Here is a 55,295-nt window from a genome sequence, read left to right as displayed (position 1 = left end):
ATGGGCCTATCTTCAATCGATATGGCCGTCCGATCGTGCGCGCGCCGCGCCCTGCCGCCCGGCGCGACGTGCTGCGGCCCTGTTTTCGCGGCCGCCCTGCCCGTCAGCGTACCGCCGGATCAGTGCGCTTGGCCAGCGCCGCGCGCGGGCCACACATACCAGACCGCGCTCGCGAGCTGCAGCGCGAGCAGCACGCCCCAGGCGGTGAAGTGCGCGGCGGCCGGATAACGGCCGTCGACCGCCGGCCAGTGCGACAGCACGGCGCCGACGCCGATCTGGAACGCGAAGATCAGCAGGAAGATCACGAGCGTGAGCGTCGTGTTCGCGCGGCCGATCAGATGAGCGGGAAAGTGGCCGGCCATCACCGCGTAGGTCAAGATACCCACGCCGCCGAACACTCCGTAGGCGGCCCACAGCATGGCGGGCGGCAACGGCACGCGCGCGACGATCGCGAATTGCGTCGCGACGAACAGCGCCATGCCGATGCCGCAAGTCGCGTAGACCGACACGCCGCGCCGCTCGAGCACGCGCGCCGCCGCGCCGAAGCCGACGCAGCCGGCCATCATCGCGAAGCCGAGCACCGACACGAGACGCGCGGCATGCTGCGCATCGAACCCGCCGACATCGCGAAGATACGGACCGACCCATAGCGACTGCATCGCATAGAACACGCCTTGCGTGACGACGGAGAACGACGCGATCTTCCAGAACGCGCGGCTGCCCAGGATGTGCCACGTGCCCTTGAACTGGCTGACGAGCCCGCCCTGATGGCGTGCCTGCTGCGCGTCGGGCGCGCCGAAGCCGATCGATGCCGCGACGACCACCGTCAGCACCGCGAGGCCGAAACAGATCGCGCGCCAGCTCGCCCAGCCGAGCAGCCAGGTCAGCGGCGAACCGACCATCACGCCGCCGAGGCCGCCCACAGCCATCACGAGGCCGTTGACGAGCGGCAGCCGGCCGACGGGGAAATGTTGCGCGAGCGCCTTGAACGCCGCGCCGAGACACACCGATACGCCAACGCCGATCAGCAGCCGGCCGACCATCATCGTGCCGATGCCGTGCGCCGCGCCGAACACGGCCGCGCCGGCCGCCGCAAACAGCAGCATGCCGGCCGTCACGCGGCGCGGGCCGAAGTGGTCGAGCATCACGCCGGCCGGAATCTGCGCCCCCGCGAAACCGAGGAAATAGAGGCTGGTGAGGAGACCGAGATCGGCGGCCGACAGGCCGAGCTCGTGCGTGACGAACGGCGCGAAGCCCAGATTGACGCCGCGGAACACATACGATACGAAATACCCGACCGAAAACAGCGCGAGCACCCTCACCTGCACCGACGACATCGCTCCCCCTTGCCCCATGAAGATGAAGACGCGCGACGTAGCGCCGCCCGCCGCGCACAAACGAAAACGCCGTCACCTCGGTGACGGCGTTTCGTCGAATTCGTCGGATGATAGCGCAATCGTGCCGGCCTGACCGGCCGCCACGCTAGCCGCGCTTACTTCTTCTTGCCCTTGTGCGCGGCGGTCTTGGCCGGCGCGGCTTTCGCGGGAGCGGCCTTCGCCGACTTCGCCGCCGGCCGGGCCGACGACTTGGCGGCGCCGCGCTTGCCGCCGTGCGACTTGCCGCCGACCGCCAGGCTCGCGCGCTCGATGTGCGCACCGCCCGTCGACGTCGCGATCCGCTCCGGACCGGGTTCCGCCGGCACCGAACGGCCGACCGGCACGTGCAGCACGAGCGCCTGCCCCGGCATCACGACATCGCGGTGCGTCCGGTTCCACGCCTTCAACTGGCCGACCGACACGCCGTAGCGGCCGGCGAGCGCAGCCATCGACTGCTTGCGACGCACGCGGATCAGCATCTTGCGCGTATCGGGGACGTCGGGCTCCATCGCGAGTGCGCCGTTTTCGGCGACGTCGGCGCTGATGTCCTCGTCGTCGTCATCGCCGCGCGGCACGACGATCGTCGAGCCCGGCTTCAGGCGCATGCCGGCCGGAATCTTGTTGACCGACATCAGCGTATCGGCGTCGACGCCGATCTTCTCGGCGATCGCAGCCGGACGCGCACGCTCGCTGACCGTATAGGTGGTCCACGACGACAACTGGCCGCTATAGGCTTTCAGGTTCTTCTCGAACGCGGACGCGTTGTCGAACGGCAGCAGGATCTGCGGCTCGGTCGCGCCGAGGATCACGGGCTTCGAGAACGACGGGTTCAGCGAGCGGAACTCGTCGAGCGGCAGGTTCGCGAGCTTCGCGGCCACCGCCACGTCGATGTCGCGCGACGTCGTGACCGTCACGAAATACGGGTGGTTCGGGATATCCGGCAGCGTCAGGCCGTACTGCTGCGGGCTCGCGATGATGTTCTTCACCGCCTGCAGCTTCGGCACGTAGTTGCGCGTCTCGTTCGGCATCCGCAGGCTCTGGTAGTCGGTCGGCAGGCCGGCCGCCTGGTTGCGCGCGATCGCACGCTGCACGTTGCCCTCGCCCCAGTTGTACGCGGCCAGCGCCAGATACCAGTCGCCGAACATGTCGTGCAGACGGGACAGGTAGTCGAGCGCGGCGCTCGTCGACGCGAGCACGTCGCGGCGCTCGTCCTGCCACATGTTGCGCTTCAGGTTGTACGTGCGGCCGGTGCCGGGCATGAACTGCCACATGCCGGCCGCCTTCGCGACCGACAGCGCCTGCGGGTTGTATGCGGACTCGATGAACGGCAGCAGCGCGAGCTCGGTCGGCATGTGACGCGCCTCGAGTTCCTCGACGATGTGATACAGGTACTTCTGCGAGCGCTCGGTCATGCGCTGCACGTAATCGGGACGCTGCGTATACCAGGTCGTCTGCATGTCGACGAGATCGCTCTGCAGATCGGGCATCTGGAAGCCGCGGCGGATGCGCGCCCAGAGATCGGAGTCTGCACTGGTCAGGTCGCCGACGGATTGCTTGTCGACGTCGACAGTTTCTTTGGCGGTGGCTGATTTACGGAGGTAGTTGGACGTCGCCTGCGAATCGGCGGCGTTGTTGGCGACAGGAGGCTGGCTCGCACAAGCGGCGAGTAGCAGCACCACCATCGCACTCAATATAAGTCGCATGAAAATCTCGGCTTCCGACGGCTGGAAATTGCAGGCGATACTACGGAAGTGCGTGCTTCACGTCAATAAAAACACCGAAAACTCAGCGAAATCCTACATTTGGAGCAATTTTTACAGACACCGCTTGAGCTTTGGAGTCCTCCGGAAAACGTCATCGGAACCGGTTTTTCCATTCGCGCATCAGCGTGAATGCCGCCAGACGATCCGTCACCGTTTCGTGCAGCTCGGCCGCGAGCGTCGCGTGGATCGCCGCGCTGTCGGCCCGCATGAACGGGTTAACGGCACGTTCGTGGGCGATCGTAGTGGGCAGCGTCGGCACGCCACGCGCACGCAGCGCCTGCGCGTCGTCGCGCCACGCGGCGAGCGCCGCATTGCCCGGCTCGCACGCGAGTGCGAAGCGGATGTTCGACAGCGTGTATTCGTGTGCGCAATGCACGCGGGTATCATCCGGCAGCGCCGCGAGCGCGTCGAGCGACGCGAGCATCTGCGCGGGCGTGCCTTCGAACAGGCGGCCGCAGCCACACGAGAACAGCGTGTCGCCGCAGAACACGTGCGGCACGGCGTTGCCCCGCCCGCCCGCGCCTTGGCCGGCCGCCTGAAAATACGCAATGTGGCCGCGCGTATGGCCCGGCACGTCGAGCACGTCGAATGCGACGGCCGGCGCGTCGAGCGTCACGCGATCGCCGCCCGACAGCGGCCGCGTGACCACGTCGATCGCTTCGGCGGCGGGGCCGTAAACGGTGAGCGGCGCATCGGCCGGTTGGCTATGCAGCAGCGCATCGACACCGCCGACGTGGTCGGCGTGGTGGTGCGTGAGTAAAATAGCGGTCAACCGCCAGCCTCGTTCGGCAAGAACCCGGCGTACGGGCGCGGCTTCACCCGGGTCGACGGCGATCGCATCGCGGCCGTCCGAGACGAGCCAGATATAGTTGTCTTCGAATGCCGGAACCGGCACGTATTCCAGCTCGTTCATAGGCGCGCAATCATCGTTATGTCTGACCGTCAAATTATAGACTGGCCCGCCTGGACCGACTCGCCGCCCGGCCGCTACGTGCTGGGCTGGGAGCAGGCGCAGCTCGACCGGATCGTATCCGACGTCTTCGGCTTCCACGCGCTGCAGCTCGGCCTGCCGCAGCTCGACGCGCTGCGCGAGAACCGCATGCCGTATCGCGGCCTCGTGCTCGACCCGGCGAGCGGCGCGAGCGCGCCGTACCAGTATCCGTGGGCGCGCGAAGCACACACGGCGGTCCACGCGCCCGCCGATCGCAGCACGACCTGGTGCGACCTGCTCGACCTGCCGTTCGAGTCGCAGAGCGTCGACCTGATCGTGATGCCGCACACGCTCGAATTCACGTCCGACCCGCACCGTCTGCTGCGCGAGGCCGAGCGCGTGCTGATGCCGGAAGGCCAGCTCGTGATCACCGGCTTCAATTCGCTGAGCCTGTGGGGCATGCGGCAGTCGTTCGGGCGCATGGCGAACCGCCCGTTCGTGCCGGCCACGCGCGACCAGATCGCGTTCATCCGGCTCAAGGACTGGATCAAGCTGCTCGGCTTCGACCTCGAACGCGGCCGCTTCGGCTGCTACCGGCCGCCGCTCGCCACCGACAAGTGGCTGGCCCGCTACGGCTTCATGGAGGCCGCCGGCGACCGCTGGTGGCCGATCTTCGGCGCCGTCTACATGGTGACGGCCGTCAAGCGCGTGCGCGGCATGCGCCTCGTCGGCCCGATCAAGATGAAGAAGCCCGTGCTCGCACCGGGCCTGACGCCGGCGGCCTCCCCGACCACCCACCAAGAACGTTCATGACAACCGACACCATCGACATCTATACCGACGGCGCCTGCAAGGGCAACCCCGGCCCCGGCGGCTGGGGCGCCCTGCTGCGCTACGGCAGTCAGGAAAAGGAACTGTTCGGCGGCGAGCCGAACACGACCAACAACCGCATGGAGCTGATGGGCGTGATCGCCGCGCTCGAAGCGCTGAAGCGGCCGTGCCGGGTGATCGTGCATACCGACTCGCAATACGTGCAGAAGGGCATCAGCGAGTGGATCCACGGGTGGAAGAAGAAAGGCTGGGTCACCGCGGCGAAGACGCCCGTGAAGAATGCCGACCTGTGGAAGCGGCTCGACGCGCTTGTCGCGCAGCACGAGATCGAGTGGCGCTGGGTCAGGGGTCACGCGGGCCATCCCGAAAACGAGCGCGCGGACGCGCTCGCGAATCGCGGCGTCGAATCGCTGGTCGCCTGAACCGCGGCCGCCCTCTCCTGTTTTTGTTGCTTTTCCCGATATGCGCCAGATCATTCTCGATACCGAAACCACCGGCCTGAACGCCCGCACGGGCGACCGCCTCATCGAAATCGGCTGCGTCGAGCTGCTGAACCGGCGGCTCACCGGCAACAACCTGCACTTCTACGTGAACCCCGAGCGCGACAGCGATCCGGGCGCACTGGCGGTGCACGGCCTCACGACCGAATTCTTGAGCGACAAGCCGAAATTCGCGGAAGTCGCCCACCAGATCCTCGACTTCGTGAAGGACGCCGAGCTGATCATCCACAACGCGCCGTTCGACCTGGGCTTCCTCGACGCCGAATTCGCGCGGCTCGGCCTGCCGCCGTTCACCGAGCATTGCGGCGGCGTGATCGACACGCTGGTGCAGGCCAAGCAGATGTTCCCCGGCAAGCGCAACTCGCTCGACGCGCTGTGCGACCGCTTCGGCATCAGCAACGCGCACCGCACGCTGCACGGCGCGCTGCTCGACTCGGAGCTGCTCGCCGAGGTGTATCTCGCGATGACGCGCGGCCAGGACAGCCTCGTGATCGACATGCTCGACGACGCGAGCGCCGACGGCGGCGCCGCGAACGGCAAGCGCGTGTCGCTCGCCGCGCTCGACCTGCCTGTAGTGGTCGCAAGCGACGACGAGTTGGCCGCGCACCAGGCTCAGCTCGACGAGCTCGACAAGTCGGTCAAGGGCACCTGCGTGTGGCGCCAGCCCGCCGACACGGATACCGCCGAAGCGGCCTGACGCACGCGGCCCGCGCCGCGGCCGCGCTTACGCGCGCGGCTGCAGCGCGATGACGGCCATCCCGCCGAGCGCGAGCACCGCGCCGGCCACGTCCCAGCGGGTCAGCGCGACGCCGTCGACCACCCGCAGCCAGACCAGCGCCACCGCGATGTACACGCCGCCGTACGCGGCATACGTGCGCCCCGCCGCACTGGGGTGCAGCGTCAGCAGCCACGCGAACAGCGCGAGCGACAGCGCGGCCGGCACCAGCAGCCAGGCCGGACGCCCGGCCTTCAGCACGAGCCACGGCAGATAACAGCCGACGATTTCGGCCAGCGCGGTAGCGGCGAACAGCGCCGCGATCCTGATCAGTTCGGTCATCCGGTTCCTCGCGAATTCAGCCCCGTCGCGACGGGCGGCACGGCCGCGCCGCGCGCCGCCGATCATACCCGAGCGGAGCGCGCCGGAGGCCCCGCCAGACGGGCGACTCCCGGCAATTTGCACGATCATCCGTCATCGTGCTATCATGTCGCCTGTTTCAACATTCAATCTCTGTCTTTTCGATTTTGAGAGAAGTCCGTCCGCACGCTGCGGGCCGGTGCCTCGATCGAAATTGCATCCACAGGAAAGCCCGCCCGACAGGCCCGCTTTTCTCGTTTCGCTGCCCCTCCGGGGCGTTGCCGGCACGCCGGACACCTCGTCCGCACCGGCATCCGCCGCCTGCATCACGCGGCCCATTCTTCATGAGCGCACTGTCGCGACGGCCCACCGGGCCCGCGTCGAAGCAGCCCCTTGCAGCCCGTTACTGCCCCCTGTGCAGTAAGTGCTTAATGGTCTGCCCCGACGCGCAGCACACGACGCCGCGCTCGCCGGCAAACCGTGTCGGACGGCCCGCCCGTTCCGGCGCTGTCAAAGGAGTGCATGACCTTGACCGCAACACACGTCAGCCCGACCGCTGTCTCTTCCCCCGCTTCGTCGTCCGGCGAGGCCCCGCTCGCCGCGGACGACATCACCGTCGTCGACCAGAGCCTGCTCAAGCGCGCCGTCAGCGCGATGGCCATCGGTAACGCGATGGAATGGTTCGACTTCGGCGTCTACAGCTATATCGCCGTCACGCTCGGCAAGGTGTTCTTCCCGTCCAGCAGCCCGTCCGCGCAGCTGCTCGCGACCTTCGGCACGTTCGCGGCCGCGTTCCTCGTGCGCCCGCTCGGCGGCATGGTGTTCGGCCCGCTCGGCGACCGCATCGGCCGCCAGCGCGTGCTCGCCGCGACGATGATCATGATGGCCGTCGGCACCTTCGCGATCGGCCTGATTCCGAGCTATGCGTCGATCGGCATCATGGCCCCGGTCCTGTTGCTCGTCGCCCGCCTCGTGCAGGGCTTCTCGACCGGCGGCGAATACGGCGGCGCGGCGACCTTCATCGCCGAGTTCTCGACCGACAAGCGCCGTGGTTTCATGGGCAGCTTCCTGGAGTTCGGCACGCTGATCGGCTATGTGCTGGGCGCGGGCGTCGTCGCGCTGCTCACCGCGTCGCTGTCGCAGGAAGCGCTGCTGTCGTGGGGCTGGCGCGTGCCGTTCCTGATCGCCGGCCCGCTCGGCCTGATCGGTCTCTACATCCGGATGAAGCTCGAGGAAACGCCCGCGTTCAAGCGCCAGGCCGAAGAGCGCGAAGCGCAGGACAAGGCCGTGCCGAAGGCGCGCTTCCGCGAAACGCTGCTGCGCAACTGGCGTGCACTGCTGCTGTGCGTGGGCCTCGTGCTGATCTTCAACGTGACCGACTACATGGTGCTGTCGTACCTGCCGAGCTTCATGTCGTCGACGCTGCACTTCGACGAATCGCACAGCCTCGTGCTGGTGCTGATCGTGATGGTGCTGATGATGCCGATGACGCTGTACGCCGGCCGCCTGTCGGACAAGGTCGGCCGCAAGCCGGTGATGCTCGCCGGCTGCGTGGGCCTGCTGGCGCTGTCGATCCCGTCGCTGATGCTGATCCATGCGGGCACCACCGCGTCGGTGTTCGGCGGTCTGCTGATCCTCGGCGTGCTGCTGTCGTGCTTCACCGGCGTGATGCCGTCGGCGCTGCCCGCGCTGTTCCCGACCGAGATCCGCTACGGCGCGCTCGCGATCGGCTTCAACGTGTCGGTGTCGCTGTTCGGCGGCACGACGCCGCTGGTCACCGCGTGGCTCGTCGACGTGACGCACAACCTGATGATGCCCGCGTACTACATGATGGGTGCCGCGTTGATCGGCATCGTGTCGGTCGTCGCACTCGCCGAAACCGCGCGCCAGCCGCTGAAGGGCTCGCCGCCCGCCGTCGCGACGCGCCGCGAAGCACACCAGCTCGCGCTCCAGTTGCGCGAGGAGGACGACGAACAGGAAATCTACGGCGTCGCGACTCCCGCCCGCGCGTGAGCGTCACCCCATGAAAAAGCCCCGGCCGAAGCCGGGGCTCGATCGAAACCGATCCGCCCGACCGGCTTGCGCCGGCCGGGCTTTTTTTCATCCTTCCGATGCGGATGCCTTCACGCGCGCGCTTCGCAATGGCGGCAGAAGATCAGCGCACGCGAGCGCGACACCGCCGCCTGGGCACCGCGCGTGGCCATGATCAACCCGACCTGGCCGAGATTGAAATCGCGCTCGACCATCAGTTGCGTCAGCGCGGCAAGCGGCAACACGACGGACGGGTGGTACAGGCTCGATTCGATCAGGGCTTTCATCATCGGCTCCATCTGGCAATGCGTGATTTGATGGAGTGGATTCTAGGGATCGGTCGGGTCCGGATAAACAGCGCGAATGCGAAGTCACTTGTCAGCCGTTGAGAACAATCGGCCGCGGCTTGCCGGACAAGGCCGCGCGGCCGCCGACAGCGGCGTGCGACAGCCCGGCGCCCCGCTTCGAAGCCTAGACGAGCGGCGTGTCGACGAAGGCCGGCAGCGCTTCCGCCCGCGCGGAATGCGCGGCGAGCGCCGGATAACGGGCCGGATCGATCCGCGCGAGCACCGGATAGTCGGCCGCCATGAACTGCGTGAAGCGCCACGCCACCGCGACGGTCACGTCCGACTGCAGCAATCGCGCACCGCCGAACCAGCCGCGGGTAGCCGCGACCAGTGGTTCCAGCGCGCCGTATGCCCCTTCGAGCTGGCTCAGCACGCGATCGACCCACGGTTCGTGCTGCTTGTCCGACGGGCGCAGCGCCTGCTCGTAGACGACCTGCACGGTTTTCTCGGCCGCGGCCAGCGCGAACCCGATCGGCACCAGCGCGCGCAGCCGGGCCTCGACGGCGTCGGGCAGCAGGCGCCGCTCCGGCGCGGCCAGGTGGTCGAGATAGTCGACGATCAGCGACGAATCGAGCAGCGTCGCGCCGCCGTCGGTCACGAGCGTCGGCGCCTTGACGGCCGGGTTGAGCGTCCTGAACCGCTCGAGATGACGGAACACCGAGATCGACTCGTGTTCGAACGGCAGGTCGAGCAGCTTCGCCGAAATGGCGACGCGGCGCACGAACGGGGAATCCAGCATGCCGATCAGCTTCATCGCGAACGCTCCGCTTCGAGGGAATGGGACTGACGACTGTAGCAGCGGCGCGCGGCAATGCCTAGCGTGCCCGTGCGCTTGATGTGCATCAGCCGGCCGCGCACCGGGCTCCCGCTGCCCGGCCACTGTGACCATAATGGAGATTCACGCTTCTTCCGCCCCAGGGTCCGCCATGTGGTATGCCGTCGTCGAGCAGCAGCGGGAATGGATGCGCGCATGGCGCGCGGCGACGCGCTACGCGTTCGACGCATGGCCCGCAGCGTCGCTGCCGCACGCCGCGTCATCGTGCTACGACGACCTGTTCGAACCGCTGCTCGGGCCGCAGGCCGCGCCGCCGGGCTTCGACCTCGCGTGGCCTGCCGTCAGCGAGCAGATCGTCGCGCACACCCCGTTTTGCGACCTGCGGCGCTTCGCGCACGCCGATGCGCACCGCACGGTGCTGCTGTGCGCGCCGCTCGTCGGGCACGCGGCCGTGATGATGCGCGAAACCGCCGAAACGCTGCTCGCCGATGGCGACGTCTGCGTGACCGACTGGCGCAATGCGCGCGACGTGCCGCTCGCGGCAGGCCGTTTCGGGCTCGACGAATACGTCGCGATGCTCGACGGCTTCGTCAGCACCCTCCAGCACGACGATCGGCCGCTACACGTCGTCGCCGTATGCCAGGCGACCGTACCGGCACTCGGCGCACTCGCGCTGCGCGCCGCGCGCGGCCTTGCGCCGCCCGCGAGTATCACGCTGATCGGCGGTCCGATCGATGCCCGCCTGAACCCGAGCGCGCTCGGCGCCGCGGCCGCCGCCCATTCGCTCGACTGGTGCCGGCGCCACCTGATCGACATCGTGCCGCCCGGCTTCGCGGGGCACGGCCGCCACGTGTTTCCGACCTATCTGCAACAGGGCGAGATCGCGCTCCTGTATCCGCAACGCTTCCTGACGCTGATCGAGACCTACGCGCTGGCGGCTTCCCGCTTCGACATGACCGGGCTTGCCGACGCGCGGCGTGCGCTGCGCGAATACACGGCGCTGCTCGACATGCCGGCCGACTATTTTCTCGACACGGTCGACGTCGTGTTCCAGCGCATGTTGCTCGCGACCGGTGCGTGGCGCGTGCACGGCCGGCGCGTCGACCCGGCGGCGCTGCGCGACGTCGCGCTGCTGACCGTCGAAGGCGCCCGCGACGCGGTTACCGGCGCCGGCCAGACGCATGCGGCGCTCGAGCTGTGCAGCGGCCTGTCGACCGACGAGCGCCATCGCGTCGACATCGACGATTGCGATCACTACGGGTTGTTTACGGGGCCGCGCTGGCACGGCAACGTCCATCCGGCGCTGCAGCGCGTGTTCGCGGCGGCGGAAGCCGGCCGACCGCGCCCGCGCCGGACCACGCGAAACTGATGGCGCGTCAGGGACGGGCCGCGTCGAGCAGCGCGCGCACCTCGTCGTCGCTCGTCTGCTCGAAGCGCGCGTAGAACTGGCTGATCCCGAAGAACCGCAGCGGCTGCGACACCGTGACGAACGCATCGGCCAGCCCGTCGAACGCATGCGCCGCGGCCGCCGGCGCGACCGGCACCGCCGCGACGATGCGCGCCGGGTGGCGCTCGCGCAGCGCCTGCAGCGCAACGCGCATCGATGCGCCGGTCGCGACGCCGTCGTCGACGACGATCGCGATGCGTCCGTCCACCGCCAGCGGCGGCACCGCGCCGCGGTACAGCGCTTCGCGGCGTTGCAGTTCGGCCGTCTCGCGCGCGATCACGTCGGCGAGTTGCGCATCGGATACGTCCATCGCGCGGATCACCGACCGTTGCAGATGCGTCGCGCCGCCCGTCGCGATCGCGCCCATCGCGAGCTCGGGATCGAACGGCACGCCGAGCTTGCGCACGACCAGCACGTCGAGCGGCGCGCGCAGCGCGCATGCGACCGGATACGCGACGGGCACGCCGCCGCGCGGCAACGCGAGCACGACGACATCGCTTCGCCCCGCGTATTCGCGCAACGCATCGGCCAGTTGGCGGCCGGCATCGGCGCGATCGGCAAAACTGCTTTCGGTCACGATCGGCTCCCTGCCGTTGCACCGGACGAGCGAAAGCCGCGTCGGCGCCTGTCAACGAGGATGGTTCATCGGTCGCGCCGATGCAAGCAGGGTCATACCGGCGCACAAGGCGCCGCAGGAAAGGGTCAGAGGCCGCCGGCCTGCCGGTACAGCCGCCAGAACGACTGCGCGTAGGACTGCGCGAGTTCGGGCGCGCGCCGGAACACGTTCACCGTGTCGGCCTGCGCGGCCGCGCCGTCGGACAGCGTCGTCAGCGCGACGCTGTCGTCGACGATCAAGAAGCGCGACGCGGGGCCGCCATGCCGCGAATCGATCGCGACGTCGATACCGGCGGATTTGAGATAACCGGCGCCGCTGTACTTCCCCGCGCGCGGCGGGCGCACCAGCACGACGCGTACCTCGATCCCCCGCGCGCGGGCCGCGCGCAGCGCGCTCGCGACGGCCGGCGGCACCTGCGCATAGCCGGCCAGCAGCACGCGGCGCTGGGCCTGTTCGATCAGATCGACGGTCGCGTCGGCCGCCGCGTTGTCATACGAAAAGTACGTGCCGACCGATGCGGCGTCGGACGGAATCTGGCTGGCGTGGACGCTCGTCGTGCAGCAAAGCGCGGCGAGAAAGAAGGCGGCTGGTCTCATGGCGGGCGCCATTGTAGCGGCGCCAATTCGCGTGACAAGGGGCGGCTGCGACGCTGCTGCGCCGGCGCAACACACCGGGCAAAACAAGGGCGCGGCGACCGGGTTTCACGCCGGTTTCACCCGCTCGATCAGCCCGCTGCGACGCGCGCGAGCCAACTCGTCACGCCGTCGACCGAACGGAAATCCGCGAGGCTGCGCGCCGGCAACGCGGGATACGCGCCGCCCGCCATCTCGGCCAGCGCGCGCCCCGGGCCGAGTTCGAGAAACGCGGTGGCGCCGGCCTCCACGCACGCGGCGAGGCACGCTGCCCACTCGACCGGCTCCGCGATCTGCCGCGCGAGCTTGTCGAGGCCCGTATCGACATCGAGCACCGACGCGCCGTCGATTCCCGAGAACAGCCGCGTGCCGGGCGGCGGCCGGCGCACGCGCGTCGCGGCCAGCGTCGCGCGGAATGCCGGCACGGCGGCGGCCAGCCGGCGCGTGTGCGACGCGATCCGCACGCAGACGGGCGCGACGCGCAGCGCGCCGGCGCGCTGCGCGTCGTCGGCCACGGCATCGACATCGGCATGCCGCCCGGCGACCACGAACGCATCGCCGGGGTTCGCGATCGCGATGGCCGCGTCGCGACCGTCGCACAACTGCGCCAGTTGCACGCGCGTCAGGCCGCGCACGAACACCATCCGCTCGTCGCCGCCGCTCGCGGCATCCATCGCGCGCGCCCGCGCATCGGCCAGGTCGAGCGCGTCGTGCGGCCCGATCATCCCCGCGACGCTCCACGAGCCGACCTCGCCGACGCTGTAGCCGGCGACACAGCGTCGGCGCGGCCACACCGCGTCGAGCAGCGCGGCCGCCGCGAGTGCCTGGACCGTGCAGAGGATCTGCGCGGCACGGTTGTCCCGCAGCGCATCGGGCCCGGCCTGCCGGACCCACATGCGCGGATCGTCGCCGAGCAGCCGGCCCGCATGCGCGAACAGTGCATCGGCCTGCGGCGCCGACCCGGTGAGGTCGAACATGTCGGCGCGCTGCGCGCCTTGGCCCGAGCACAGGATGGCCAGCGTCATCGCGCGTCCCGTTCGGCTTCGAGCGCATCGACGAACACGCTCATCGCGAGCAGGTCGGCCGCCCCGCCCGGGCTCAGCCGGCGCGCCACGAACGCACGATGCGCGGCCGTCGCGCGCAGCCGCCAGTTGCGCGCCCGCACGCCGCCGCACGCGACGAACGCACGGGCAGTCGCGCGGGCGAAATCGAGGCCGTCCTGCCCGCCCCGGTGCAGCAGATTCGTGTCGTCGAGCGCGGCGATCAGCGCGAAACACGCGGCGACCCGCGCGGCTTCCGGATCGTCCGGCAGGTCGCGCCGGGCGCGGCGCAGCGCCGGCAATCCGACCGCGTACACGGTCGGAAAGCCGTCGGCCGCCTCACGACGCGCACCGCCGACACCGTAGCGCCGGCTCGCGCGCTCGCCGTGGCTGTCCGGCAAACGCGGGCCGCCGAGGATCTCGACGCCCCACCGGCGCGACACGAACGCGCCAAGCGTCGTCCCGGCCGGCACCGCGCCCGGCATCGCGCACCGGCCGGCGGCCGCGCACAGCAGCCCGAGCCCGAAGATCGCGCCGCGATGCGTATTGACGCCGCCGGTCGCGGCGAGCATCGCGTGCTCGGCGCGCAGGCCGATCTTGCGCAGTACGGCCATGTCGGCGTCGCGCGCGCCCGCGTCGGCGAGTTCCGCGAAGTACGGCTGCAGCACGGCGGCGCTGCGCGCGAACGTCGCGGCATCCATGTCCGTGTGACTGCCGGTGTCGACGTGGCTGACGAGGCCCGGCTTCGGATAGGTGTCGATCTCGAGCACGAGGCTGCGCTCGGCCAGCGCCGCGATGCGTTCGGCATCGGACGGCGCCGCTACGCGGCAGGCAGCCCGTGCGGTCATCGCGGGCCTCCGGTGAAGGCGTCGGCGCGCATCAATTCGACCGCAATCGCGGTCTTCACCGCGACTTCGGGCAACCGCGCGTGCAGTTCGCGCCAGTTGACGCCCGCGCCGTCGGCGCGCAGCAGTTCGCCGTCGATGCGCATCGGTGCACGCGCGTCGATCGCCGCGAGGCCGTCGAGCAACGGGGCGAGCGATGCGGAATCCGGCAGCGGAAACACGATGTCGAGATCGGACGAGGCGCCGAGGTAAGGCTCGCCCGTCAGCGCCTGCCAGGCGAGGCTACCGAACACGCGACCCTGCACGCCGCAGCGTGCACCGAGCGCCGCGAGCTCGTGCAGCGGCGCATGCCATGCCGCGGGCGCGGCGGCGAGTACGTCCGTCAAGGTCGGCAGCGGGCCGATCGTCGCGAGCGCGTCGGCGGCCGCGTTCAGCACGATGCGCCGCTTGCCCGCCGACGGCGGCAACGGCAGGCCGAGCGGCACGCGGCCGGCATCGGCTTCATCCGGCGACGCGCGACGCACGATCAGCGGCCAGCCGCGTTCGGCCCATGCACGCACGAGCGGATCACCCGCGAGCGCGGGGTCGCGGGCGAATGCCGCGCCCCACCCGGCCGCCGTCAGCGTGACGAGCGTGTGGCGGCGCAGCGGCAGCTCAGCGTGCGGCACGCGCGAGTGCCTCGACGCGGGCGGCGACGTCGGTCGCGACCGGCCGGCCGCGCGCCGCGCGCCGGTCGATGCGCTCGGCCGGCTTGCCGAGCCATTCGCCGACCTGCGCGTCGAGCGCGCGGGACGGATCGAGCACGGCGTCGACGGCGCCCATCTTCACGAGGTTGTCGAGCCCCGGCGCGAATACCGGTGTCGAACGCGCCATCTCCTTCAGCACGTCGATCGGCAGCTTGGTCACGCGCGACATCGACGGCAGGTCCATCACCTCCGGCTCGGCGCCCGGCACCGCGAGCAGCGTGCGCGTCGCGAGCGCGGTCGCGATGAACGCGCCGGCGGCCGTGTGGCCGTACAGCACGCCGATCGTCCGGTGCCCGGCGAGATCCGCATGCATCAGGCACTTCGCGAGATGCGACAGCCCTTCGTTCAGGCCGAGCAGTTCGTCACGCTTGCTCATCCGCTGGCTGTCGCTGTCGACCAGCACGAGGATCGGCGTGTCGCCGCCACGCGCGATCGTGTCGAGCACGCACGACGCGAGCGTCAGCGCCTCGTCGATGCCGAACGGCAGGCGGTCGGCCACGCCGATCACGTCGACGCGCGTGCCGGCCAATGCCGCGTGGCCCGTCAGCAAGCCGCCATTGCGCGCAATCGAATGGCCGGCGGGAAACAGCGAGTTCAGTACTTCATCGAGCGTCATGCTGGGGCTCCTGCAGTTGATCGGCCAGCTTCGCGAATTCATCGTCGGACATTCCGGGAATCGCTTCGGGCCGACCGGCCCCGAGCGCACGCCACACGTCGAGCGCATCGTTGCAGCCGCCGAACCGTTCGACCCGCGCTTCGAGACGCGCCTGTTCCGCGCGCAGCATCGCCGCATCGAACGTCGGCGCGCGGCCGATCAGATCGAGCGCGGCCGCGCGAAACGCGTCCGGCGTATCGGCCACGTAGCGATCGGCGCCGCCGATCAAGCGCCGATGCTTGCCACCCATCGTGCGCCAGATCAGCGCGCGATCCTTCGAGTCGAATTCCTCGACGCCGCGATTGGTCTCGATCACTTCGGGACCCGACACGCTGATGCGCCCCTGCTCCGACACCGCGAGCGCCGAACAGCACGCGGCGAGCAATCCGCCGCCGCCGTAGCAGCCCGCGCGCCCGCCGATCAGCCCGATCACCGGCACGCCGGCGGCCCGCGCGTCGACGAGCGCGCGCATGATCTCGGCGATCGCGAGCTCGCCCGCATTCGCTTCCTGCAGCCGCACGCCGCCCGTATCGAACAGGATCAGCACCGGCTTGCCGACTTCGCGCGCGGCGCGCAGCAACCCGGTGAGTTTCGCGCCGTGCACTTCGCCGAACGCGCCGCCCATGAAACGGCCCTCCTGCGCGGCGACGAACACGGGCCGGCCGTCGAGCCGGCCGTGCCCGACCACCATCCCGTCGTCGAACTGCTGCGGCAGCGCGAACAGCGGCAGGTGCGGGCTCGTCACGCGCTCGGCCGGCCCGAGGAATTCCGTGAAACTGCCTGCGTCGAGCAGCCCGTCGATGCGCTGTCGCGCGGACGCTTCGTACCAGCTCGCCGCGTTCGCGACGAACGCCGGTGCGTCGTGGATCACGTCGCTCATCGTGCGTCCCCCTCGATCGCGCGCACGGCCTGCGCGAGCCGCAGCGACACCATGTCGGGCCGCGCGCCGCCGTCGTTGATCGACAGCTTCAGGCCGCCCGGCGTACGCCGTTCGACGAAATCCGATACGACCGCCTGCCAGACCGCGCCGAAACCGACGGCCGCGGTGCGGATGTCGATCTCGCATTCGTTGCCCGGCAGCACGCGCTCGACGAGCACCTCGAGATTGCCGGACGCGACCACGCCGACGAGCGCCGCGGCCTGCTCGCCCTTCGCGCGTTCGCGCGCGGTGAAGCGATAGTTCAACTGTTCCATGCCCTCTTCCTCACCAGTTGCGGAACCGGGCCGGCGGCGCATAGAGCCCGCCCGACCAGTGCACCAGATCCTTGATCGACCGCGCGGCGAGCCAGCGGCGGTCGGCGTCGAGCGGATCGATGCCGAGATCCTCCGGGCGGCGGATCACGCCGCGCTCGCGCAGCCGCTCGACCATCTTCCGGTCGCGGCCGCGGCCGACGTCGGTATAGCCGGCGACGCCGCGGATCGCGTGCTCGCGTTCGTCCTTGTCGCGGCACATCAGCAGGTTCGCGATCCCTTCCTCGGTGACGATGTGCGTGACGTCGTCGCCATAGACCATGATCGGCGCGAGGTCGAGCTGCAGCTTGTCCGCGAGCTTCAGCGCGTCGAGCTTCTCGACGAACATCGGCACGTTCTTGTCGCCGAACGTCTCGCCGATCTGCACGACCAGCTTGCGGCCGCGCCGCAGCGCCGCCGGCGTGTCGGGGTCGGCTTCCGCGCCGGCCTTCAGCCACGGCTCGCTCGGATGGCGCCGGCCGCGCGCGTCGCTGCCCATGTTCGGCGCGCCGCCGAAGCCGGCGATCCGCTCGGCCGTGACCGTCGACGAGTGGCCGGACAGGTCGATCTGCAGCGTCGAGCCGATGAACATGTCGCACGCATAGAGGCCGGCCGTCTGGCAGAACGCGCGGTTCGAGCGCAGCGACCCGTCGGGGCCCGTGAACCACACGTCGGAGCGCGCGCGGATGTAGTCGTCCATCCCGACCTCGGAACCGAAGCAGTGGATCTGCTCGACCCAGCCCGATTCGATCGCGGGAATCAGCGTCGGATGCGGGTTGAGCGCCCAGTGCGTGCAGACCTTGCCCTTCAGCCCGAGCTTTTCGCCGTAGGTCGGCAGCAGCAGCTCGATCGCGGCCGTGTTGAAGCCGATCCCGTGGTTCAGGCGCCTGATCCCGTACGGCTCGTAGATGCCCTTGATCGCGAGCATCGCGGTGAGGATCTGCGTTTCGGTGATCGCGGCCGGATCGCGCGTGAACAGCGGCTCGACGTAGAACGGCCGGCCGGCCTCGACGACGAAATGCACGCGATCGCCGGGGATGTCGACGCGCGGCACCTTGTCGACGATGCGGTCGACCTGCGCGATCACGATGCCGTCCTTGAAGGCGGTGGCCTCGACGACGGTCGGCGTGTCCTCGGTGTTCGGGCCCGTGTACAGGTTGCCGTCGGCGTCGGCGCTCACGGCCGCGATCAGCGCGACTTGCGGCGTGAGGTCGATGAAGTAGCGGGCGAACAGTTCGAGATAGGTATGCACCGCGCCGAGCGCGATCTTGCCGCCGAACAGCAGCTTCGCGATGCGTTGCGACTGCGGGCCCGAATACGCGAAGTCGAGCCGCTTCGCGATGCCGCGCTCGAACACGTCGAGATGCTCGGGCAGCACGACGCCCGACTGCACCATGTGCAGGTCGTGGATCTTCGCGCTGTCGACGTCGGCGAGCGCCGTCGCGAGCAGGTCGGCCTGCTTCTGGTTGTCGCCTTCGAGGCACACGCGGTCGCCGGGCCGCAGCACCGCTTCGAGCAGCGCGACGGTGTCGCGCGCATCGACCCGCTTGCCTTGCGCGTAAGCCGCGCCGGCCGCGAGGCGTGCATCGCGCGCCTGCCGCGCGTGATTCCATCCCGTCATGAACAGTTCTCCGCTTCGAGGGTTCAGCGGCATTCTAAGCCTGGCGCCGCTGTCGATTGATGAAGTTGCAGAATGCGACTCAGAGGACGCCGCGATGGATGGGCGGCCCGCACGCGGACCGCGTCGCATCGCCCTACCCGCCGACCAGCGCGCGCGTCGTGAAGAACAGCAGCGACGGCCCGAGCAGGCAGCCGATGCCGGTATGGAACGTGGCGACCAGCGCGCCGTACGGGACGAGCCGGCGATCCGTCGCGGCAAGGCCCGCGCTCACGCCGCTGACGGTGCCGGCCAGCCCGCCGAAGATCATCGCGGAGCGCGGCGTCTTCAGGCCCATGAAGTTGGCCGCGACCGGCGTGCCGACCATCACGATGATCGCCTTCACGAGCCCGGTCGCGATGCTGAGCGCGATCACGTCGGAACTCGCGCCGATCGCCGCGCCGGTGACGGGCCCGACGATGTAGGTGACGGCGCCCGCGCCGATCGTCGTCATGCTGACCGCGTCGGTGTAGCCGAATGCGCGCGCGATGCAGGCGCCGACGATGAACGGCAGCACGGTGCCGAGCAGCAGCGACACGACGCCGACGAGCCCGGCCTTGCGCGCCTCGGTCGGCTGCACTTCGAACGCGGTCGCGACGATCGCGAAATCGCGCAGCATCGCGCCGCCCATCAGGCCGATGCCGGCGAACAGCTTGACGTCGGCCAGCCCCTTCTCGCCGCCGGTGAATCCGCCGCCGACGTAGGCGAGCACGAGACCGATGACGATCGCGATCGCCGAGCCGTGCACGCGGCCGAACGTGAGCTTGCGCGACGCGATCGACGACAGCCACATGATCAGGCCGACCAGCGCGAACGACGCGACGAGCCCGTTGTGGGCGACGGTTTTTTCGAGCATCTGCAGCATGGCGGCCTCCGTTATTGTTCTTCGAATTGCGGCACGCCCGCGAAGGCCGTGTCGTCGCGCCCCGTGCGCGCGAGTACCGCGATGCAGCAGGCGCAGATCGCGACCGCGCCGACGGCGGCCAGCAGCGCGACCGGGCCGCCCTTCAGCGCGGCGACGACGTTCTGGTTCGCGGCCATCGCGACGACGACCGGGATGTACATCGCGCCCCAGAAACCGACGCCGGCCTCGGTCTCCTTCGGCAGCCAGCCGCGCCGGTGCAGCCACAAGCGCAGGCAGATCAGCAGCAGCATCGCGATGCCGACGCCGCCGACGTTGGTCTTCACGCCGATCGCGCTGCCGAGCAGGTCGCCGAGGAACAGTCCGGCCAGGTGGCAGAACGCCAGCAGCGCGGTTCCGTAGATGATCATGAGTCGTCTCCAGTCTCTTCGTGACGGGCGCCTGACGCGTGCGGGAGTCAGGCCCGCACGCCGATCCCGGGCGGACTGTCTGTCTCCTGCGGCGGGGCGCCGCGGCCCGGCGGCTCGTCGTGCGAGCACGTTCTCGGGGTCGATGGGATGATGCGGTTTCGGGCCGGACGCCGGATGGCTTAGACTGACCGAAGCAGCCGGCGGCGCGACACGGGCTACGCGCCCGGCGCCCTCGTTCGCGGAGGCCGCACTGGCGCGTGATCCGATACTAGCGCCGCAAAATCCGGCCATTTATGAAGTTGTCGAAACCGATTCAGTGGATTTAGCAATGCGTCCGTTACCGCCCGAGCTGCTGCGCAGTTTCGTCGCCGTCGCCCAGTCCGGCAGCTTCACCGCCGCGTCCGAGCGCGTGAACCTGTCGCAATCGACCGTCAGCCAGCATATCCGCCGCCTCGAGGAGCTGCTCGACCGGCCGCTGTTCGAGCGCGACACGCGCAACGTGCACCTGTCGCAGCACGGCGACGCGCTGTTCCGCTACGCGGTGCGCATCCTCGAACTGATGGACGAGGCCGTCACGTCGGTATGCGGGCCGCCGCTGTCGGGCAAGGTGCGGCTCGCGATGTCGGAGGATTTCGCGTCGGCGCACCTGACGGCCGCGCTCGCGAGCTTCGTGCAGCGCAACCCGGACGTCGAGCTCGCGATCTCGACCGGGCTGTCGGGCGACCTGTTCGACGCGCTCGACGAAGGCCGGCACGATCTCGTGTTCGCGAAACGCATCGCCGGCAGCCGGCGCGGCCGCGTGATCCGCAGCGAACCGCTGTACTGGTGCACCGGCCCCGATTCGCGGATCACCGGCCACGAGGCCGTGCTGCCGCTCGCGATGCATCCGGAGCCGAGCGTGTCGCGCCGCCGCGTGCTCGAATCGCTCGAGGCCGTCGGGCGACCGTACCGGATCGCCGTCGTGAGCAGCAGCATCGCGGTATTGCGGGCGGCCGCGAGCGCGGGGCTCGGCGTCAGCGCGTTCGCCGGCTACGTGATCCCGGCCGGGCTCGCGCGGCTCGAGGCGGGGCTGCCGGAACTCGGCGAACTCGAATACGTGATCGACCGCCCGGCGGCCGCGTCGCGTTCGACGCTCGCGCTCGAAGCCACGCTGATCACCGCGGCGGCCGAGTTGTAGCGCCGCCGCGCGCACCGCACGGGTGCGCCCGCCGCACCTGACAGCTTTGCCCGGAACGCGTCATCGTCCGCGCAGCACCCGCTCGCGACAATGGGCCCCATCGGAACGCACGGTATCGCGCCGCGCGCCACCGGTACCCGTCCCCTTGATCGGAGCCCGCCATGAAGAACGTCCTGCGATTCGCCGTCGCGACTGCTGCAGCCGCGCTGCTGTCCCCCGCCTTTGCCCAGACCGATGCGGCGGCCCCCGCACCGGGCCTGACGCGCGCGGAAGTCATCGACCAGCTCAAGCAGGCCTATCTCGACGGCGAACTGCCGACGAACGACGGCAACTACCCGCCGAACGCCGCGACCCGCGCGCGCAACCGTGAACTCGTGCAGGCCACGAACCCCGGCTGGCTGGCGCAGACGCCGTCCGCTCCGCAATCGACGTCGCAGCAATAGCCGGCGCGCCGGATCAGGGCAGGAAGCTGCGGCGCCGCGCGTCGATCAGTTCGACGAGCAACCGGTCGCGCTCCGCCGCCAGTTCCTGCATCGAGCGCTCGCCCTGGATCGCGCGCAGCTCGTCGTTCAGCTTGCGATCGACTTCCGGATCGAACGAAGGCGCGCCGAGGTCGTCCCACCAGCTCGTGATCGGCCCCGACAGGTGTTCGAGGAAGTGCGCGATCCCGCCCGCGCCGCCGCCGAGGTGATAGGTCAGGCACTGCCCCATCAGCCCCCAGCGCAGGCCGGGGCCCCACGCGACGGCCTTGTCCGCATCGGCGACGCTCACGACGCCTTCGCCGACGAGGTGATACACCTCGCGGAACAGCGCGGCCGCGAGCCGGTTCGCGACGTGGCCCGTCATTTCCTTGTTGAGGACGATGGTCTGCTTGCCGAGCGCATCGTAGAACTGCTTCACGCGCGCGATCACGTCCTGGCCGGTCGCATCGCCGCCGACCAGCTCGACGAGCGGGATCAGATGCGGCGGATTGAACGGATGTGCGATCAGGCAGCGTTCCGGATGCTTCGCGCACGCGGTCTGGATGTCGGACATCTTCAGGCCCGACGAGCTCGACGCGATCGGCACGTGCGCGGGCAGCACGTCGTCCATCTGGCGATAGAGCGCACGCTTCAGGTCGAGTCGCTCGGGGCCGTTCTCCTGCACGAAGTCGACGCCGTCGAGCGCCCGCAGGAGATCGGCGTCGAACGACAGCCGCGCGGCAAGTTCGGCGGCCCGCTCGCCGAGGAACGCGGCCAGCGCGTCGCGCAGCCGCGCGTCGGCTTGCGGCGCCGGGTCGGTCACGACGACGTCGAAACCCTGCGTCAGGTAGAAAGCGGTCCAGCTCGCGCCGATCACGCCGGCGCCGACGATCGCGATACGTCGAATGTCCATGGTTGTCCCGTGTCGTTGGTCTGCAGATATGCCGCAGCGATTGTCGCATCGAATCCCGCTCACCTGCGTCGACGCCGATTGCGGATGCCCTCTTGAAATGCGCGACGGCGGCCACTAATTAAGCGTCGTCGGGCAGTGCCGATTACCACGCACCGCCCCCGTATCGACCCAGTGGAGCCACCCGTCGCGCCCGCCGCAGGCGTCGCGCCGTCACGTCTCCCGCGTTCCCTGTTCAGGAGGACCAACATGAGCGGTATCCATTTCGGCCACGATCTGTTCGACGAATTCGCCCGCGTGCAGCGGCAGATGGCGAGCCTGCTCGGCGAACGCCCGTCCGGCATCCGCGCGGTGCGTCCCGGCGCGTTTCCCGCGCTCAACGTCGGCGCCACCGACGACGCGATCGAGATCGTCGCGTTCGCGCCCGGCATGGCCGCGGCCGACTTCGACGTGTCGATCGACAAGGATCTGCTGACGATCAGCGGCGAACGCAAGCCGGCGCCGCGCGAAGGCGACGACGTGCGCACGTATGCGCAGGAGCGCTTTCACGGCGCGTTCCGCCGTGTGGTCGAACTGCCGCGCGACGCGGACCCCGACCAGGTCAGCGCCCGCTATGAAAACGGCTGCCTGCTGATTCGCGTCGGCCGGCGCGAAGCGGCGAAGCCGCGCGCGATCACCATTCAGTAATCTTCAGGATATCGACATGAACACGAACCCGACCCTGGCCGAACGCCAAACCGACACCGTTCACCCCGCGGCTGCCGAAGCCGCGCGCCGGCCCGCGATCATCCCGTCCGTCGACATCGTCGAGGATCAACGCGGCGTCACGCTGCGCGCCGACCTGCCGGGCGTGCCGCGCGAGAATCTCGACGTGAAGGTGCACGACACGACGCTGACGATCGAAGCCACGACGCACATCGACACACCGGCCGACCTGCGCGTGCGACATGCGGAAGTGCGCGCGACGCGCTATGCGCGATCCTTCGTGCTGAGCGCCGACCTCGACACGTCGCGGATCGACGCGAACCTGCGCGACGGCGTGCTGACGCTGACGATCCCGCGCCGCGAGCAAACGCGTCCGCGCCGCATCGACGTGACGGCCGGCAACGCGTAAGTGCCGATGCGTGTCCTGACGCGACGCGCATGAAAAAGCCCCGTCCGGCGCGCTGCCGGCGGGGCTTTCTTGCATCGGGCCGCGCGCGTTCACGCGCGCGGACGCCCGCTTCAATCGAAATCGAACAGGTCGAACACCGACTTCTTGCGACGCCGGCCGTCATGCCGGTCACGCTCGTCGTACGAGCGACCATCGCGCCCCCAGCCATCGTCACGGCCGCGCTGCGCATGCGTATCGTGTTGTGCGGGCGCGGCGTCGCGACGTACCGGCGCGTCGCCGGTTTCCCGGGCGATCAGCTTGTCGAGTTCGCCGCGATCGAGCCACACGCCGCGGCAGGTCGGACAGTAGTCGATCTCGATCGACTGGCGCTCGGCCATCAGCAGGTCGGGCGTCTTGCAGACAGGACATTTCATCGCGCTTCTCCTTTCCGTGCGAATTTCATTCGGATTCCGTATGAGGCGCGCGAACCGGCCGCCGCAGCGGCCGGCGTCACGCGCGCCGGCTCAGTCGCGTGCCGCGCGCGCCGCCCGCTTCGCCTTCGCGCGCCGCGCCAGCATGTTCATGCCCTCGACGAACGCCGAGAACGCCATCGCCGCATAGATGTAGCCCTTCGGCACGTGCGACCCGAACCCTTCGGCGATCAGCGTCATGCCGATCACGACCAGGAACGACAGCGCGAGCATCACGATCGTCGGGTTGCGGTCGATGAAGCGCGCGAGCGGCTGCGCGGCGAACAGCATCACGGTCACGGCGACGATCACGGCGACGAACATGATCGGAACGTGCTCGGTCATGCCGATCGCGGTCACGATGCTGTCGATCGAGAACACGATGTCGAGCATCACGATCTGGCCGATCGCGGCCCACACCGTCAGGCCGGCCGCGCCGGCCGCCCCGCCCGCGGCGTCGCCGTCGTGCGACACGTGGTGATGGATTTCGGTGGTCGCCTTCCACACGAGGAACAGGCCCCCCGACAGCAGGATCATGTCGCGCCACGAGAACGCATGGTCGAACAGCGTGAACACGGGTTCGGTCAGGCTCGCGATCCACGCGACGCTGCCCAGCAGCGCCAGGCGCATCACCAGCGCGAGCCCGATGCCGAGGCGCTGCGTGCGTGCGCGCTGCGCTTCGGGCAGCTTGTTGCTGAGGATCGAGATGAAGATCAGGTTGTCGATCCCGAGCACGACTTCCATCACGACGAGCGTCAGGAGCGCGGCCCAGACGGCGGGGTCGGTGGCAAGCGTCAGCAGGTAGTCCATGGGAGGGCCGATACGAAAGTGGAAAGCCTGATGATATGCCGCCCCACACTTCGAAAAAACCAGAGAAAATCTGATTTCAGGTTCGGTTTTTACGATATATCCCCACTGCGATGCTGAATTTTCGACATCTGTACTATTTCTGGGTCGTCGTGAAGGAAGGCGGCTTCGCACGCGCCGCCGCCCGGCTGGACATGGCCGTGCAGACGATCAGCGCGCAGGTGCGCGAGCTGGAGAAATCGCTCGGGCACCAGTTGTTGCGCCCGGCCGGGCGCGGCGTGGCGATGACCGACGCCGGGCAGGCCGCGTTCGCGCGCGCGGAAGTCATCTTCGAGATGGGCCGGCTGATTCCCGACGACGTGCGCGCGGCAGCCAGCCAGCCGACCGTGCGGCTCGCGGTCGGCCTCGCGGACGGCATCTCCAAGCTCGCCGCGCACGCGCTCCTGGCCCCGGTGCTCGACACGCCGACGCTGCGGCTGCTGTGCCACGAGGGCGAGCACGACGCGCTGCTCGCGGAGCTCGCGCTGCATCATCTGGATCTCGTGCTGGCCGGCCAGGGCGCGCCGTCCGGGTCGAACCTGCGCGTGACGAGCGAGCGGCTCGTGGCGTCGCCAGTCGACTGGTACGGGCCCGCGGCACTCGTCACGCCGGCCGCGCGGCAGCGCTTTCCGCAGTGCCTCGCCGAGCTGCCCGTGCTGCTGCCGACCGCGCATTCCGCGTTGCGCGCGCGCCTCGACGGGTGGTTGGAAAGCGAGCGGATCGTGCCGCGCGTGGCCGGCGAGTTCGAGGACAGCGCGCTGATGGCCGTGTTCGCGGCGCGCGGCCTCGGCGTGTTTGCGCTGAGCGAACTCGGTGCGAACGATGCGTCGCTGCTGCGCGGGCTCAGGCGGCTCGGGCGCGCGGGCGACGTGACCGAGGAGATCCACGCGATCCGCTCCCGGCGCGGCGAACACCATCCGCTGACGGCGCAATTGCTGGCCGCGGCGCGCGGCGCGCCGGCCGGCTGAAGCGAGCGCGACATCAAACGAAACTATAATGTCGCCCCGGCCATACGAGATGTGCACGCGCGCGCCATCCAGGCACCGCCCTTGCGCCGCCTCTCGCCGAGCCTTCTGAAAGACGCCATGCACAACCGATTTCGCCTGTTTTCCGTTTCGTGCGCGCTCGCGGCCGCGACCGTGCTGGCGGCATGCTCGTCGCCGCCCAAGCCGATCTACCAGCAGGAACAGTTCGACGCGACGAGCAGCCCGTATGCGCATACGTTCCACTCGAAATCCGACGCGGCCTGCGAGGCCGCGCGGCGCGCGCTGCTGAGCCAGGGCTACGTGGTGTCGTCGTCGCGCAACGACGCGGTCGACGGCAGCAAGAATTTCCAGCCGAGCAACGACATGCACGTCGTGATCGAGTTTCACGTCGTGTGCGCGGACGCGAACGCGGACGGCTCGTCGAGCATCGCGTACGTGAACGCGGTGCAGGACCGCTACACGCTGAAGAAGTCGAATACGTCGGCCAGCGTCGGCCTCAGCGTGTTCGGCTCGCTGTCGCTGCCGATCGGCTCGAGCGACGATGCGCTCGTCAAGACCGCCAGCGAGACGATTCCCGCCGGCGTGTTCTACGAGCGGTTCTTCAATCTCGTCGAGCATTTCCTGAAGATCGACCCGGCGCGGCGCGACCGCGCGACCGTGAAGGCCGCCGAGAAGGAGCCCGTCGCGCCGCTGCCCGAACCCGCGCCGACGCCGCAAGGCGAACCGATGAAAATGACGACGCCGGTCGTGCCGACGCCGCCCGCGGCGCCGGTGCCGCTTTCGGTGCCGGGTGTCACGCCCGGGTCGGGCGCGAATGCCGTGCCGGCCGCGGCATCGGCCGTCGCGGTGCCGGCGGCGATGCGCGCTGCCGCGCCGGCGGCGTCCGGGCCGGTGCCGGCCTCGGGTGTGGCGCCTGCGGCGGCTTCCGCACCTGCGCCGGCTTCGGCTACGGGCTCGGCACCTGTATCGGCTCCGGCTCCCGCGTCGGCTGCGGCACCGGCTTCGGCGCCCGTGCCGCCTCCGGGTCCGGCCACCGCGCCGGCACCCTCCTCGTCGACCTCCGGCTCGACGGCCGCGCCGGTTTCCGCGCCCGCGTCTGCCGCGGGTCCGGCCGCACGGCCAGCCACCGCCACTCCGTCATCCACTGCGTCCGCGCCTTCGTCGGCGGCATCGGCACCCGCCTCCGCGTCCGCACCGGCACCATCGAGCGCATCGCCTGCGCCGGCTGCCGCCAACCCGGTCGCATCGTCCACACCGTCCGGCGCGAGCGCACCCGCCGCGAACTGACTACGCGCCCCAACCGTCGCGCCTGCCCATAGGCGGCGGAGCGCGCCGGTACGTCCCCCGCCGCATCCTTCCCGGGAGTCGTTTCCGCCTATCCAGCCGTGCGCAGGCCGACACGTGGCCGCGCGAGATTGACGGGCACGCAACGTCGACGCGTCGCGGTTGACCACGCACGCCCAAACCCGCCGCCACCAAACGCGAAATCTCGGGCGACCCGCCGTCTCGCGACTGCATTGCTTGCCGGCGCCCTCACCTACCGCAACGTCGCGCGCAGCGTCTGCAGATGCTCGACGGTCGCGGTCACGCCGCCGCAGACGATCACGGCGAGGTCGGACGCCGACGCAAGCACCGGCACCGGCCGCTCCAGCGCGGCCAACGCCGCGCCGCACGCGGGCTCGACGACGATCCGGTGTTCATCGACAAACCGCAGCGACGCGGCCACCGCGTCGGCATCGGACACGACGACCGGATGGATCGCGTGACGCGTCGCCCATTCGACCGCCGCGTCACACGGCCGCTTCGCGCCCAACGACGTCGCGATGCTCGCGATGGCCGGCAATTCGACTGGACGCCCCTGCGCGACCGAGCGCGCATAGCAGTCGGCGCCTGCCGTTTCAGCCGCGACGACGGGCACGTCGTGCCAGCCGTTGCGCACCAGCCCTTCCAGCACGCCGCACAGCAGACCGCCGCCGCCGACCGCGAGCACGATCGCGTCGGGCTTCGGGCCGACGGCCGCCATCTCGTCGATCATCGTCGCGTGCCCCTGCCACAGCACGCGGTCGTCGAACGGATGCACGAACACGTCGTGCTCGTCGAGCGTCGACTGCGCGAACGCATTCGCCTCGGCCCAGCTTGCCCCGTGCACGACGAGTTCCGCGCCTTCGACGCGGATCAGTTCGCGCGCCCGGGCCGACGCGCTTTCCGGTACGACGACGCGCACCGGCACGCCGAGCTCGCGGCCGCAATACGCGACCGCGATGCCCGCGTTCCCGCCCGACGACGACACGAACCGCCGGGCGCCGTCTGCATGACGCGCCTCGCAGACGGCGCCGATGCCGCGCAGCTTGAACGAGCCCGACGGCTGCAACGCATCGAGCTTCAGCCGGATGGTTTTGCCGAGCCGGCGGGACGCGATGTGCGAACGGATATAGGGGGTCGGGATATGAAGCGGCATGGGACGGAACGCAGTGGGAAAGAAGGAAACGCATGCGGCGCACGACGAAGCGCGGGAGCAACGAAGGTCATCGTACGGCAGGCCGGTCATGCTTTCCAATACCATCGAATGGTGTCTGCTATGCTTCACAGGCATATCTACCCGACCGCATCGACACCACATGCGCCAGATCGAACTGCGTCACCTGCGCTACTTCGTCGCCGTCGCCCAGGCCGGCAGCGTGATGGCCGGCGCCCGCGCGGCCGGCATCGTGCAGCCCGCGCTGTCGCGGCAGATCCGCGAGCTCGAGGATGCGATCGGCACGCCGCTGCTGATCCGTCGCGCGACCGGCGTCACGCTCACGGCGGCCGGCACGAGCTTCCTGCAGGATGCGACCGGCCTGCTCGCCATGCTGCAGGACAGCCGCGAACGCGCGTTGCGCAGCGCGGCCGGCCAGCTCGGCGAACTGCGGCTCGGCGCGCTGCCGAACTGCCTGCCGTTGCCGATCGTCGCGAACGTCCTCAAGACGTTTCGCGATGCGTGCCCGGACGTGAAACTGTCGATCGCGCCGATGCTGTCGGCCGAACAGGCGAGCGCGCTGATGCGCGGTCAGCTCGACGCCGGGATCATGGCGTGGCGTCGCGAGGAAGCGCCGCACCTGACGGGTGTGCGGCTGCTGAGCGACCGCTTCGTGCTCGCGATGCCCGCGCCGCCGGGCGGCCGCTTCGTCGCGCCGCGCACGCTGGCCGATGTCGCCGACGCCCCGTTCGTGTGGTTCGATGCGCAGCGCTCCGCCGCGCACCACCGGTTCCTGATGACGCAGTGCCAGCAGGCCGGTTTCACGCCGCGCATCGCGCAGGTCGGCAGCGACATCCCGACGCTGATCGGCCTCGTCGCGGCCGGCATGGGCTGCGCGTTCGTGCCGGAAAGCGCGTCGCCGACCTGCCCGCGCACGGTCCGGCTCGTCGCGCTCGACGAGCTTGCGAGCCGCTTCGACATCGAGTTCGTGTTCGACGGCGCGGCGGCGGCGCCGTCGCCCGTCGTCGCGCGGTTTCTCGCGGCGGTCCGCGATGCGGCCGGCGAACCGGGCTGAACGCGGGCCAGACGCAGCGGCGCAGAATCGGTCGATGCGACTGGCGCCGCCAAACGCGACGTACGGAAAATCCGCTCCGCGATCTCGTCGGTTTCGATGCTTTTGCACACGGAATGACACCGCCGTGTCATCGAAGAATCTTTCAGAACACCGACAGCCGACGCGACGACATCGCAATCTTCAAATTGACACCAAAAACGGCCGTTTAACACCGGTTCGAATCGTCATGGCCCGAAATATACTGCGCGCGCATCCAACCCTCGTGCCAAAGAGAGGATGCGTTTCCGCCCCGGCCATGGTCCCCCTGTGGTCGGGGCTTTTTTGTCGATGCGCGTTGTAGCGAAGCGTTTCCGGCCATTTCGCGACGCGGGCTGCACGCCATCCTCTATCTCGAAGCCATGCGTGCCGACCACGCAGCCGCATGTCGCCGCCCCAGCCGCCGGACGCCTTCCCGAGCGTCGCGCAGGCCAACTCGCCCGGCGACGACGAAGCGCCCGAGCCACCGCTGCCTGTCCGGAAATCGCGGTCTCATGCTTGACGAAGATCTTTCGAAAAATCCCCGCCGTTCGCCTGTCCCGCCGAAGCCCCGCTCACGCGTCACGCCACGCGCATCGCGCCGCCGCTGCATTGTTGACATGAAATCAAGATAATTTCGTCCGGATGCGGCTTTTTCCGCAAAAGTAATGCAGGCACACTTCGCGCTGTCCTCAATGGCTTCGTGCCGTTGTTCCCCGCTTACAAGGAGCCCACTGCGTGAACACCACGACTTCCTCTCCGTCCCGCCCCGGCGGCAGCGCCACGCTGCCGCTGCTGGCGCTCGCCGCCGGCGCGTTCGGCATCGGCACGACCGAGTTCTCGCCGATGGGCCTGCTGCCCGTGATCGCCGACGGCGTGCACGTATCGATTCCGCAAGCCGGCATGCTGATCAGCGCGTATGCGATCGGCGTGATGGTCGGCGCGCCGCTGATGACGCTGCTGCTCGCGCGCTGGTCGCGCCGCTCCGCGCTGATCGCGCTGATGTCGATCTTCACGATCGGCAACCTGCTGTCGGCCGTCGCACCGGACTACACGACGCTGCTGCTCGCCCGCCTCGTGACGAGCCTCAACCACGGCGCGTTCTTCGGGCTCGGCTCGGTGGTCGCGGCAAGCCTCGTGCCGCGCGAAAAGCAGGCCAGCGCGGTCGCGACGATGTTCATGGGCCTGACGATCGCGAACGTCGGCGGCGTGCCGGCCGCGACCTGGCTCGGCCAGATCATCGGCTGGCGCATGTCGTTCGCGGCGACTGCCGGCCTTGGCCTGATCGCGATCGCCGGCCTGTTCGCCGCGCTGCCGAAGGGTGAAGCCGGCAAGATGCCCGACCTGCGTGCCGAGCTGTCCGTGCTGACGCGCCCGGTCGTGCTCGGCGCGCTCGGGACGACGGTGCTCGGCGCCGGCGCGATGTTCACGCTCTATACGTACGTCGCACCGACGCTCGAACACTTGACGGGCGCGACGCCCGGCTTCGTGACCGCGATGCTGGTGCTGATCGGCGTCGGCTTCTCGATCGGCAACATCGCGGGCGGCCGTCTGGCCGACCGCTCGCTCGACGGCACGCTGATCGGCTTCCTGTTGCTGCTGATCGCGACGATGGCCGCGTTCCCGCTGCTCGCCACCACCCATGCGGGCGCCGGCGTCACGCTGCTGGTCTGGGGGATCGCGACGTTCGCGGTCGTGCCGCCGCTGCAGATGCGCGTGATGCGCGCGGCCCACGAAGCGCCGGGCCTCGCGTCGGCCGTCAACATCGGCGCGTTCAACCTCGGCAACGCGGTCGGCGCCGCCGCCGGCGGGGCAGCGATCTCGGCCGGGTTCGGCTACGCGGCGGTGCCGCTCGTCGGCGCGCTGATCGCCGCCGCCGGGCTCGCACTCGTGATGCTGCAGGTCACGCAGCGCCGCCGCTCGCCGGCCGCCGCGAATTCATAAGGGCACGCAACGCCCGGACTGCCCGGGCTCGTTCCGCATGCATTTTTACGGCCGCGCAATGCGGCCGTTGTCATTTTCAGCGTGCAATCCGGTTCCGACGGTTCAGTCAGCGCCCCGCGGCAAACCCGCCGAAAAACGCGCGCGCGTTCGCGTCGAGACTCGCGAGGTGATAACCGCCCTCCTGCACGATCACCGTCGGCAACCCGAGCGCGCCGATCGCACCGCCGAGCCGTCCGAACCCGTCGGTCGTGACCGCTACCTGCGACTGCGGGTCGTCCTTGTAGATGTCGAAGCCGAGCGCGAGCACGAGCGCATCGGGCTGGAACCGGTCGAGCGCGCGCAGCGCGTCGTCGAGCCGCTCGAAGAACGCCGACTCGGGCGCGCCGTGCGGCATCGGCAGGTTGAGGTTGAAGCCGTCGCCGGCGCCCGCCCCCGTCTCTTCCTCGTAACCGGCGACGACCGGGTAGAAGTTGGTCGGGTCGCCGTGGATCGACACGTACAGCACATCGTCGCGGCCGTAGAAAATCTCCTGCACGCCCTGCCCGTGATGCATGTCGGTATCGAGGATCGCGACGCGGCGATGGCGGCCGAGCAGCGCCTGCGCGGCAATCGCCGCGTTGTTCAGGTAGCAGAAGCCGCCCGCCGCGTCGCGGCGCGCATGATGGCCGGGCGGCCGGCACAGCGCATAGGCTTCGCGGGCGCCGTCGTTGACGTCGGCCGCGGCCGCCAGCGCGCCCTGCGCGGACCAGTACGCCGCGCGCCACGTGTTCGCGCCCACCGGGCAACTGCCGTCGGCGAGATAACGCGCGGCTTTCGCGAGCACGCCGCGCAGCGGGTTCGGATCGCGCACGAACACGTTCGACATCACTTCGTCGCCCCAGTCGTCGGGCATCTGCTTCCAGTCGCGGTGCGCGTCCTCGAGAAAGCGCAGGTAGTTCATGTCGTGCACGGCCGCGATCGGCGCGGTGCCGCGGTCGGCCGGCTCGCGCACGTCGAAGTCGAGCGACCGGACGGCCGCGACGAGCCGCGCCGCGCGCTCGGGCACTTCCTGCGGTTCGCGCATCTGGCCGCGCGACAGGTAGCTGCGCGGATGGTGCAGCAGTTGTTCGGGATGGAAATAGGTTTTCATGGGGTCCTCGTCGATTCGCCGGATCAGGCGCCGTGCGCGGCAGCCGCCGCGTCGACGCGCGCCGCGATGCCGGCCCGCGCCAGCACCGCATGGAGCAGCACGTTCGTGCCGCGCGTCACGTCGTCGGGCAACGCATCCTCGGCTTCGTTGTGCGACAGGCCGTCGACGCACGGAATGAACACCATCGCGGTCGGGAAGCGGCGTGCGAGCAGGATCGCGTCGTGGCCGGCGCCGCTCACGATCCGTTCGTGCGTGTAGCCGAATGCGGCCGCCGCCTGCGCGACCAGCCCGACGCAAGCGCGGTCGAACGGCGTCGCCGGGCTGCGCCAGCAGGTTTCGACCGCCACCTGCACGCCGCGCGCGGCGGCGACGCGTGCGCAGGCGTCGCGCAGGTCGCGCTCCATCGCATCGACTTCCGCATCGTCGTGATGACGCAGGTCGACCGTGAACGTCAGGTCGCCGGCAATCGTGTTGCGCGACGCATTGCGGATGCCGACCTGGCCGATCGTCGCGAGCCCGCGCGGCGCATAAGCGGCGACGATCCGTTCGAGTTCGAGCGCGATCTGCGCGCTCGCGAAATACGCGTCCTTGCGATACGGCATCGGCGTCGTGCCCGCGTGCGCGGCCACGCCCGTCACCGTCACGTCGAGCCAGCGGATCGCCTGGCCGCCCGTGACGATGCCGATCGTCGTGCCGTTCGCCTCGAGCACGGGGCCCTGTTCGATATGCGCCTCGAAATACGCGTCGACCGCACCGCCCGTCGCACGCGTGCCGCGATAGCCGCACGCGTCGAGCGCCGCGCCGAGCGTGACGCCGTCGGCGTCCTGCTTCGCGAGCGCGTCGTCGAGCGGCAACGCGCCCGTGAACACCGCCGAACCGAGCATCGCGGGCGCGAAGCGCGCCCCTTCCTCGTTGGTCCACGACACGATCTCGAGCGGCTTGTCGGTCCCGATGCCGGCGTCGTTCAGCGTGCGCACGAGTTCGAGCGCGGCGAGCACGCCATAGACGCCGTCGAAGCGGCCGCCTTCGGGCTGCGTGTCGAGATGGCTGCCGATCAGCACCGGCGCGGCGTGCGCATCGGCGCCGTCACGCCGGGCGAACAGGTTGCCGACCGTGTCGACGCTCACCGTCATCCCCGCGTCGCGGCACCATTGCGCGAACAGGTCGCGCCCGCGCCGGTCGTCATCGGTGAGGGCGAGACGCCGCACGCCGCCGCGCGGCGTCGCGCCGACGCGCGCCATGTCGGCCAGGCTCTGCCACAGGCGGGCGCCGTCGATTTCCAGCAGATCGTTCATATGCATTCCGGATCAATTCGTTCGTTGAGGGTCAATGCGAGCCGAGCGCTTCGGCGGCAGCCGGCTGCGCGGCGCGGCGCGCATCGAGCGCGACGATGCAGAGCAGCGAAATGCCGGCGAGACACGTGTAGAACACCGCGAGCGGCCACCACTGGCCCGCGAAGCGATGCGCGAGCCACGTGCCGACGAGCGGCGTCAGGCCACCCGCGATCGCGCCGCAAATCTGATAGGCGAGCGAGATCGCCGAATAACGCACGTGCGCGGGAAACACGTCGCTGACGAAGCCCGCGATCACCGAATAGAAGCCCGCCATGCACACCACGGCGAGCGCGATGCCGGCGACCAGCGACGCGGACGTGCCGCCCTGCACGAGCATGAACATCGGATACGGCGACAGCATCGCGAGCAGCGCCGCGAGCTTGAGGAAGCGCGCGCCGCCGATACGCTCGGCGATCCAGGCCGCGAGCGGCTGCGCGAAGAACTGGATGATCGCGACCGCGAACAGGCTGTCGAGGATCAGCGAACGCGAGACGCCGACGTACTGCGTCGTGTACGCGATCATGAACGTGTTCGTGAAATAGACGCCCGCGATGCCGATCGTGTTCGCGCCGATGCAGAGCAGCACGAGCCCCGACGCGGAACGGAACACTTCCGCGACCGGCAGCTTCACCGTGCGGTTGGCTTCCTTCACCCGCGCGAATTCCGGCGACTCGTTCACGCCGAGCCGGATCAGGATGCCGACCACGAGCAGCACCGAACTCGCGAGAAACGGCAGGCGCCAGCCCCATGCGAGGAAATCGGCCTTGTCCATCGACGTGACCGCGCGGAACGCGATCAACGACAAGATCAACCCGGCCGGACTGCCGAGCTGCGCGAACGACGCGAAAAACGTGCGGCGCCCCTGCGGCGCATGCTCGCCCGCCATCAGCACCGCGCCGCCCCATTCGCCGCCGACCGCGATCCCCTGCACGACGCGCAGCGCGACGAGCAACACCGGCGCGAGGATGCCGACCTTCGAATAATCGGGCAGCAGCCCGACGCACACGGTCGCGACGCCCATCATCATCAGCGTCGTCATCAGCGCCTTCTTGCGGCCGATGCGGTCGCCGAGATGGCCGAAGATCACGCCGCCGAGCGGACGCGCGAAGAAACCGACCGCGAACGTCGCGAACGACGCCATCGTGCTGACGAAGCGGTCATGCGACGGGAAATACAGTTCGCCGAACACGAGCGCGGCGGCGGTCGCGTAGATGTAGAAGTCGTACCACTCGATCATCGTGCCGATGAACGCGGCCGTCGCGGCGCGTCCCGGCTGGCGGGCGGAAGGAAGGGACTGGGTCATGCGGGCTCCTGACGCGCGCCGCGGCGGGGCGGCGCGCAATATCGTGATGACGGCCGTCTGTCGCGGCCTCGCGCCGCACGCTGCGGCGCCCCTCCTTTATCGGTGACCGCAAATCATTAGTCAAATTTCAAGTTATTATTCACCGTATAAATTCAACTAATGCCCTACCCGCCGCCCGTCCGGAGACCCGATGCGCCCCGACCTCGCCCCGTTCCTGAACGACCGTCTCGACTGGAACCTGCTGCGCACTTACCTGGTGATCATGCAGGAGCGCAGCGTGAGCCGCGCGGCCGCCCGCCTGCACGTCACGCAGCCGGCCGTGAGCCAGGCGTTGCGGCGGCTCGAGGAGACGCTCGAGCGCCGGCTGATCGAGCGGCGCGGCGCGCACTTCGCGCCGACGCCGGCGGGCGAGGCCGTGTACCGGATCGCGAGCGACATCTACGGCGGCATCTCGCGCCTCGAAACCGAAATCGACGACAGCACGGCCGATCTGACCGGTTCGATCCGGCTGCTGACGGTGAGCCGCATCGAATCGCCCGTCTACGACGAGTTCCTCGCGGATTTCCATCGCGCGTATCCGCGTATCGACCTGCAGATCGAGGTGATGCGTTCGTCGGACATCCTGTCGTCGCTGCTGCAGAAGACGGCCACGGCCGGGCTCGGCCTGTGCCGCACGCCGCACGACAAGCTGGAAATGCGCTGCTTCCTGCGCCAGCGCTATGCGATCTACTGCGGCCGCCATCACCGGTTGTTCGGGCAGACGCAGTTACGGATGGACGACCTGCTCGCGGAGAATTTCGTGTCGTTCACGAGCGACCAGATCGGCGACAGCCTGTCGCCACTCACCGTGTTCCGCGACCAGAAGGGTTTCACGGGGCGCATCGTCGCGTCGTCGCCGAGCCTGGAGGAAGTGCGGCGGCTGATCTTCGCGGGCTACGGGATCGGCTGCCTGCCCGAGCACATCGTGCGCGACGACATCGCGCAGCAACGGCTGTGGCGGCTGCCGCCCGACGACGGGCTCGTCGACGTCGACGTGTTCCTGCTGTGGCATCGCGACCGCAAGATGAATGCGGCCGAGCACGCGTTTCTCGACGCGATGGAGCGCTGCATGCAGCGCTACTCGCTCGCGGAGCGGCTCGGCAAATGACGGCGCGGGCGCGCCCGGTGCACGCGCCGGGCACACGCGGCCCGGCGCGTTGCGTGCGTCAGAAGCGATGCACGATGCCGAGTTGCACGCCGCGCGCATTCGCGCCCGGGTACGCGAGCGGCAGGCCGGGATTCGCCGCACCGGCGAGCGTGTAGCCGGCCTGGTTGCGGTTGCGCAGGTACGACAGCGCGCCGTAGAAGCTCGTGCGCTTCGACAGGTCGTATTCGTACATCAGCCCGAGCTGGTCCGCATGATTGCCTTGCGACGACTGGTCGTGCAGGTATGCATAACCGAGCGCGATGATGTTGGCAGGATTGAACTGGTATTTGACCGACACTCCGTATACGCGCGAATCGATCCCGAGGTCGGCCCGCTTCACCGCGGAAAAACCGCCATACACGGTGGCCTTGCCGATCGCGTACGACGCGCCGGCCATGATCGTGCGATCGGTCGTGGTGGCCGCGGCGTTCTTCAACCACTGCCCCGCGACGAATGCGCCGAACGGGCCGTGTTCGTAGGTCAGGTCGAACTGCCGGCTGGAGCCGGCCGAGCGCACGCCGCCCGCGTCGCCGAACCCGACGTACAGCCCGCCCTGGAAACCGGCGATCTCCGGGCTCTGGTACGACAGCGTATTGCTCGTGCGGAAGGCGAACACGGTCAGGTTGTCCATGCCGGACGCCTGCGTGACGCCGCCGAACGCATCCTGCCCGCCTTGGTCGTTGAACAGCGGCGAGTTCTGCCGGCCCGCGCGCACCTTGCCCCACTGCCCCGCGATGCCGACCCACGCCTGCCGGTTGAACATCGTGCCGGCACTCGCGAGCGAGCCGTCGTTCGGGTTGAAGCCGTTTTCCAGCGCGAACTCGATCTTCTGCCCGCCGCCGATATCCTCGCCGCCCTTCAAGCCAAACCGGCTGCCCCACTGCCCGCCCGAGTCGATCGCCGCCGTATAGCCGTTGCCCGTATTCACGACCTGCGCGAACTCGTCGATCACGCCATACAGCGTGACGCCATCCTGCGCGAGCGAAGCACCCGAAGCCGCGAGGCAGGCGACCGCCACCGTGAAACGAAGACCGGCGTGCGCCGGCCGCGCACGGCAACCGCTGCCGTGCGCTTCATTTTTCTTAGTCATACTATTCAATAGGTCGAGATTGAAGCGATGCCGGACGCGGCGTGATGCCGCTCCGGTATCGCGGGATACGGAATCGTGTTGACGGAGCCGGCGCAGGCCGCGCCCGGCTCGGCGCTCACGCCGGCGGCTTGCCGGCCCGATGCGCGAGACGTGTGGTCAGTGGTGAACTTCGCCGCGTTCGAGCGGCAGGATCAGGCGTTCCGGAATGCTGCGTCGCGACGCGCGGGCACCGACGTAATACAGCACGGCCGGCACGACGAGGCCGAGAATCCACGAGATGTCGGTGCCGCCGAGCGCATCGACGAGCGGCCCGGTGTAGATGTGCGTCGACATGAACGGCAGTTGCACCAGGATGCCGACCACGTAGATCGTGATGGCCATCACGTTCCAGCGGCCATAGCGGCCGTCCGGATCGGACAGCGCCGGCACGTCGTAGCGCGAACGCGTGAAGCAGTAGTAATCGACCAGGTTGATCGCGCTCCACGGCGTGAAGAACGCGAGCAGGAACAGGATGAACGCGGTGAATTCCTTCAGGAACGAATGACGGCCCGCGAGCGCGATCAGCGTCGACACGCAGATCATCCCGAAAATGTACACGAGGCGGCTCTTCGACGATACCGCGCCCTTGCCGCGAAAGCCGCTGACGATCGTCGCCATCGACATGAAGCTGCCGTACGCGTTGAGCGCCGTCACCGTCACCTTGCCGAACGCGATGCTGAAATACAGGAGCGCGGCCACGGCGCCCGTCGAACCCAGGCCGACGATGTACGACACCTCATGGTGCGCGAACTGGCTGCCGGCCAACGCGGCCGCGAACACGCCGAACACCATCGCCGCCTGTGCGCCGATCACCGAGCCGAGGCCGACCGCGACAAACGTCGCGACCGACGACGTCGAGCGCGGCAGGTAGCGCGAATAGTCGGCCACGTACGGGCCGAACGCGATCTGCCACGACGCGGACAGCGACATCGCGAGCAGGAAGCTCGCCAGCGAGAAATGCCGGTTCGCGAGCAGCGCGCCGATGTCGTGGTTCGCGAACAACTGCGCGAACATGTAGACGAACGCGACGATGCCGATCACGCTCGCGATCCGGCCGACGAAATGGATCGCGCGATAGCCGAACACGGTCAGCACGACGATCACGGCAGCGAACAGCAGGATGCCGGCCGCGTCGTCGACGTGCAGCAGTTGCGCGACGGCCTGCCCGGCCAGCACCGAGCCGCTGGCGGAAAAGCCGATGTACATCAGGCACACCAGCACGATCGGGATCATCGCGCCGTACACGCCGAACTGCACGCGGCTCGAGATCATCTGCGGCAACCCGAGCTGCGGCCCCTGCGCGCCGTGCAGCGCCATCACCGCGCCGCCGACGAACTGGCCGAGCAGCAGCGCGACCAGCGACCAGAACACGTCGCCGCCGAGCACGACCGCGAGCGCGCCCGTGACGATGGCGGTGATCTGCATGTTGGCCGACAGCCACAGCGTGAATTGGCTCAGCAGGCCGCCGTGGCGCTCGGCGTCGGGAATGAAGTCGATCGAGCGTACCTCGATCAGTCCGCCGGCTTTTCCACTGGAATTCGTTGACACGGGTCAATCTCCAAAATACTCAGGACCACACATGGTTTGAACGGGACAGGAAGCTGCGAGCCGCCCTTTCGGCTCTGCGGGTGCGGGGCGCCGTGGATCGCCGGCATGCGCCACGCACGCACGGTCTGCACGCTGGCGCGCAACCGGCACGACGCGTGCCGACATTGCCAGCGGATGATCTTGTATATACAACTTGCGAGATATCGGTGATTACCCGGTATCGATCGACTTTCGAAATTGTCCGAGCAATCGCGGTACACCCGCGCAGTATTGCCGCAAGCCGGATGTCGGAAAAATGAAAGCCCGATCGGCGAAAGTCGCCGATCGGGCGTAGACGTCATGGCGTCGGCGGAGGGAGCCCGGCCGGTATGCGCGGCCTCGATGTCGACACGCAGCGTCACGACGTCGCGTCGTCGGCGCGTATGCTGCAATGCCGCGCGTGCGTGGTCTGGCCAGGCAGTCGTCCGGACCGGGCAGACGCCGAGATCCGAACCACACATGCGATCAACCGCGCTGCCCGACCTGAAACGTGAGAATCTCGTCCCCCGCGTCGTCCAGTTCCCCGGTCGGTATCCAGCCGAGATGGCGATAAAACCCGTACGAACGCGATGCGGGATCGGTCGAGCAGCCGAGAAACAGCGACGTGAAGCCGTTCGCCGCGAAATCGTCGATCACGCGCCGCAGCAGCCGCTTGCCGATCCCCGCTCCTTCATACTCGGGCAGCATCGCGAGCACGACGATCTCGCCGGAACCGGTGTCGCCGAAGCAGTAGCCGACCATGCGTCCACGCACCCGGCAGACATGGCCCGAGAACAGGCCGTCGCGGATACCGTCGTCCCAGCTTTCGACGGTGATGCCGAGCGCGCGCAACTGCGCTTCGGTGAACGCGTTCTCGCGCGTGCGCGCCCGCAGCGCGATGCATTCGGCCGCGTCGCCGGGAACGGCCTTGCGCCAGGTGAGGTCATCCATCGATCGACGCTTCCTTTTTCTGCCGCCGGCGCGACGCATACAGGCAGATCAGTTCCAGCGCGATCGTCGCACCGGCCAGCGACGTGATTTCCGCATGATCGTACGGCGGCGACACTTCGACCACGTCCATGCCGACCAGGTTGATGCCGTCGAGGTGGCGCAGGATCTCGAACGCCTGATGGCTCGACAGGCCGCCCGAGACCGGCGTCCCGGTGCCCGGCGCGAACGCCGGATCGAGACAGTCGATATCGAACGTCAGGTACACCGGGTGATCGCCGACGCGCTCGCGAATGCGCGCGGCGACCGCGGCGGGCGTCGACCCATGCACGTGGCGCGCATCCTGGATGTCGAAGCCCATCGGATCGTCGTTGGTCGTGCGAATGCCGATCTGGGCGGATCGTTCGGGCACGACCCACCCTTCCCGCGCCGCGTGATAGAACATCGTCCCGTGATCGATGCGCTTCACGTCGCGGTCGGGCCACGTATCGGTGTGCGCGTCGAAATGCACGAGCGACAGCGGCCCGTGCACCTTCGCATGCGCCTTGAGCAGCGGATACGTGATGAAGTGATCGCCGCCGAGCGTCAGCATCGCGCAGCCGCGCGCGAGGATCGCATCGGCATGCCGCTCGATCGCGCCCGGCACCGCTTCGGGCTGCCCGAGATCGAACGCGCAATCGCCGTAGTCGACCGCGGCCAGCACGTCGAACGGATCGAACGACCACGGCCACGGGCGCTCCCACGCGATGCCCGTCGACGCGATCCGCAACCCGCGCGGGCCGAACCGCGTGCCGGGCCGGTGCGAGGCGGCGGAATCGAACGGCACGCCGGTGATCGCGAGATCGACGCCGTCGAGATCACGGCTGAAACGCCGGCGCATGAAGCTCGTCGCGCCCGCGAAACTGGGTTCGGCCTGGGTGCCGTAGAGGCTGTCGCGCGTGAACGCGAAATCGTTCTGGCTCATCGTCGGATTCCTGTCTGAAGGGGACACGGTCGCACGGCCGGCGACCTCGTGCCCGATTCTGCCGTCGCCGCACGCAACGAAAAATATGAACTAACATAAGCCAACTTCACAAACTGCGATATATCGCCATGCTGACCCGACTCAGAGACATGGATGTGCAGTTGCTGCGGCTCTTTCTGACGATCGTCGAAAGCGGCGGCTTCAGCGCCGCGCAGGGCACGCTCGGCATGGCGCCGTCGACGATCAGCACGCACATGGCCAAGCTCGAGACGCGGCTCGGATTCCGGCTGTGCGATCGCGGCAAAAGCGGCTTCCGGTTGACGCCGAAGGGGGAACGCGTGCTGCAGTCGACGCGCCGCCTCCTGCACGCGATGGACGTGTTCACGCGCGACACGCAGCACGTATCGGGCACGTTGCTTGGCGAATTGCGCATCGGCCTGTCCGAGCGGCTCTCGCCGGACGTCGTCGAGTCGATCGCGGTGGCCGTCGGCCGCTTTCGCGAGCGCGCGCCGGACGTGCTGATCGAAATGATCGCGGTGCCGCCCGACGAGCTGGAGCGCCGGCTGCTGAAAGGCGAACTGCAACTCGCGATCGGCTATTTCTCCGGCCATCAGGCCGGCCTGCACTACGCGCCGCTGTTCGTCGAGCACCAGTCGCTGCATTGCGGCGCCCGCCATCCGTTGTTCGCGAAGAAAACCGTGTCGGTCAACGACATCGCACGCGCGAGCAACGTCGCGCGGCTCTACAAGACGAATACGTCGGGGGCGGCGCTGCGCAATGCGCAGCCGACCGCGTTTTCGGAAAACGTCGATGCCGACGTGATCTTCATCCTGTCGGGCGCGCACGTCGGCTTCCTGCCCGACCACGTCGCGGCGCCGTGGGTCGCTGCCGGGAAGATGCGCCGGCTGCTGGCGAGCAAGCTGAGCCACACGGTCGAGTTCCAGCTCGCGACGCCGCGGAATTCCGACGGCAGCGAAGCGCTGGAGGCGTTCACGGCAGCGCTCGCCGAGCAGTTCGGCACGCTCGACGCGAACGCGGACGAATAGCCTGGCGGGCGCGCCGCCCGCGCGGCGTCAGACGAGCTGATCGGACGCGACGACCTGCACACCCGGCCGTGCGTCGATCGCCGCGTCGAGCATCGCACGCGCAATCCGCGACGCGGGATTCACGCGCCATTTCGCCGGCAGCACCGGCCCGACGGCGCTCAGCGCGAACACGAACAGCCGCTCGCCGAACCGGAACTCGTCGCGGCTGCCGCCGATCAGGCCCGGTCGCACGTACGTGAGCGAATCGAAGCCGACACCGGCGAGCGCCTGTTCGACCTCGCCCTTCACACGGTTGTAGAAGATGCGCGACGCAGCGTCCGCGCCGAGGGCGGAATTCAGCACGTAGGTCGGCGTGCCGTGCCGGTGCGCGCGCCGCGCGACCGCGAGCGGATAGTCGTGATCGACGCGCCGAAAGGCCGCCTGCGAGCCGGCCGCCCGCATCGTGGTGCCGAGCGTGCAGATCACGGCGTCCGCGCGCCACCAGTCGGCCGCATCGGGCAACTGGTCGAAATCGACTTCCAGCGCACGCATCTTCGGATGCGGCGACAACGGCCGGCGCGCGAGGACGATCACCTGATCGACCCGCGCATCGGCCAGCGCGACGTCGAGGACGTGGCGCCCGACGAGCCCGGTCGCGCCGACGAGCAGCAGTTTCATGTCCGGTTCTTCCGTATGGAGCCTGCGTTGGCGGGCCCGAGGCGGCCCGGTTTCCGGCTATCGACATGATCGCCGGCCAACGCGGCGCCGACAACCCTCCGCTCGTCTCGAAAAATTACGGCCTTGTCAGGTGGGGTTCCGGGCGATTCGATGCACGGCCCGGCCGCGCCATGCCATCGCGCCCGTTCCGCACGAGCATGCGGAACGTCGGCATTGCATCATTCCGGATCGAATGAAACGACATGACGTACCTCCGCCGCCGCAAGCGCCGCCGATGCGCGCATCCCGCACCGGCGGCGCCCTGCCGGGCTCGCGCGTCAGACATGCAGCGCGTGTCCGAGCGCGCGCAACGCCGCTTCCTGAAGCGCTTCGCCGAGCGTCGGATGCGCGTGGATCGTGCCGCCGATGTCTTCCAGCCGCGCGCCCATCTCCAGCGACTGCGAGAACGCCGCGGCCAGCTCCGACACGCCGCGCCCGACCGCCTGCCAGCCGACGATCAGGTGATTGTCGCGCCGCGCGACGACGCGCACGAATCCGTCGGTCGCCTGCAACGTCATCGCGCGACCGTTCGCCGCGAACGGGAACGATGCGCTCAGACAATCGACGCCGGCCGCATGTGCATCGTCCGGCGACCAGCCGGCCGTCACGATCTCGGGATCGGTGAAGCACACGGCCGGAATCGCCGCGGGCATGAACTGGCGGCGCCGGCCGGCGATCAGCTCGGCCACCATCTCGCCCTGCGCCATCGCGCGATGCGCGAGCATCGGCTCGCCCGCGACGTCGCCGATCGCCCAGACGTTGCGCATCGAGGTCCGGCATGTGTCGTCGATCCGCAGCGCGCGGCCGTTGCGATCGAGCATCAGCGTCTCGAGCCCGAAGCCGTCGACGCGCGGCCGGCGGCCGACGGCAACCAGCACGCGATCGGCCGGCAGCGTCTGCTCGGCGCCGTCGGCCGCCTGCACGCGCACCGCGCCATGCTTGTCGAGCCCGAGCACCTTGTGGCCGAGCCACAGCCGCACGCCGAGCCGCGCCAGCGAATCGGCAACCGGCCGCACGAGTTCGGCATCGTACGCAGGCAATACGCGCTCGGCCGCTTCGACGACGCTGACGTCGACGCCGAGCTTGCGATAGACGATCCCGAGTTCGAGCCCGATATAGCCGGCCCCGACGACGACCAGCCGCTTCGGCAGCGTCGCGGGCGACAGCGCGTCGGTGGACGACACGACGTGCCCGCCGAACGGCATCGACGGCAATTCGACCGGTTCGGAACCGGTCGCGAGCAACAGGTGTTCGCAACCGATCCGCACCGCATGGCCGGCGCTGACGACTTCGACGGTCTTGCCGTCGATCACGCGCGCTTCGCCGTGCAGCACGCGCACGCCGCTCTTCTTGAGCAGTGCGCCGACGCCGCGCGTCAGCCGGTCGACGATGCCGTCCTTCCACGCGACGCTTTTCGCGATGTCGATCTCGGGCGCGCGCACGCGGATCCCGAGCGCGCCTTCGCCGGCATGGCCGCACGCCTGTTCGAATGCATCGGCCACATGGATCAACGCCTTCGAAGGAATGCAGCCGATGTTCAGGCAGGTGCCGCCGAGCCGGTCGCGTTCGACGAGCACGGTCGGAATGCCGAGCTGGCCGGCGCGGATCGCGGCGACGTAGCCGCCCGGGCCGCCGCCGATGACGAGCAGTGTGGTGTGTTCGTTCTTCATCGGCTCACTCCACGAACAGCAGTGCCGGGCGTTCGAGCACCGCGCGCACGGCCTGGATGAATTCGGCCGCATCCGCGCCGTCGACGACGCGATGATCGAACGACGACGACAGGTTCATCATCTTGCGCGCGACGATCGCGCCGTCGCGAATCATCGGCCGCTCGACGATCCGGTTGACGCCGACGATGCCCACCTCCGGATGATTGATCACCGGCGTCGACACGATGCCGCCGAGCGCGCCGAGGCTCGAGATCGTGATCGTCGACCCGCTCAGCTCGTCGCGCTGCGCCCGGTTCGCGCGCACCGCGTCGGCAAGCCGCGCGATTTCCGCCGAGATCGACCACACGTCACGCGCTTCCGCATGACGCAGCACGGGCACCGTGAGGCCGCCGTCCGTCTGCGTCGCGACGCCCATGTGCACCGCGCCGTAGCGCGTGACGACGCCCGCTTCGTCGTCGAACCGCGCGTTGATCTGCGGGAAGTCGCGCAGCGCGATCACCATCGCGCGGATCAGCAGCGGCAGCGGCGTGAGCTTGCCGCGCGTGTCGCCGTGGCGGCGGTTCAGCTCCGTGCGCAACGATTCGAGCTCGGTGACGTCGATTTCCTCGACGTAGCTGAAGTGCGGGATGCGGCGCTTCGCTTCCTGCATCTTGCGCGCGATCGCGCGCCGCAAGCCGATCACCGGCACTTCGGTTTCGTCGTGGCGTTCGTCGTAGCCGCGCGGTTGTGCCCCGTGCGCCGAGCCGCCGCCGGTGCGCGCATATGCATCGAGATCCGCATGCAGGATCCGCCCGGCTTCACCGGTGCCGCGCACGTAGCGCAGCTCGATACCCATGTCCCACGCACGCTGACGCACGGCCGGCGACGCGAGCGGCCGTTCGCCCGGTGCCAGCGCCACGCGCGGCTGCGCGACCGGTTCCTCGCGGCGCGGTTTCGCCGGTGCACGAGGCGCCGCCGGCTGCGCAGACGACTCGGCCGATGCGTCGGCTACCGGTTTCGACGGTGCCGCCACCGCGACCGGTGCGGTTTCTACCTTTGTTTCCCGCACCGGTGCCCCGGCCTTCAGGTTGCCGTCGCCTTCGACTTCCAGCCGAATCAGCTCGCTGCCGACCGCCATCATCTCGCCGATCCGGCCGCCCAGCTCGATCACCTTGCCCGTCACCGGCGACGGAATCTCGACCGCCGCCTTGTCGGTCATCACGTCGGCGAGCGGCTGGTCTTCCTTGATCGTCTGCCCGACTTCCACATGCCAGGCCACCAGCTCGACCTCGGCGATCCCTTCGCCGATATCCGGCATCTTGATGACATGAATCCCCATCTCACGCCTCCATCACGCGTCGCAACGCTTCACCGACCCGGGTCGGCCCCGGAAAATACGCCCATTCCTGCGCATGCGGATACGGCGTGTCCCAGCCCGTCGTGCGCTCGACCGGCGCCTCGAGGTGGTAGAAGCAGTGTTCCTGGACCAGCGACACGAGCTCCGCGCCATAGCCGCAGGTGCGCGTCGCCTCGTGCACCACGACGCAGCGCCCGGTCTTGCGCACCGACGCGACAATCGTGTCGAGGTCGAGCGGCCACAGCGTGCGCAGGTCGATCACTTCCGCGTCGATGCCGGTCTCCTCGGCGGCGGCGAGCGATACGTGCACCGTCGTGCCGTACGTGAGCACCGTCACGTCGTTGCCGGGCCGCACGACGGCGGCCGTATCGAGCGGCACCGTGTAGTAGCCTTCGGGCACCGCGCTCGCCGGATGCTTGAGCCACGACGTGACGGGCCGTTCGTGATGGCCGTCGAACGGGCCGTTGTACAGCCGTTTCGGTTCGAGGAAGATCACCGGATCGTCGTTCTCGATCGACGCGATCAGCAGCCCTTTCGCGTCGTACGGATTCGACGGCATCACGGTGCGCAGCCCGCACACCTGCGTGAACATCGCCTCCGGGCTCTGGCTGTGCGTCTGCCCGCCGTAGATCCCGCCGCCGCACGGCATCCGGATCGTCATCGGCGCGGTGAACTGGCCGGCCGAGCGGTAGCGCAGCCGCGCGCCTTCCGACACGATCTGGTCGGATGCCGGATAGAAATAGTCGGCGAACTGGATTTCGCAGACGGGGCGCAAGCCGTACGCGCCCATCCCGACCGCCGCGCCGACGATCCCGCCTTCCGAGATCGGCGCATCGAACACGCGCGACTTGCCGTACTTGTTCTGCAGTCCTTCGGTACAGCGGAACACGCCGCCGAAATAGCCGACGTCCTGCCCGAACACGACCACGTCGCTGTCGCGCCCGAGCATCACGTCCATCGCGGAGCGCAACGCCTGGATCATCGTCATCGGCTGCGTCGCCGTCCCTGTCTCGTGTTGCGCCATGATCACGCTCCCAGTTCCTGGCGCTGACGGCGCAGGTGCGCGGGCAGCTCCTTGTACACGTCGTCGAACATCGAGGCCGGCGACGGAATCCGGTCGTCGGCGAGCGTCCCATACTTCTCCGCTTCCTTCTGCGCGGCGATCACCTCGGCCTCGAGCTCGGCCGTCAACGCGTCGTGCGCGCTGTCCGACCAGATGCCCTTCACGATCAGGTGGCGCTTGAAGCGCTCGATCGGATCGCCGAGCGGGAAATGCGACCAGTCGTCGCTCGGCCGGTACTTGGTCGGATCGTCCGACGTCGAATGCGCGCCCGCGCGGTAGGTCACCCACTCGATCAGCGTCGGGCCGAGATTGCGGCGTGCGCGTTCGGCCGCCCAGCTCGACGCCGCGTAGATCGCGAGGAAGTCGTTGCCGTCGACGCGCAGCGATGCGATCCCGCAGCCGACGCCGCGCCCGGCGAAGGTCGTGCCCTCGCCGCCCGCGATCGCCTGGAACGTCGAGATCGCCCACTGGTTGTTGACGACGTTCAGCACGACCGGCGCGCGGTACACGTGCGCGAACGTGAGCGCGGTGTGGAAATCGGCTTCGGCCGTCGCGCCGTCGCCGATCCACGCGGACGCGATCTTCGTGTCGCCCTTGATCGCCGACGCCATCGCCCAGCCGACCGCCTGGATGAACTGCGTCGCGAGGTTGCCGGAAATCGAGAAGAAGCCGGCTTCGCGGTCCGAGTACATCACCGGGAGCTGGCGGCCCTTCAGCGGATCGCCTTCGTTCGACATCAACTGGCAGATCATCCGCTCGAGCGGCACGTCGCGCGCGATCAGGATGCTCTGCTGTCGGTAGGTCGGAAAGCACATGTCGCCGTCGCGCAGCGCCATCGCGTGCGCGGTGCCGATCGCCTCTTCGCCGAGGCTCAACATGTAGAAGGAGATTTTCTTCTGGCGCTGCGCGATCATCATGCGCGCGTCGAAAATGCGGGTCTTGAGCATCGCGCGCAGCCCGGCGATGAGTCGCGCATCGTCGAGATCGGGCGCCCACGGGCCAACGGCCTTGCCGTTGTCGTCGAGCACGCGCACGAGGCTGCGGGCGAGATCGGCGGTGTCCGCCGCGGCAACGTCGATCGGCGGGCGGCGAACAGCGCCGGCCGGCGATAGATGCAGATAGGAAAAGTCCGTCTTGCAGCCCGGGCGCCCGGTGGGCTCCGGCACATGCAGACGCAATGGCTCTGACAGGCTCATCGTGTCGTCTCCACGCTCGATTGTGTCTCACGCTGTTTGGGAACGCGCGGGCCGGTTGCCGGCCTGCGCGCGAGCTGACGCGCGGATAAGCACGTCAACCGTGGAAATTTATGCCTGGCAGCGACGGGCGTCGATGCCCAAGCCGCTCGTTCGTGGTGAGCAGATTTGCCATGGCGGAGGGAGGCGGCGTGTGAGTGCGGCGCACGGTGGCGGCGCGGGAGAGGTCTGCTGCGGTGCGGGGTCGCCGAGCCAGCGGCGATCGGGCATCGGGGGACGGACGAACGGCGCGCCCGCTTCCTCTGAGGGTACGAAGCAAAAGACCCCGCGAAATCCTCGATCTCCGCGGGGTCTTTTCGGATTCGGGCGCTTCCGCGCCGATTGCCGGCCTACTGCGGCGCGCGATCGATCATGCGTCGGGCCGGAAGATGTCGAAGCGGCTGTCGGGCGTCACGTGCGCATAGGCCGACGGGCCACCCGCACGAAGAATGATGCCCGCGCCGAACGTGTCGAACACGCCGTCCTTCAGCAGGTCATGGCGGATATGGACCGCGACGACCTCGCCCAGCACCAGCGTGGCCGGCGTCTCGACGCCGCGATGATCGCGCAGCCGGATCACGTCGGTCACCTTGCATTCGAAGTTGACGCCGCTTTCCGCGACGCGCGGCACGTCGACGAGGCGCGACGGCACGGCGGTCAGGCCGCCGAGTTCGAATTCGTTCACGTCGTACGGCACGGCGGCGCAGGTCTGGTTCATCCGCTCGGCGAGATCGCGCGTCGCGAGGTTCCACACGAACTCGCCGGTTTCCTGCACGTTGCGCAGGCTGTCCTTCGCGGCGGTGCTCGAAAAGCCGATGATCGGCGGGCGATAGTTGAACGCGTTGAAGAAGCTGTACGGCGCGAGGTTCAGCGTGCCGTCGCTGCCGCGGGATGAAATCCAGCCGATCGGGCGCGGGCCGATGATCGCGTTCAACGGATCGTGCGGCAGGCCGTGGCCTTGCGACGGTTCGTAATAGTGGTGGGTCGAGTCGGTCATGACGGATGGTCTTGCGAGAGGCGAACGATGACGGAAGCGGTCGGCGGCACGCGTTTGCCGGGGGCGACGAAGGTGTCCGCTGCGACGTGCGTGCCAGTATCACATGGCGCCGTTTTCGGCGCAGTGAAGCACAGAGACGGTGCAGCGCTTCAGGCCTCCAGTTCGCCCGGACGCGTCAGATGGTCGATCAGCCACTGCGTCGCGGGCCCGCTCGCGCGATCGGCCCGCCGGATCAACGACATGCCGTATCGAAACACATCGCGATCCGACAAGCGGACGACGGCCAGTCGGCCTTGCCGCAGATCGTCCTCGATCAAATGCATCGGCATCGAACCCCAGCCGAGCCCTTCGAGCAACAGTCGATGCTTCGCGCCGAGGTCCGCGGTCCTCCATGTGCGCGTCGCATACACGCCGAACGACTGCCCTTCGGTCAGTTTGCTTCGGTCGGTCAGCACGAGCTGCGTATATTCGCGCGCGTCGGACAGCGGCACACGCCCGCGGCGCTGCGCGAGCGGATGTGTGGGCGCGGCGACGGTGACCAGTTCGATCGCGCCCATGGACGTCGCATCGATCACGTCCGGCCAGTTTTGCACGGGCCCGCTGATGCCGAGCGCGCAGCCGCCATCGACCACCAGCTTCATCACCCCGCCGAGCGCTTCGATGGTCAGGTTGAGCGCGACCGTGGGAAATTCGTCGGCGAACGCACGCAGCCCCTCGACGAGTCTGGCCAGCGGAAACATCACGTCCACCGCCAGCGACAGCTCGGCTTCCACCCCGCCGCGCAGCCCGGCGGTTTTCGCCAGCAACTGGCCCGTCAGCATGTCGAGCCGCCGTGCGTCGGCCAGGACGATTTCGCCGGCCGCCGTCAGCGTCGGCCGCCGTTTGCCCCGTTCGAAAAGCGGCACGCCCAGCAACGACTCCAGATTGGCGATCGCGTAGCTGACGACGGATTGCGCGCGCTCGAGCCGCCGTGCCGCGCCGGAAAAGCTGCCGGCTTCGACCACCGCGATGAACGCGCGCAGTTGCTCCAGATTGGGGCTTCGCTCCATGATCCATCAAGAAAATCGATTTTAACGATCCATTTTAGACGATTGTTTCGATCACGGCATTCTCCTAAATTCGTGCTCAGCAGCGTTCGACGCGTGCACGCCGGGCATCCCGGCTCGCGCGTCGACGACCCATGAACACGACAGGAAAATGGAATCATGACGATCGACCACGCTTCACCCGACCGGGCGGCATCGACCCGCGCCACGTTGTTCGACCCGCTCGAATTCGGCGGGATCACACTCGGCAACCGCATCGTGATGGCGCCGATGACGCGCAGCCGGGCCGGCGCCGGCGATGCACCGGGCGCGATCAACGCCACCTACTACGCCCAACGCGCGTCGGCTGGCCTGATCGTCACGGAGGGCACGCAGATCTCGCCGCTCGGCAAGGGCTATCCGTTCACGCCGGGGATCTACAGCGATGCGCAAATCGACGGCTGGAAACGCGTGACCGATGCCGTGCATCGCGCAGGCGGCCGGATTTTCGTCCAACTCGCGCACGTCGGCCGCATCGGCCATCCCGATCTGCAGCCCGACGGCGCGCTGCCCGTCGCGCCGTCGGCCATTCAGCCTGACGGGCAGGCATTCACGCCGGACGGGCCGAAGCCGCACCCCGTGCCGCGCGCACTCGACACCGATGAAATCCCCGGCATCGTCGAGCAATACGCACATGCGGCGCAGGCCGCGTTGCAGGCCGGTTTCGACGGTGTCGAGATTCACGCGGGGAACGGCTATCTGCTCGATCAGTTCCTGCGCGACGGTACCAACCGGCGCACCGACCCGTACGGCGGGGAGATCGACAACCGGATCCGGCTGCCGCTCGACGTCGTGCGGGCGGTCGGACGCGTCGTGAGTCCCGCGCGCGTGGGCGTCCGCATTTCGCCGGTCACGCCGCATTTCGGCGGCATCGCGGACAGCCAGCCGCAGGCGCTGTTCGAGCGGTTCGCCGACCGGCTGACCGGGCTCGCCACCTATCTTCACGTCGTCGAAGGCATTCCGCAGGTCGCGGCCGATCAGGCGCCGCCGTTCGACTACCGCGCATTGCGCCGTGCCTTCGGCGGGTTCTACATCGCGAACGGCGGCTACACGAAAGCACGCGCGCAACAGGCACTCGCCGACGGCCATGCCGACCTCGTGTCGTTTGGCTACCCGTTCATCGCGAACCCCGATTTCGTCACGCGCATTCGACACGATCGCCCGCTCGCGCACGCGGACATGTCCACCGCTTACGGCGGCGGTGAAGCCGGCTACACCGACTACCCGACGCTCGACGCGTAAGCAGACCGTCACCCGGCCGGCTCGACCGCCCGCCCACTCATTCATTATGGATTCCCAATGATCAATTCGATCAACCGCGCACTTTACAAAACGACCGTGCAGACGCCCGTCGTCAACCTCGTGCTGTCCGTCCTCGTGCGCCTCCTCATCGCCGGCGTGTATCTCGGCGCCGGGATCAGCAAGATCTTCAACTATGCGGGTACCCAGCAGTACATGGAACACATGGGCGTATCGGGCGCGCTGCTTCCGCTCGTGATCGTCGTCGAGATCGCCGGCGGCCTGGCGTTGATCACCGGTTTCATGACGCGGCTCGCGGCGCTCGGGCTCGCGATCTTCTCGATCATCGCCGCGGTGATCTTCCACGGCGGCGGCGACCAGACGCAGCAGACGTTCTTCATGATGAACCTGTCGATGGCAGGCGGCCTGCTCGCGCTGTTCCTGCATGGCGCCGGCCGTCTCGCGCTCGACCGCGCGCAACCGGACTGATCCGTCACGTCTGCGGCAACACCCCCACTTGCGCGGCCGCATCGCGTCCGCGCTTCATTCATCCCCCCGGGGCGAACGCCCCCTTTTCAAGCGAGATGTTTCCATGAGCAGCATGCATGCCATCCAGATCGAGCGGGTCGGCGATCCTTCCGTCCTGCGTCCCGTCGTGATCGAGCGTCCGACGCCTGCCGCGGACGAGGTCCTCGTCCGCGTCACGCGCGTCGGGCTGAATTTCGCGGAAACGCTGCAACGCGCCGGCACCTATCCGGGCCCGGCGCTGACGCTGCCCGCGGTGCCCGGCTCGGAAGTCGTCGGCACCGTCGCCGCGGTGGGCGCGAACGTCCGCGACATCCGGATCGGCGCACGCGTCGCGGCGCCGCTGTTCGGCGCGATGCGCGCGACCGGCGGCTACGCCGAATACGTGACGCTCGGCGCCGCGCTGATTACCGCGATTCCCGACGAAGTCTCCGACGACGATGCGGTCGCCGTGATGCTGCAGGGGCTGGTGGCCCGCGTGCTGCTGCGCGAGACGCCGGTGGCCGCACGCACGGTCGCGATCACCGCCGCGGCCGGCGGTGTCGGGTCGATGCTGATCCAGCTGGCGAGACTCGACGGAGCACGCTCGATCACGGGCCTCGCCGGCGCGCCGGCCAAACTGCATGCGGTGCGAACGCTGGGCGCCGATCGGGCCATCAGCTATCGCGACGCGCACTGGGCCGATCAATTGAGCGATGCCACCGGCCGGGAGGGCCCGGACGTCGTGTTCGATTCGATCGGCGGGACGGTCGCGCGCACATTGGTATCGGGCCTTGCGATATACGGCCGGTTCGTCAGCTACGGTGCCGCGAGCGGTCAACTCCTGACGGTCGACGACGCGCTGATGAATGCGTTGATCTTCGGCTGCCGATCGGTGTCCGGCTTCGCGCTGCACGCGTTCCTCAACGACGACGTCGTGCGCCGGACACTCGGCGAACTGTTCGGACTGCTCGCGACCGGCAAGCTGAAGCCGCTGATCGGCGGCAGCTACGGATTCGACGCGATTGCCGACGCGCATCACGCGCTCGAAACCGGCCAGACGACCGGCAAGCTGATCCTGCGCGTCGAATGAGCGCGATGTACCGGCGCGTGACGGCACCGTCGTCGCGCGCCGACGATTTCGCCGGCCGTACGGCGATCATCCACTTTCGCGCGGACGGCACGGAACGCGACGCGCGATTTCGCTCACGGAGCATCTGTTGAAAGACGACGATAACGAAGCAGGCATGCGCGTGTCGCGCCGACATGTCATCGGCAATCTTGGCGCACTGGCCGCGATGTCCGCACTCGGCCCGTCCACCGCGCATGCCGTCGACGCGCCGCCCGCCGCGCAGGGCCTGACGAATCCGGTCGATCTGTACCCGAAGCCGCCGTTCCCGCATCAGGTCCAGGCGCCGCCGGGACTCGCGAGCCGGATGCAGCCGCGCCCTGACCACGGCGAGCAAAGCTATCGCGGCCGTGGCCGGCTCGTCGGCCGCAAGGCGCTCGTCACCGGCGGCGACTCCGGCATCGGCCGGGCAGCGGCCATCGCGTTCGCACGCGAAGGGGCGGATGTCGCGATCGGCTACCTGCCTGTGGAGGAATCCGACGCGCGGGAAGTCGTTGCGCTGATCCGGGCAGCGGGACGCCAAGCCGTCGCGCTGCCGGGCGACATCCGCGACGAAACGTTCTGCCAGCGACTGGTCGCACGCGCGGCGGAAGCACTCGGCGGCCTCGACATTCTCGTCAACAACGCCGCCCGACAACAGGCGCTCGATTCGATCGGCGAGATGACGACCGAGCACTTCGATGCGACGGTCAAGACCAATCTTTACGGGATGTTCTGGATCACGAAGGCGGCGATCCCGCATCTTCCGCCCGGCGCGTCGATCATCAACACCACGTCGGTCCAGGCGGTCAGGGCGAGCGCCAACCTGCTCGACTATGCGACGACGAAAGCCGGCATCATCGCGTTCACGCGATCGCTCGCGAAACAGCTCGGGCCGCGCGGCATTCGCGTCAATGCGGTCGCGCCCGGCCCTTACTGGACGCCGCTGCAATCGAGCGGCGGTCAGCCACCGGAGACGGTCGTCAACTATGCGGCGGGCTCGCCGTACGGCAGGCCCGGGCAACCGGCGGAAATCGCCCCGCTGTATGTCGCGCTCGCGGCGTCGGAAACGAGCTATGCGAACGGGCAGGTCTGGGGCGCGGACGGCGGGCTGGGGATTTTCTGACACGCGACAAGCGGCGACATTCTGCACGTCCCGGCGAGCGGCGCAGCCCTGCGTCGATGGCGACGCCGGACCAATAAAAAACCCGCGAGCGCTGTATTTCTCGCGGGTTTTTCACACCTTCATCGAATCGAATCGCATCAACGCAATCGATGGTGCCGGGGACCGGACTCGAACCGGCAAGCCAGTTAAGGCGGCGGATTTTCGTCACACTGCTTCTTTCAAAGCCGGCGTCGCGTGCGCGAACCGTTCGTGCGCTGGACTATGCCTTCACCGTCGCGCGCGGGCTTGACCGCTGCCCGTGCGCCTTAGGCGCCCCCCGTCTAGTCTCTACACCTTCCTCGCGGATGCCGCGAGGCTTGGCTCGGCGTTGCCTCGATGCGCACATCAGGGGTTTCGCCGAATTTGAAGGGTTCTGCACCGACCGTTTCCGACCGGGCACTCAATCGTTTAAGTCCGCTATGTTTACCAATTTCATCACCCCGGCAAGAGGGCGGACGCGATTCTACCATTGCTTGCGCATGCGTTCCCTCATTCCGCCGCGCCGCATCGCGACACCCTCATCGTCGCATTGCGTCTACCCGCGCATTCGACACCGATACGACACGGCCGACGATTTCGTCCCGCGCCGCAACATCCCCCGATACAATCGACCGCACGTCGTCCGACGGCCCCAACCGTCTGACGTTTGTGTCGTGCTTGTCGCGAAGCAAGCGTCGCGTGCGTCATCGCGAAGTCACAAACGTTTTCGATAATTCCCCGGCCGAAAACGTTTACATCGCGTTATTTCATGACCTCGACCATCAAGGACGTCGCTGCCCTCGCGGGCTTCTCGATCGCCACCGTCTCGCGTGCGATCAACGCGCCGCATACCGTCAGCCCCGCCACGCTGCAGACGATCCGCACCGCGATCGATACGCTGCAGTTCCGCCCGAGCCCGCTCGGCCGGCAACTGCGCGGCGAGCGCACGCGGCTCGTCGGCGTCGTCGTGCCGACGCTGTCGAACCCGGTGTTCGCCGACTGCCTGCAAGGCATCGACGCGCTCGCGACCGCGGCCGGTTTCAAGCTGATCCTGATGACGACCGAATACGACGCGGCGCGCGAGCGTCATGCGATCGAGACGCTGCGCGAGCAGCGCGTCGAAGGGCTGATCCTCACCGTCGCCGATGCGGACACGCACCCGCTGCTCGACATGCTCGACCGCGACGGCTCGCACTACGTGCTGATGCACAACGACACGCAGCGCCGTCCGTCGGTGTCGGTCGACAACCGCCGCGCCGCGTACGACGGCGTGCAGTTGCTGACCGCGCGCGGCCATCGCCGCGTGCTGATGCTGGCCGGTTCGCTCGCCGCGTCGGATCGCGCCCGCCATCGCCATCTCGGTTATGCGCAGGCACTCGAGGAAAGCGGCGTGGCCACGCTGCCGCCCGTCGAAG

General features: G+C 68.9%; 55 protein-coding genes. 20 read left to right on the top strand and 35 right to left on the bottom strand.

Annotation, left to right across the window (positions count from 1 at the left end; translation table 11 throughout):
• Window positions 1-119 precede the first annotated feature (119 nt).
• The 3 genes from H0X95_RS06440 to gloB all read right to left on the bottom strand — a co-directional run bounded on the left by H0X95_RS06440 (window position 120) and on the right by gloB (window position 4,052).
• Window positions 120-1,337: an MFS transporter gene (locus H0X95_RS06440; RefSeq protein WP_080331315.1), complete on the bottom strand. Its 1,218-nt coding sequence runs from the start codon at window positions 1,335-1,337 to the stop codon at window positions 120-122.
• Between the two features lie 155 nt (window positions 1,338-1,492).
• A complete protein-coding gene (locus H0X95_RS06435; RefSeq protein ID WP_012492491.1) occupies window positions 1,493-3,079 on the bottom strand; it encodes a transglycosylase SLT domain-containing protein in 1,587 nt (528 codons plus the stop codon).
• A gap of 151 nt (window positions 3,080-3,230) precedes the next feature.
• Complete coding sequence (gloB, locus tag H0X95_RS06430; protein ID WP_084750106.1) at window positions 3,231-4,052, bottom strand: hydroxyacylglutathione hydrolase; 822 nt, start codon at window positions 4,050-4,052, stop codon at window positions 3,231-3,233.
• A gap of 18 nt (window positions 4,053-4,070) precedes the next feature.
• Between gloB and H0X95_RS06425 the strand changes: the two genes are divergently transcribed.
• The 3 genes from H0X95_RS06425 to dnaQ are packed head-to-tail and all read left to right on the top strand — an operon-like array spanning window position 4,071 to window position 6,098.
• Window positions 4,071-4,883 carry a class I SAM-dependent methyltransferase gene (locus H0X95_RS06425; RefSeq protein WP_006490597.1) on the top strand — a complete coding sequence of 271 codons (813 nt, stop codon included), beginning with the start codon at window positions 4,071-4,073 and terminating at the stop codon, window positions 4,881-4,883.
• Entirely contained in the window at window positions 4,880-5,323 is a 444-nt protein-coding gene (gene rnhA / locus H0X95_RS06420) for a ribonuclease HI (protein WP_058901315.1), read from the top strand. Before H0X95_RS06425 ends, rnhA begins: the two co-directional genes overlap by 4 nt.
• Before the next feature lie 40 nt (window positions 5,324-5,363).
• Window positions 5,364-6,098 carry a DNA polymerase III subunit epsilon gene (dnaQ, locus tag H0X95_RS06415; protein WP_006490614.1) on the top strand — a complete coding sequence of 245 codons (735 nt, stop codon included), beginning with the start codon at window positions 5,364-5,366 and terminating at the stop codon, window positions 6,096-6,098.
• Window positions 6,099-6,125: 27 nt separating this feature from the next.
• Here the strand turns inward: dnaQ and H0X95_RS06410 are convergent, their stop codons facing one another.
• Window positions 6,126-6,458, bottom strand: a complete 333-nt coding sequence (locus H0X95_RS06410; protein WP_034200763.1) for a YnfA family protein — start codon at window positions 6,456-6,458, stop codon at window positions 6,126-6,128.
• 540 nt (window positions 6,459-6,998) lie between these two features.
• Between H0X95_RS06410 and proP the strand changes: the two genes are divergently transcribed.
• On the top strand, window positions 6,999-8,489 hold the full coding sequence (gene proP / locus H0X95_RS06405; protein WP_058901314.1) for a glycine betaine/L-proline transporter ProP: 1,491 nt from the start codon (window positions 6,999-7,001) through the stop codon (window positions 8,487-8,489).
• 110 nt (window positions 8,490-8,599) lie between these two features.
• Here proP and H0X95_RS06400 read toward each other — a convergent pair whose 3' ends face one another.
• Both H0X95_RS06400 and H0X95_RS06395 read right to left on the bottom strand, forming a co-directional pair.
• On the bottom strand, window positions 8,600-8,806 hold the full coding sequence (locus H0X95_RS06400; protein ID WP_006491323.1) for a hypothetical protein: 207 nt from the start codon (window positions 8,804-8,806) through the stop codon (window positions 8,600-8,602).
• A gap of 172 nt (window positions 8,807-8,978) precedes the next feature.
• Window positions 8,979-9,608, bottom strand: coding sequence for a glutathione S-transferase family protein (locus H0X95_RS06395; protein ID WP_006491322.1), 630 nt, complete (start codon window positions 9,606-9,608; stop codon window positions 8,979-8,981).
• 172 nt (window positions 9,609-9,780) lie between these two features.
• Here H0X95_RS06395 and H0X95_RS06390 point away from each other — a divergent pair, with 172 nt between their 5' ends.
• Window positions 9,781-10,998 (top strand): esterase, encoded by a 1,218-nt coding sequence (locus H0X95_RS06390; protein WP_048989191.1) that lies wholly within the window; start codon window positions 9,781-9,783, stop codon window positions 10,996-10,998.
• Between the two features lie 7 nt (window positions 10,999-11,005).
• Here the strand turns inward: H0X95_RS06390 and H0X95_RS06385 are convergent, their stop codons facing one another.
• The 11 genes from H0X95_RS06385 to madL form a co-directional block, all read right to left on the bottom strand.
• A complete protein-coding gene (locus H0X95_RS06385; RefSeq protein WP_058901313.1) occupies window positions 11,006-11,653 on the bottom strand; it encodes a phosphoribosyltransferase in 648 nt (215 codons plus the stop codon).
• 125 nt (window positions 11,654-11,778) lie between these two features.
• Window positions 11,779-12,300, bottom strand: a complete 522-nt coding sequence (locus tag H0X95_RS06380; RefSeq protein ID WP_034200766.1) for a phospholipase D-like domain-containing protein — start codon at window positions 12,298-12,300, stop codon at window positions 11,779-11,781.
• A gap of 116 nt (window positions 12,301-12,416) precedes the next feature.
• Window positions 12,417-13,349, bottom strand: a complete 933-nt coding sequence (locus tag H0X95_RS06375; protein ID WP_196433124.1) for an acyltransferase domain-containing protein — start codon at window positions 13,347-13,349, stop codon at window positions 12,417-12,419.
• A complete protein-coding gene (mdcB, locus tag H0X95_RS06370) occupies window positions 13,346-14,212 on the bottom strand; it encodes a triphosphoribosyl-dephospho-CoA synthase MdcB (protein WP_062884634.1) in 867 nt (288 codons plus the stop codon). Before mdcB ends, H0X95_RS06375 begins: the two co-directional genes overlap by 4 nt.
• Entirely contained in the window at window positions 14,209-14,877 is a 669-nt protein-coding gene (gene mdcG, locus H0X95_RS06365) for a malonate decarboxylase holo-[acyl-carrier-protein] synthase (RefSeq protein ID WP_062910849.1), read from the bottom strand. Before mdcG ends, mdcB begins: the two co-directional genes overlap by 4 nt.
• Window positions 14,864-15,571 (bottom strand): biotin-independent malonate decarboxylase subunit gamma, encoded by a 708-nt coding sequence (gene mdcE / locus H0X95_RS06360; RefSeq protein WP_006485321.1) that lies wholly within the window; start codon window positions 15,569-15,571, stop codon window positions 14,864-14,866. The genes mdcG and mdcE overlap by 14 nt, the downstream gene beginning before the upstream one ends.
• Window positions 15,558-16,490 (bottom strand): biotin-independent malonate decarboxylase subunit beta, encoded by a 933-nt coding sequence (locus tag H0X95_RS06355; RefSeq protein ID WP_062910850.1) that lies wholly within the window; start codon window positions 16,488-16,490, stop codon window positions 15,558-15,560. Before H0X95_RS06355 ends, mdcE begins: the two co-directional genes overlap by 14 nt.
• Window positions 16,487-16,804 (bottom strand): malonate decarboxylase acyl carrier protein, encoded by a 318-nt coding sequence (gene mdcC / locus H0X95_RS06350; RefSeq protein WP_034200771.1) that lies wholly within the window; start codon window positions 16,802-16,804, stop codon window positions 16,487-16,489. Before mdcC ends, H0X95_RS06355 begins: the two co-directional genes overlap by 4 nt.
• Before the next feature lie 10 nt (window positions 16,805-16,814).
• Entirely contained in the window at window positions 16,815-18,461 is a 1,647-nt protein-coding gene (gene mdcA / locus H0X95_RS06345; RefSeq protein WP_062911442.1) for a malonate decarboxylase subunit alpha, read from the bottom strand.
• Between the two features lie 133 nt (window positions 18,462-18,594).
• On the bottom strand, window positions 18,595-19,362 hold the full coding sequence (gene madM / locus H0X95_RS06340; protein WP_059721247.1) for a malonate transporter subunit MadM: 768 nt from the start codon (window positions 19,360-19,362) through the stop codon (window positions 18,595-18,597).
• 11 nt (window positions 19,363-19,373) lie between these two features.
• On the bottom strand, window positions 19,374-19,769 hold the full coding sequence (gene madL, locus H0X95_RS06335; protein WP_006485307.1) for a malonate transporter subunit MadL: 396 nt from the start codon (window positions 19,767-19,769) through the stop codon (window positions 19,374-19,376).
• A gap of 328 nt (window positions 19,770-20,097) precedes the next feature.
• Between madL and H0X95_RS06330 the strand changes: the two genes are divergently transcribed.
• Window positions 20,098-20,946, top strand: a complete 849-nt coding sequence (locus tag H0X95_RS06330) for a LysR substrate-binding domain-containing protein (RefSeq protein WP_006497633.1) — start codon at window positions 20,098-20,100, stop codon at window positions 20,944-20,946.
• Between the two features lie 161 nt (window positions 20,947-21,107).
• The gene (locus tag H0X95_RS06325) at window positions 21,108-21,389 is read left to right on the top strand and encodes a DUF4148 domain-containing protein (RefSeq protein WP_062910851.1); all 282 of its coding nucleotides are present in this window, start codon (window positions 21,108-21,110) and stop codon (window positions 21,387-21,389) included.
• A 13-nt stretch (window positions 21,390-21,402) separates the two neighbouring features.
• Here the strand turns inward: H0X95_RS06325 and H0X95_RS06320 are convergent, their stop codons facing one another.
• Window positions 21,403-22,320, bottom strand: a complete 918-nt coding sequence (locus H0X95_RS06320; RefSeq protein ID WP_062910852.1) for a 3-hydroxyacyl-CoA dehydrogenase NAD-binding domain-containing protein — start codon at window positions 22,318-22,320, stop codon at window positions 21,403-21,405.
• Window positions 22,321-22,566: 246 nt separating this feature from the next.
• Here H0X95_RS06320 and H0X95_RS06315 point away from each other — a divergent pair, with 246 nt between their 5' ends.
• A complete protein-coding gene (locus tag H0X95_RS06315; protein WP_006485305.1) occupies window positions 22,567-23,004 on the top strand; it encodes an Hsp20/alpha crystallin family protein in 438 nt (145 codons plus the stop codon).
• Window positions 23,005-23,020: 16 nt separating this feature from the next.
• Window positions 23,021-23,431: an Hsp20/alpha crystallin family protein gene (locus H0X95_RS06310; protein WP_006485316.1), complete on the top strand. Its 411-nt coding sequence runs from the start codon at window positions 23,021-23,023 to the stop codon at window positions 23,429-23,431.
• A gap of 110 nt (window positions 23,432-23,541) precedes the next feature.
• Here H0X95_RS06310 and H0X95_RS06305 read toward each other — a convergent pair whose 3' ends face one another.
• Both H0X95_RS06305 and H0X95_RS06300 read right to left on the bottom strand, forming a co-directional pair.
• A complete protein-coding gene (locus H0X95_RS06305; RefSeq protein ID WP_006485320.1) occupies window positions 23,542-23,844 on the bottom strand; it encodes a TFIIB-type zinc ribbon-containing protein in 303 nt (100 codons plus the stop codon).
• Window positions 23,845-23,934: 90 nt separating this feature from the next.
• Window positions 23,935-24,690, bottom strand: a complete 756-nt coding sequence (locus H0X95_RS06300) for a TerC family protein (protein WP_034200775.1) — start codon at window positions 24,688-24,690, stop codon at window positions 23,935-23,937.
• Window positions 24,691-24,800: 110 nt separating this feature from the next.
• On the opposite strand from H0X95_RS06300, the gene H0X95_RS06295 reads away from it, so the two are divergent.
• A complete protein-coding gene (locus H0X95_RS06295; RefSeq protein ID WP_006497636.1) occupies window positions 24,801-25,694 on the top strand; it encodes a LysR family transcriptional regulator in 894 nt (297 codons plus the stop codon).
• A 117-nt stretch (window positions 25,695-25,811) separates the two neighbouring features.
• Complete coding sequence (locus H0X95_RS06290) at window positions 25,812-26,999, top strand: DUF2242 domain-containing protein (RefSeq protein WP_196433123.1); 1,188 nt, start codon at window positions 25,812-25,814, stop codon at window positions 26,997-26,999.
• A 250-nt stretch (window positions 27,000-27,249) separates the two neighbouring features.
• Here the strand turns inward: H0X95_RS06290 and H0X95_RS06285 are convergent, their stop codons facing one another.
• The gene (locus H0X95_RS06285) at window positions 27,250-28,170 is read right to left on the bottom strand and encodes a pyridoxal-phosphate dependent enzyme (protein WP_062910853.1); all 921 of its coding nucleotides are present in this window, start codon (window positions 28,168-28,170) and stop codon (window positions 27,250-27,252) included.
• A gap of 160 nt (window positions 28,171-28,330) precedes the next feature.
• Between H0X95_RS06285 and H0X95_RS06280 the strand changes: the two genes are divergently transcribed.
• Together H0X95_RS06280 and H0X95_RS06275 are read left to right on the top strand one after the other, a co-directional pair.
• On the top strand, window positions 28,331-29,242 hold the full coding sequence (locus tag H0X95_RS06280; RefSeq protein ID WP_006481804.1) for a LysR family transcriptional regulator: 912 nt from the start codon (window positions 28,331-28,333) through the stop codon (window positions 29,240-29,242).
• A gap of 753 nt (window positions 29,243-29,995) precedes the next feature.
• Window positions 29,996-31,201, top strand: coding sequence for an MFS transporter (locus H0X95_RS06275; protein WP_006497639.1), 1,206 nt, complete (start codon window positions 29,996-29,998; stop codon window positions 31,199-31,201).
• 106 nt (window positions 31,202-31,307) lie between these two features.
• On the opposite strand, the gene H0X95_RS06270 is transcribed toward H0X95_RS06275, so the two are convergent.
• Genes H0X95_RS06270 through H0X95_RS06260 form a run of 3 tightly spaced genes read right to left on the bottom strand, consistent with a single transcriptional unit; the run spans window position 31,308 to window position 34,967 of the window.
• Window positions 31,308-32,330: a histone deacetylase family protein gene (locus tag H0X95_RS06270; RefSeq protein ID WP_006481821.1), complete on the bottom strand. Its 1,023-nt coding sequence runs from the start codon at window positions 32,328-32,330 to the stop codon at window positions 31,308-31,310.
• Window positions 32,331-32,353: 23 nt separating this feature from the next.
• Window positions 32,354-33,625: a Zn-dependent hydrolase gene (locus tag H0X95_RS06265; protein ID WP_034201844.1), complete on the bottom strand. Its 1,272-nt coding sequence runs from the start codon at window positions 33,623-33,625 to the stop codon at window positions 32,354-32,356.
• A 31-nt stretch (window positions 33,626-33,656) separates the two neighbouring features.
• Window positions 33,657-34,967 (bottom strand): MFS transporter, encoded by a 1,311-nt coding sequence (locus H0X95_RS06260; RefSeq protein ID WP_006481843.1) that lies wholly within the window; start codon window positions 34,965-34,967, stop codon window positions 33,657-33,659.
• Between the two features lie 190 nt (window positions 34,968-35,157).
• Here H0X95_RS06260 and H0X95_RS06255 point away from each other — a divergent pair, with 190 nt between their 5' ends.
• Window positions 35,158-36,114 (top strand): LysR family transcriptional regulator, encoded by a 957-nt coding sequence (locus H0X95_RS06255; RefSeq protein ID WP_006481805.1) that lies wholly within the window; start codon window positions 35,158-35,160, stop codon window positions 36,112-36,114.
• A gap of 58 nt (window positions 36,115-36,172) precedes the next feature.
• On the opposite strand, the gene H0X95_RS06250 is transcribed toward H0X95_RS06255, so the two are convergent.
• The 4 genes from H0X95_RS06250 to speB form a co-directional block, all read right to left on the bottom strand.
• A complete protein-coding gene (locus tag H0X95_RS06250) occupies window positions 36,173-37,243 on the bottom strand; it encodes a porin (protein ID WP_060263115.1) in 1,071 nt (356 codons plus the stop codon).
• 156 nt (window positions 37,244-37,399) lie between these two features.
• A complete protein-coding gene (locus tag H0X95_RS06245; RefSeq protein WP_006497643.1) occupies window positions 37,400-38,830 on the bottom strand; it encodes a purine-cytosine permease family protein in 1,431 nt (476 codons plus the stop codon).
• A gap of 504 nt (window positions 38,831-39,334) precedes the next feature.
• Complete coding sequence (locus H0X95_RS06240; protein ID WP_006481835.1) at window positions 39,335-39,799, bottom strand: GNAT family N-acetyltransferase; 465 nt, start codon at window positions 39,797-39,799, stop codon at window positions 39,335-39,337.
• Window positions 39,792-40,760: an agmatinase gene (gene speB, locus H0X95_RS06235; RefSeq protein WP_006481752.1), complete on the bottom strand. Its 969-nt coding sequence runs from the start codon at window positions 40,758-40,760 to the stop codon at window positions 39,792-39,794. The genes H0X95_RS06240 and speB overlap by 8 nt, the downstream gene beginning before the upstream one ends.
• A 128-nt stretch (window positions 40,761-40,888) precedes the next feature.
• On the opposite strand from speB, the gene H0X95_RS06230 reads away from it, so the two are divergent.
• Window positions 40,889-41,806 (top strand): LysR family transcriptional regulator, encoded by a 918-nt coding sequence (locus tag H0X95_RS06230; RefSeq protein ID WP_196445958.1) that lies wholly within the window; start codon window positions 40,889-40,891, stop codon window positions 41,804-41,806.
• Window positions 41,807-41,833: 27 nt separating this feature from the next.
• Here H0X95_RS06230 and H0X95_RS06225 read toward each other — a convergent pair whose 3' ends face one another.
• From H0X95_RS06225 to H0X95_RS06195, 7 genes are all read right to left on the bottom strand, one after another.
• Window positions 41,834-42,463 (bottom strand): NAD(P)H-binding protein, encoded by a 630-nt coding sequence (locus tag H0X95_RS06225; protein ID WP_034200781.1) that lies wholly within the window; start codon window positions 42,461-42,463, stop codon window positions 41,834-41,836.
• 317 nt (window positions 42,464-42,780) lie between these two features.
• On the bottom strand, window positions 42,781-44,172 hold the full coding sequence (gene lpdA / locus H0X95_RS06220; protein ID WP_006481751.1) for a dihydrolipoyl dehydrogenase: 1,392 nt from the start codon (window positions 44,170-44,172) through the stop codon (window positions 42,781-42,783).
• A gap of 4 nt (window positions 44,173-44,176) precedes the next feature.
• A complete protein-coding gene (locus H0X95_RS06215) occupies window positions 44,177-45,490 on the bottom strand; it encodes a dihydrolipoamide acetyltransferase family protein (RefSeq protein ID WP_006497646.1) in 1,314 nt (437 codons plus the stop codon).
• Window position 45,491: 1 nt separating this feature from the next.
• The gene (locus tag H0X95_RS06210; protein WP_011545040.1) at window positions 45,492-46,532 is read right to left on the bottom strand and encodes an alpha-ketoacid dehydrogenase subunit beta; all 1,041 of its coding nucleotides are present in this window, start codon (window positions 46,530-46,532) and stop codon (window positions 45,492-45,494) included.
• A 2-nt stretch (window positions 46,533-46,534) separates the two neighbouring features.
• Entirely contained in the window at window positions 46,535-47,767 is a 1,233-nt protein-coding gene (locus H0X95_RS06205; protein ID WP_006476388.1) for a 3-methyl-2-oxobutanoate dehydrogenase (2-methylpropanoyl-transferring) subunit alpha, read from the bottom strand.
• 406 nt (window positions 47,768-48,173) lie between these two features.
• A complete protein-coding gene (locus H0X95_RS06200) occupies window positions 48,174-48,800 on the bottom strand; it encodes a flavin reductase family protein (RefSeq protein ID WP_006497648.1) in 627 nt (208 codons plus the stop codon).
• A 149-nt stretch (window positions 48,801-48,949) separates the two neighbouring features.
• Window positions 48,950-49,849, bottom strand: a complete 900-nt coding sequence (locus tag H0X95_RS06195) for a LysR family transcriptional regulator (RefSeq protein WP_006481749.1) — start codon at window positions 49,847-49,849, stop codon at window positions 48,950-48,952.
• A 156-nt stretch (window positions 49,850-50,005) separates the two neighbouring features.
• Here H0X95_RS06195 and H0X95_RS06190 point away from each other — a divergent pair, with 156 nt between their 5' ends.
• The 5 genes from H0X95_RS06190 to H0X95_RS06170 all read left to right on the top strand — a co-directional run.
• The gene (locus H0X95_RS06190; protein WP_006481845.1) at window positions 50,006-51,127 is read left to right on the top strand and encodes an alkene reductase; all 1,122 of its coding nucleotides are present in this window, start codon (window positions 50,006-50,008) and stop codon (window positions 51,125-51,127) included.
• A 57-nt stretch (window positions 51,128-51,184) separates the two neighbouring features.
• Complete coding sequence (locus tag H0X95_RS06185; RefSeq protein WP_006497649.1) at window positions 51,185-51,613, top strand: DoxX family protein; 429 nt, start codon at window positions 51,185-51,187, stop codon at window positions 51,611-51,613.
• A 103-nt stretch (window positions 51,614-51,716) separates the two neighbouring features.
• Window positions 51,717-52,721, top strand: coding sequence for a quinone oxidoreductase family protein (locus H0X95_RS06180; RefSeq protein WP_006497650.1), 1,005 nt, complete (start codon window positions 51,717-51,719; stop codon window positions 52,719-52,721).
• A gap of 154 nt (window positions 52,722-52,875) precedes the next feature.
• Window positions 52,876-53,862: an SDR family oxidoreductase gene (locus H0X95_RS06175; RefSeq protein ID WP_059721331.1), complete on the top strand. Its 987-nt coding sequence runs from the start codon at window positions 52,876-52,878 to the stop codon at window positions 53,860-53,862.
• Window positions 53,863-54,649: 787 nt separating this feature from the next.
• On the top strand, window positions 54,650-55,295 hold a 646-nt coding region (locus H0X95_RS06170), incomplete at its 3' end, for a LacI family DNA-binding transcriptional regulator (RefSeq protein ID WP_196445957.1).

This window comes from Burkholderia sp. 9779_493 (assembly GCF_015712215.1).
In the GTDB taxonomy this organism is placed as follows: domain Bacteria; phylum Pseudomonadota; class Gammaproteobacteria; order Burkholderiales; family Burkholderiaceae; genus Burkholderia; species Burkholderia cenocepacia.
Note: the sequence above shows the minus strand (reverse complement) of the source record. Positions and strands in the feature narration are given on the sequence as shown.

What these genes read in the sequence shown, in the direction of transcription:
- H0X95_RS06440 (WP_080331315.1), bottom strand. Translation starts at nt 1,337, where the DNA reads ATGTCGTCGGTGCAGGTGAGGGTGCTCGCGCTGTTTTCGGTCGGGTAT.
- H0X95_RS06435 (WP_012492491.1), bottom strand. Translation starts at nt 3,079, where the DNA reads ATGCGACTTATATTGAGTGCGATGGTGGTGCTGCTACTCGCCGCTTGT.
- gloB (WP_084750106.1), bottom strand. Translation starts at nt 4,052, where the DNA reads ATGAACGAGCTGGAATACGTGCCGGTTCCGGCATTCGAAGACAACTAT.
- H0X95_RS06425 (WP_006490597.1), top strand. Translation starts at nt 4,071, where the DNA reads ATGTCTGACCGTCAAATTATAGACTGGCCCGCCTGGACCGACTCGCCG.
- rnhA (WP_058901315.1), top strand. Translation starts at nt 4,880, where the DNA reads ATGACAACCGACACCATCGACATCTATACCGACGGCGCCTGCAAGGGC.
- dnaQ (WP_006490614.1), top strand. Translation starts at nt 5,364, where the DNA reads ATGCGCCAGATCATTCTCGATACCGAAACCACCGGCCTGAACGCCCGC.
- H0X95_RS06410 (WP_034200763.1), bottom strand. Translation starts at nt 6,458, where the DNA reads ATGACCGAACTGATCAGGATCGCGGCGCTGTTCGCCGCTACCGCGCTG.
- proP (WP_058901314.1), top strand. Translation starts at nt 6,999, where the DNA reads ATGACCTTGACCGCAACACACGTCAGCCCGACCGCTGTCTCTTCCCCC.
- H0X95_RS06400 (WP_006491323.1), bottom strand. Translation starts at nt 8,806, where the DNA reads ATGGAGCCGATGATGAAAGCCCTGATCGAATCGAGCCTGTACCACCCG.
- H0X95_RS06395 (WP_006491322.1), bottom strand. Translation starts at nt 9,608, where the DNA reads ATGAAGCTGATCGGCATGCTGGATTCCCCGTTCGTGCGCCGCGTCGCC.
- H0X95_RS06390 (WP_048989191.1), top strand. Translation starts at nt 9,781, where the DNA reads ATGTGGTATGCCGTCGTCGAGCAGCAGCGGGAATGGATGCGCGCATGG.
- H0X95_RS06380 (WP_034200766.1), bottom strand. Translation starts at nt 12,300, where the DNA reads ATGGCGCCCGCCATGAGACCAGCCGCCTTCTTTCTCGCCGCGCTTTGC.
- H0X95_RS06375 (WP_196433124.1), bottom strand. Translation starts at nt 13,349, where the DNA reads ATGACGCTGGCCATCCTGTGCTCGGGCCAAGGCGCGCAGCGCGCCGAC.
- mdcB (WP_062884634.1), bottom strand. Translation starts at nt 14,212, where the DNA reads ATGACCGCACGGGCTGCCTGCCGCGTAGCGGCGCCGTCCGATGCCGAA.
- mdcE (WP_006485321.1), bottom strand. Translation starts at nt 15,571, where the DNA reads ATGACGCTCGATGAAGTACTGAACTCGCTGTTTCCCGCCGGCCATTCG.
- H0X95_RS06355 (WP_062910850.1), bottom strand. Translation starts at nt 16,490, where the DNA reads ATGAGCGACGTGATCCACGACGCACCGGCGTTCGTCGCGAACGCGGCG.
- mdcC (WP_034200771.1), bottom strand. Translation starts at nt 16,804, where the DNA reads ATGGAACAGTTGAACTATCGCTTCACCGCGCGCGAACGCGCGAAGGGC.
- mdcA (WP_062911442.1), bottom strand. Translation starts at nt 18,461, where the DNA reads ATGACGGGATGGAATCACGCGCGGCAGGCGCGCGATGCACGCCTCGCG.
- madM (WP_059721247.1), bottom strand. Translation starts at nt 19,362, where the DNA reads ATGCTGCAGATGCTCGAAAAAACCGTCGCCCACAACGGGCTCGTCGCG.
- madL (WP_006485307.1), bottom strand. Translation starts at nt 19,769, where the DNA reads ATGATCATCTACGGAACCGCGCTGCTGGCGTTCTGCCACCTGGCCGGA.
- H0X95_RS06330 (WP_006497633.1), top strand. Translation starts at nt 20,098, where the DNA reads ATGCGTCCGTTACCGCCCGAGCTGCTGCGCAGTTTCGTCGCCGTCGCC.
- H0X95_RS06325 (WP_062910851.1), top strand. Translation starts at nt 21,108, where the DNA reads ATGAAGAACGTCCTGCGATTCGCCGTCGCGACTGCTGCAGCCGCGCTG.
- H0X95_RS06320 (WP_062910852.1), bottom strand. Translation starts at nt 22,320, where the DNA reads ATGGACATTCGACGTATCGCGATCGTCGGCGCCGGCGTGATCGGCGCG.
- H0X95_RS06315 (WP_006485305.1), top strand. Translation starts at nt 22,567, where the DNA reads ATGAGCGGTATCCATTTCGGCCACGATCTGTTCGACGAATTCGCCCGC.
- H0X95_RS06310 (WP_006485316.1), top strand. Translation starts at nt 23,021, where the DNA reads ATGAACACGAACCCGACCCTGGCCGAACGCCAAACCGACACCGTTCAC.
- H0X95_RS06305 (WP_006485320.1), bottom strand. Translation starts at nt 23,844, where the DNA reads ATGAAATGTCCTGTCTGCAAGACGCCCGACCTGCTGATGGCCGAGCGC.
- H0X95_RS06300 (WP_034200775.1), bottom strand. Translation starts at nt 24,690, where the DNA reads ATGGACTACCTGCTGACGCTTGCCACCGACCCCGCCGTCTGGGCCGCG.
- H0X95_RS06295 (WP_006497636.1), top strand. Translation starts at nt 24,801, where the DNA reads ATGCTGAATTTTCGACATCTGTACTATTTCTGGGTCGTCGTGAAGGAA.
- H0X95_RS06290 (WP_196433123.1), top strand. Translation starts at nt 25,812, where the DNA reads ATGCACAACCGATTTCGCCTGTTTTCCGTTTCGTGCGCGCTCGCGGCC.
- H0X95_RS06285 (WP_062910853.1), bottom strand. Translation starts at nt 28,170, where the DNA reads ATGCCGCTTCATATCCCGACCCCCTATATCCGTTCGCACATCGCGTCC.
- H0X95_RS06280 (WP_006481804.1), top strand. Translation starts at nt 28,331, where the DNA reads ATGCGCCAGATCGAACTGCGTCACCTGCGCTACTTCGTCGCCGTCGCC.
- H0X95_RS06270 (WP_006481821.1), bottom strand. Translation starts at nt 32,330, where the DNA reads ATGAAAACCTATTTCCATCCCGAACAACTGCTGCACCATCCGCGCAGC.
- H0X95_RS06265 (WP_034201844.1), bottom strand. Translation starts at nt 33,625, where the DNA reads ATGAACGATCTGCTGGAAATCGACGGCGCCCGCCTGTGGCAGAGCCTG.
- H0X95_RS06260 (WP_006481843.1), bottom strand. Translation starts at nt 34,967, where the DNA reads ATGACCCAGTCCCTTCCTTCCGCCCGCCAGCCGGGACGCGCCGCGACG.
- H0X95_RS06255 (WP_006481805.1), top strand. Translation starts at nt 35,158, where the DNA reads ATGCGCCCCGACCTCGCCCCGTTCCTGAACGACCGTCTCGACTGGAAC.
- H0X95_RS06250 (WP_060263115.1), bottom strand. Translation starts at nt 37,243, where the DNA reads ATGACTAAGAAAAATGAAGCGCACGGCAGCGGTTGCCGTGCGCGGCCG.
- H0X95_RS06240 (WP_006481835.1), bottom strand. Translation starts at nt 39,799, where the DNA reads ATGGATGACCTCACCTGGCGCAAGGCCGTTCCCGGCGACGCGGCCGAA.
- speB (WP_006481752.1), bottom strand. Translation starts at nt 40,760, where the DNA reads ATGAGCCAGAACGATTTCGCGTTCACGCGCGACAGCCTCTACGGCACC.
- H0X95_RS06230 (WP_196445958.1), top strand. Translation starts at nt 40,889, where the DNA reads ATGCTGACCCGACTCAGAGACATGGATGTGCAGTTGCTGCGGCTCTTT.
- H0X95_RS06225 (WP_034200781.1), bottom strand. Translation starts at nt 42,463, where the DNA reads ATGAAACTGCTGCTCGTCGGCGCGACCGGGCTCGTCGGGCGCCACGTC.
- lpdA (WP_006481751.1), bottom strand. Translation starts at nt 44,172, where the DNA reads ATGAAGAACGAACACACCACACTGCTCGTCATCGGCGGCGGCCCGGGC.
- H0X95_RS06215 (WP_006497646.1), bottom strand. Translation starts at nt 45,490, where the DNA reads ATGGGGATTCATGTCATCAAGATGCCGGATATCGGCGAAGGGATCGCC.
- H0X95_RS06210 (WP_011545040.1), bottom strand. Translation starts at nt 46,532, where the DNA reads ATGGCGCAACACGAGACAGGGACGGCGACGCAGCCGATGACGATGATC.
- H0X95_RS06205 (WP_006476388.1), bottom strand. Translation starts at nt 47,767, where the DNA reads ATGAGCCTGTCAGAGCCATTGCGTCTGCATGTGCCGGAGCCCACCGGG.
- H0X95_RS06200 (WP_006497648.1), bottom strand. Translation starts at nt 48,800, where the DNA reads ATGACCGACTCGACCCACCACTATTACGAACCGTCGCAAGGCCACGGC.
- H0X95_RS06195 (WP_006481749.1), bottom strand. Translation starts at nt 49,849, where the DNA reads ATGGAGCGAAGCCCCAATCTGGAGCAACTGCGCGCGTTCATCGCGGTG.
- H0X95_RS06190 (WP_006481845.1), top strand. Translation starts at nt 50,006, where the DNA reads ATGACGATCGACCACGCTTCACCCGACCGGGCGGCATCGACCCGCGCC.
- H0X95_RS06185 (WP_006497649.1), top strand. Translation starts at nt 51,185, where the DNA reads ATGATCAATTCGATCAACCGCGCACTTTACAAAACGACCGTGCAGACG.
- H0X95_RS06180 (WP_006497650.1), top strand. Translation starts at nt 51,717, where the DNA reads ATGAGCAGCATGCATGCCATCCAGATCGAGCGGGTCGGCGATCCTTCC.
- H0X95_RS06175 (WP_059721331.1), top strand. Translation starts at nt 52,876, where the DNA reads ATGCGCGTGTCGCGCCGACATGTCATCGGCAATCTTGGCGCACTGGCC.